Source organism: Pelobacter seleniigenes DSM 18267, from assembly GCF_000711225.1.
GTDB lineage: Bacteria > Desulfobacterota > Desulfuromonadia > Desulfuromonadales > Geopsychrobacteraceae > Seleniibacterium > Seleniibacterium seleniigenes.
Genome location: NZ_JOMG01000001.1, coordinates 115344 through 173014 on the forward strand (window position 1 = coordinate 115344; position 57671 = coordinate 173014).

General features: G+C 54.0%; 49 protein-coding genes, 2 tRNA genes and 1 pseudogene (2 of these 52 cut by a window edge). 26 read left to right on the forward strand and 26 right to left on the reverse strand.

Translation table 11 applies throughout. The features are described from left to right. Nucleotides 1–465: the 5' portion of a carboxylating nicotinate-nucleotide diphosphorylase gene (gene nadC, locus N909_RS0100530; RefSeq protein ID WP_029909775.1), read on the reverse strand. It extends 363 nt beyond the left edge of the window; the window shows 465 of its 828 coding nt (coding positions 1–465); it begins with the start codon at nucleotides 463–465; the stop codon falls past the left edge of the window. A 205-nt stretch (nucleotides 466–670) separates the two neighbouring features. Between nadC and N909_RS24225 the strand changes: the two genes are divergently transcribed. Both N909_RS24225 and N909_RS0100540 read left to right on the forward strand, forming a co-directional pair. Continuing rightward, nucleotides 671–1579: an OmpA/MotB family protein gene (locus N909_RS24225; protein WP_051689406.1), complete on the forward strand. Its 909-nt coding sequence runs from the start codon at nucleotides 671–673 to the stop codon at nucleotides 1577–1579. Between the two features lie 160 nt (nucleotides 1580–1739). Further along, on the forward strand, nucleotides 1740–2855 hold the full coding sequence (locus N909_RS0100540; RefSeq protein ID WP_029909781.1) for a mechanosensitive ion channel family protein: 1116 nt from the start codon (nucleotides 1740–1742) through the stop codon (nucleotides 2853–2855). A gap of 44 nt (nucleotides 2856–2899) precedes the next feature. Here N909_RS0100540 and N909_RS24230 read toward each other — a convergent pair whose 3' ends face one another. Further along, complete coding sequence (locus N909_RS24230; RefSeq protein WP_051689407.1) at nucleotides 2900–4069, reverse strand: diguanylate cyclase; 1170 nt, start codon at nucleotides 4067–4069, stop codon at nucleotides 2900–2902. Between the two features lie 176 nt (nucleotides 4070–4245). Here N909_RS24230 and N909_RS0100550 point away from each other — a divergent pair, with 176 nt between their 5' ends. Together N909_RS0100550 and N909_RS0100555 are read left to right on the forward strand one after the other, a co-directional pair. Continuing rightward, the gene (locus tag N909_RS0100550; RefSeq protein WP_029909798.1) at nucleotides 4246–4950 is read left to right on the forward strand and encodes a glutathione S-transferase N-terminal domain-containing protein; all 705 of its coding nucleotides are present in this window, start codon (nucleotides 4246–4248) and stop codon (nucleotides 4948–4950) included. Continuing rightward, nucleotides 4947–5588: an SGNH/GDSL hydrolase family protein gene (locus N909_RS0100555; RefSeq protein ID WP_029909801.1), complete on the forward strand. Its 642-nt coding sequence runs from the start codon at nucleotides 4947–4949 to the stop codon at nucleotides 5586–5588. Before N909_RS0100550 ends, N909_RS0100555 begins: the two co-directional genes overlap by 4 nt. A gap of 147 nt (nucleotides 5589–5735) precedes the next feature. On the opposite strand, the gene N909_RS25965 is transcribed toward N909_RS0100555, so the two are convergent. Continuing rightward, nucleotides 5736–7913 carry a methyl-accepting chemotaxis protein gene (locus N909_RS25965; protein WP_051689408.1) on the reverse strand — a complete coding sequence of 726 codons (2178 nt, stop codon included), beginning with the start codon at nucleotides 7911–7913 and terminating at the stop codon, nucleotides 5736–5738. 393 nt (nucleotides 7914–8306) lie between these two features. Here N909_RS25965 and N909_RS0100565 point away from each other — a divergent pair, with 393 nt between their 5' ends. Both N909_RS0100565 and N909_RS0100570 read left to right on the forward strand, forming a co-directional pair. Next, the gene (locus N909_RS0100565; protein ID WP_029909807.1) at nucleotides 8307–8852 is read left to right on the forward strand and encodes a carboxymuconolactone decarboxylase family protein; all 546 of its coding nucleotides are present in this window, start codon (nucleotides 8307–8309) and stop codon (nucleotides 8850–8852) included. Next, nucleotides 8849–9265, forward strand: a complete 417-nt coding sequence (locus N909_RS0100570; protein ID WP_029909809.1) for an NINE protein — start codon at nucleotides 8849–8851, stop codon at nucleotides 9263–9265. The genes N909_RS0100565 and N909_RS0100570 overlap by 4 nt, the downstream gene beginning before the upstream one ends. Before the next feature lie 230 nt (nucleotides 9266–9495). Here N909_RS0100570 and N909_RS0100575 read toward each other — a convergent pair whose 3' ends face one another. Next, entirely contained in the window at nucleotides 9496–10914 is a 1419-nt protein-coding gene (locus N909_RS0100575) for an aldehyde dehydrogenase family protein (protein ID WP_029909812.1), read from the reverse strand. A 164-nt stretch (nucleotides 10915–11078) separates the two neighbouring features. Here N909_RS0100575 and N909_RS0100580 point away from each other — a divergent pair, with 164 nt between their 5' ends. Both N909_RS0100580 and N909_RS0100585 read left to right on the forward strand, forming a co-directional pair. Continuing rightward, nucleotides 11079–12245, forward strand: a complete 1167-nt coding sequence (locus N909_RS0100580) for a hypothetical protein (protein ID WP_029909816.1) — start codon at nucleotides 11079–11081, stop codon at nucleotides 12243–12245. 204 nt (nucleotides 12246–12449) lie between these two features. Further along, entirely contained in the window at nucleotides 12450–12959 is a 510-nt protein-coding gene (locus tag N909_RS0100585) for a rubrerythrin family protein (RefSeq protein WP_029909819.1), read from the forward strand. Nucleotides 12960–13030: 71 nt separating this feature from the next. On the opposite strand, the gene N909_RS0100590 is transcribed toward N909_RS0100585, so the two are convergent. The 10 genes from N909_RS0100590 to selA all read right to left on the reverse strand — a co-directional run bounded on the left by N909_RS0100590 (nucleotide 13031) and on the right by selA (nucleotide 24516). Then, nucleotides 13031–13486 carry a DUF1499 domain-containing protein gene (locus tag N909_RS0100590; RefSeq protein WP_029909823.1) on the reverse strand — a complete coding sequence of 152 codons (456 nt, stop codon included), beginning with the start codon at nucleotides 13484–13486 and terminating at the stop codon, nucleotides 13031–13033. A gap of 23 nt (nucleotides 13487–13509) precedes the next feature. Next, a complete protein-coding gene (locus tag N909_RS24240; RefSeq protein ID WP_029909826.1) occupies nucleotides 13510–13959 on the reverse strand; it encodes a Spy/CpxP family protein refolding chaperone in 450 nt (149 codons plus the stop codon). A 279-nt stretch (nucleotides 13960–14238) separates the two neighbouring features. Beyond that, entirely contained in the window at nucleotides 14239–16137 is a 1899-nt protein-coding gene (locus N909_RS0100600) for a potassium transporter Kup (protein ID WP_029909829.1), read from the reverse strand. A gap of 75 nt (nucleotides 16138–16212) precedes the next feature. Continuing rightward, nucleotides 16213–16878 (reverse strand): potassium channel family protein, encoded by a 666-nt coding sequence (locus tag N909_RS0100605; RefSeq protein WP_029909831.1) that lies wholly within the window; start codon nucleotides 16876–16878, stop codon nucleotides 16213–16215. A 63-nt stretch (nucleotides 16879–16941) separates the two neighbouring features. Then, nucleotides 16942–17640, reverse strand: coding sequence for a response regulator (locus N909_RS0100610; RefSeq protein ID WP_029909844.1), 699 nt, complete (start codon nucleotides 17638–17640; stop codon nucleotides 16942–16944). Next, nucleotides 17637–19670, reverse strand: a complete 2034-nt coding sequence (locus N909_RS0100615; protein ID WP_155005830.1) for a DUF4118 domain-containing protein — start codon at nucleotides 19668–19670, stop codon at nucleotides 17637–17639. Before N909_RS0100615 ends, N909_RS0100610 begins: the two co-directional genes overlap by 4 nt. A gap of 260 nt (nucleotides 19671–19930) precedes the next feature. Next, nucleotides 19931–20092 (reverse strand): twin-arginine translocase TatA/TatE family subunit, encoded by a 162-nt coding sequence (locus tag N909_RS25490; protein ID WP_155005831.1) that lies wholly within the window; start codon nucleotides 20090–20092, stop codon nucleotides 19931–19933. Between the two features lies 1 nt (nucleotide 20093). Continuing rightward, complete coding sequence (selD, locus tag N909_RS0100625) at nucleotides 20094–21137, reverse strand: selenide, water dikinase SelD (protein ID WP_084167305.1); 1044 nt, start codon at nucleotides 21135–21137, stop codon at nucleotides 20094–20096. 55 nt (nucleotides 21138–21192) lie between these two features. Then, nucleotides 21193–23109, reverse strand: coding sequence for a selenocysteine-specific translation elongation factor (gene selB, locus N909_RS0100630; protein WP_245613548.1), 1917 nt, complete (start codon nucleotides 23107–23109; stop codon nucleotides 21193–21195). Further along, complete coding sequence (selA, locus tag N909_RS0100635; RefSeq protein ID WP_029909855.1) at nucleotides 23110–24516, reverse strand: L-seryl-tRNA(Sec) selenium transferase; 1407 nt, start codon at nucleotides 24514–24516, stop codon at nucleotides 23110–23112. Nucleotides 24517–24684: 168 nt separating this feature from the next. Here selA and N909_RS0100640 point away from each other — a divergent pair. Further along, a tRNA-Ala gene (locus tag N909_RS0100640) sits at nucleotides 24685–24760 on the forward strand. Between the two features lie 564 nt (nucleotides 24761–25324). Here N909_RS0100640 and N909_RS0100645 read toward each other — a convergent pair. The 9 genes and pseudogenes from N909_RS0100645 to N909_RS0100680 form a co-directional block, all read right to left on the reverse strand. Then, nucleotides 25325–25663, reverse strand: coding sequence for an NIPSNAP family protein (locus tag N909_RS0100645; protein ID WP_036682606.1), 339 nt, complete (start codon nucleotides 25661–25663; stop codon nucleotides 25325–25327). A gap of 66 nt (nucleotides 25664–25729) precedes the next feature. After that, the gene (locus tag N909_RS0100650; RefSeq protein ID WP_029909861.1) at nucleotides 25730–26110 is read right to left on the reverse strand and encodes a RidA family protein; all 381 of its coding nucleotides are present in this window, start codon (nucleotides 26108–26110) and stop codon (nucleotides 25730–25732) included. A gap of 100 nt (nucleotides 26111–26210) precedes the next feature. Continuing rightward, nucleotides 26211–26690, reverse strand: coding sequence for a hypothetical protein (locus tag N909_RS0100655; RefSeq protein WP_029909864.1), 480 nt, complete (start codon nucleotides 26688–26690; stop codon nucleotides 26211–26213). Nucleotides 26691–27018: 328 nt separating this feature from the next. After that, nucleotides 27019–27120 (reverse strand): annotated as a pseudogene (locus N909_RS26445) (REP-associated tyrosine transposase); the annotation flags it as partial. 38 nt (nucleotides 27121–27158) lie between these two features. Then, entirely contained in the window at nucleotides 27159–27392 is a 234-nt protein-coding gene (locus N909_RS0100660; protein ID WP_029909867.1) for a hypothetical protein, read from the reverse strand. A gap of 79 nt (nucleotides 27393–27471) precedes the next feature. Next, nucleotides 27472–27789, reverse strand: coding sequence for a poly-gamma-glutamate hydrolase family protein (locus N909_RS0100665; RefSeq protein ID WP_051689410.1), 318 nt, complete (start codon nucleotides 27787–27789; stop codon nucleotides 27472–27474). Between the two features lie 64 nt (nucleotides 27790–27853). Next, nucleotides 27854–28888, reverse strand: coding sequence for a DUF4365 domain-containing protein (locus N909_RS0100670; RefSeq protein ID WP_029909873.1), 1035 nt, complete (start codon nucleotides 28886–28888; stop codon nucleotides 27854–27856). Between the two features lie 96 nt (nucleotides 28889–28984). Continuing rightward, nucleotides 28985–29362: a hypothetical protein gene (locus tag N909_RS25495; RefSeq protein ID WP_155005832.1), complete on the reverse strand. Its 378-nt coding sequence runs from the start codon at nucleotides 29360–29362 to the stop codon at nucleotides 28985–28987. A gap of 819 nt (nucleotides 29363–30181) precedes the next feature. Beyond that, complete coding sequence (locus N909_RS0100680) at nucleotides 30182–32944, reverse strand: multicopper oxidase domain-containing protein (RefSeq protein ID WP_051689411.1); 2763 nt, start codon at nucleotides 32942–32944, stop codon at nucleotides 30182–30184. Between the two features lie 465 nt (nucleotides 32945–33409). Between N909_RS0100680 and N909_RS0100690 the strand changes: the two genes are divergently transcribed. The 4 genes from N909_RS0100690 to N909_RS24245 are packed head-to-tail and all read left to right on the forward strand — an operon-like array spanning nucleotide 33410 to nucleotide 38156. After that, nucleotides 33410–34093 carry a cobalamin B12-binding domain-containing protein gene (locus N909_RS0100690; protein WP_245613549.1) on the forward strand — a complete coding sequence of 228 codons (684 nt, stop codon included), beginning with the start codon at nucleotides 33410–33412 and terminating at the stop codon, nucleotides 34091–34093. Beyond that, entirely contained in the window at nucleotides 34090–35136 is a 1047-nt protein-coding gene (locus N909_RS0100695; protein WP_029909882.1) for a uroporphyrinogen decarboxylase family protein, read from the forward strand. The genes N909_RS0100690 and N909_RS0100695 overlap by 4 nt, the downstream gene beginning before the upstream one ends. Next, nucleotides 35129–35722, forward strand: a complete 594-nt coding sequence (locus N909_RS0100700; RefSeq protein WP_036682609.1) for a DUF1638 domain-containing protein — start codon at nucleotides 35129–35131, stop codon at nucleotides 35720–35722. Before N909_RS0100695 ends, N909_RS0100700 begins: the two co-directional genes overlap by 8 nt. Continuing rightward, nucleotides 35715–38156 carry a PAS domain-containing hybrid sensor histidine kinase/response regulator gene (locus N909_RS24245; protein WP_051689412.1) on the forward strand — a complete coding sequence of 814 codons (2442 nt, stop codon included), beginning with the start codon at nucleotides 35715–35717 and terminating at the stop codon, nucleotides 38154–38156. The genes N909_RS0100700 and N909_RS24245 overlap by 8 nt, the downstream gene beginning before the upstream one ends. Before the next feature lie 113 nt (nucleotides 38157–38269). Here N909_RS24245 and aldA read toward each other — a convergent pair whose 3' ends face one another. Further along, on the reverse strand, nucleotides 38270–39706 hold the full coding sequence (gene aldA, locus N909_RS0100710) for an aldehyde dehydrogenase (protein WP_029909893.1): 1437 nt from the start codon (nucleotides 39704–39706) through the stop codon (nucleotides 38270–38272). Between the two features lie 464 nt (nucleotides 39707–40170). On the opposite strand from aldA, the gene dctP reads away from it, so the two are divergent. The 13 genes from dctP to N909_RS24255 all read left to right on the forward strand — a co-directional run bounded on the left by dctP (nucleotide 40171) and on the right by N909_RS24255 (nucleotide 54636). Further along, nucleotides 40171–41190 (forward strand): TRAP transporter substrate-binding protein DctP, encoded by a 1020-nt coding sequence (gene dctP, locus N909_RS0100715; RefSeq protein ID WP_029909895.1) that lies wholly within the window; start codon nucleotides 40171–40173, stop codon nucleotides 41188–41190. A gap of 92 nt (nucleotides 41191–41282) precedes the next feature. Continuing rightward, nucleotides 41283–41792: a TRAP transporter small permease gene (locus tag N909_RS0100720; protein WP_029909898.1), complete on the forward strand. Its 510-nt coding sequence runs from the start codon at nucleotides 41283–41285 to the stop codon at nucleotides 41790–41792. Next, nucleotides 41789–43066 (forward strand): TRAP transporter large permease, encoded by a 1278-nt coding sequence (locus N909_RS0100725; protein ID WP_029909902.1) that lies wholly within the window; start codon nucleotides 41789–41791, stop codon nucleotides 43064–43066. The genes N909_RS0100720 and N909_RS0100725 overlap by 4 nt, the downstream gene beginning before the upstream one ends. A 6-nt stretch (nucleotides 43067–43072) precedes the next feature. After that, nucleotides 43073–44344, forward strand: a complete 1272-nt coding sequence (locus N909_RS0100730; RefSeq protein ID WP_051689413.1) for a nickel-dependent lactate racemase family protein — start codon at nucleotides 43073–43075, stop codon at nucleotides 44342–44344. A gap of 162 nt (nucleotides 44345–44506) precedes the next feature. Then, a complete protein-coding gene (locus N909_RS0100735) occupies nucleotides 44507–45259 on the forward strand; it encodes a (Fe-S)-binding protein (protein WP_029909908.1) in 753 nt (250 codons plus the stop codon). Continuing rightward, entirely contained in the window at nucleotides 45256–47319 is a 2064-nt protein-coding gene (locus tag N909_RS24250) for an LUD domain-containing protein (RefSeq protein ID WP_051689414.1), read from the forward strand. The genes N909_RS0100735 and N909_RS24250 overlap by 4 nt, the downstream gene beginning before the upstream one ends. A 9-nt stretch (nucleotides 47320–47328) precedes the next feature. Beyond that, entirely contained in the window at nucleotides 47329–48192 is an 864-nt protein-coding gene (locus tag N909_RS0100745) for a DMT family transporter (RefSeq protein WP_029909915.1), read from the forward strand. A 16-nt stretch (nucleotides 48193–48208) separates the two neighbouring features. Then, complete coding sequence (locus N909_RS0100750) at nucleotides 48209–48781, forward strand: class I SAM-dependent methyltransferase (RefSeq protein WP_029909918.1); 573 nt, start codon at nucleotides 48209–48211, stop codon at nucleotides 48779–48781. Next, on the forward strand, nucleotides 48778–50139 hold the full coding sequence (locus N909_RS0100755; protein ID WP_029909921.1) for an anthranilate synthase component I family protein: 1362 nt from the start codon (nucleotides 48778–48780) through the stop codon (nucleotides 50137–50139). Before N909_RS0100750 ends, N909_RS0100755 begins: the two co-directional genes overlap by 4 nt. A 3-nt stretch (nucleotides 50140–50142) precedes the next feature. Continuing rightward, nucleotides 50143–50973 (forward strand): aminotransferase class IV, encoded by an 831-nt coding sequence (locus tag N909_RS0100760; protein WP_029909924.1) that lies wholly within the window; start codon nucleotides 50143–50145, stop codon nucleotides 50971–50973. 36 nt (nucleotides 50974–51009) lie between these two features. Then, a tRNA-Leu gene (locus N909_RS0100765) sits at nucleotides 51010–51094 on the forward strand. 165 nt (nucleotides 51095–51259) lie between these two features. Then, entirely contained in the window at nucleotides 51260–53434 is a 2175-nt protein-coding gene (locus N909_RS0100770) for a HEAT repeat domain-containing protein (RefSeq protein ID WP_029909926.1), read from the forward strand. Beyond that, nucleotides 53431–54636, forward strand: a complete 1206-nt coding sequence (locus tag N909_RS24255; RefSeq protein WP_029909928.1) for an HD-GYP domain-containing protein — start codon at nucleotides 53431–53433, stop codon at nucleotides 54634–54636. Before N909_RS0100770 ends, N909_RS24255 begins: the two co-directional genes overlap by 4 nt. 991 nt (nucleotides 54637–55627) lie before the next feature. Here the strand turns inward: N909_RS24255 and N909_RS0100780 are convergent. Further along, nucleotides 55628–57553 (reverse strand): CE1 family esterase, encoded by a 1926-nt coding sequence (locus tag N909_RS0100780; protein ID WP_211253896.1) that lies wholly within the window; start codon nucleotides 57551–57553, stop codon nucleotides 55628–55630. 66 nt (nucleotides 57554–57619) lie between these two features. After that, nucleotides 57620–57671, reverse strand: the 3' portion of a protein-coding gene (locus N909_RS0100785) for a CE1 family esterase (RefSeq protein WP_029909931.1). The gene runs 1751 nt beyond the window's last position; 52 of the gene's 1803 nt are visible here — the last part of the coding sequence; its start codon lies off the right edge, out of view; its stop codon occupies nucleotides 57620–57622.

Genomic DNA, 57671 nt, shown 5'->3' on the forward strand with positions numbered 1-57671 from the left:
ACCGATCCGGTGATTGCGGCCGCCCCCCATCCGTACGGCGTATTTATCCAGAGCTCGCAGTCCAGGAACGGTTTTGCGGGTATCGACAATCACGGCTTTGGTACCGGCGACTTCAGCGACATAGGCCGCCGTTACCGTGGCGATCCCGCTCATGCGCTGGAGCAGATTCAGAGCGACCCGCTCTCCTTGCAGCAGAATCGCCGCCCGCCCTTTCAGCCAGGCGATAACCTCCCCCTTTTTAACCGGACTCCCATCACCGCGCAACGGCTCGAAGGAGACATCCGCATCGAGCATTCTGAAGACCTCGGCAGCGACCTCAAGGCCGGCAAGAATAAAATCCTCTTTGGCCACCAGTTCGGCGCGCGCGGTTGTCTCAGGCGCAATCGTGACAGAAGTGGTGATATCACCAAGACCGATATCTTCCTTGAGGGAAGTGCGCACGATACGCTCAACTTCAAACTGCATGCAGACTAATCTCCAAGAGAGCAAAGCCCCGGAAACAGGGGGCGGAACCGGATAAGTGAGTTCAATCTATAGCATATCGGACCGGGCTCCCGCAACCGAAATCACCCCTTGGTTTATGGGTAAATCCCCTTTACATTTCCACAACTTGTGTTAAATTTTTAGACTTGGAAATAACCTTAAAATCATTGTTGCAGAAGGAGTTAAAGTGAAAAGAGTTTATCTTATCAGTCTGCTCGGCCTCATCCTGCTCCTGACAGGCTGCGTCAGTAAAAATACCTATCAGCAAAAAGTCAACGAGGCCGACCTGCTGACTCAGGATGTTGGCGATCTGAAGGCCGCCAACCAGACATTGCGCGACGAGAAAACGCAGCTGCAGGACGATCTTTCCGCTCTTAATGCCCGCTTGGTCGATGTTCTCAAACAGAACTCCAAGCTGCAACGCGATTTACTTGCAGCAGGCGCTGCCCAGGAACGACAGGAAGACAACCTGACCCAACGCCAACAAAAAATCGAGGCGATGCGTCAGCAGCTGGATGACATGCAGCAGACCAATGACAGCCTGCTGGCAACTATTCAGGATCTGAACCGCGCCCTGGAAAAAGAGAAAATCGCCCGTGAAGCGCGTCTGGCAAAGGTGAAAAACACTTACGACCAGTTGGTTGGAGCCCTGGAGCAGGAAATCAAACGTGGCGAATTGACCATCTCCAACCTGGAAGGACAGCTTTCCGTCAATCTGCTGAATCAGATTCTTTTCGATTCCGGTGAAACCTCCATTAAGCCTGAAGGAAAAAAGGTTCTTAAAAGTCTGGGGGATGTCCTGAACAAATTTCCGGATAAAGCGCTGCAGATCGAAGGTCATACCGACAATGTCCAGATAAGCAGCAGACTTAAGGAAAAGTATCCGACCAACTGGGAACTGTCGACCGCCCGTGCCACAAGTGTCGTACATTTTCTGCAGGACGTGGTCGGCCTGCCCGGAGATCGCCTGGTTGCATCGGGCTACAGCCAGTATCGACCGGTCGCCGATAACGAAACCCCGGAGGGACGGGCTCAGAATCGGCGGATTCAGATTCTGCTGGTTCCCTATAAAGAGAAACCGGCCGGCAGCGAATAAAACACCTCTATTTCCCACTTAGAGTTTCTATTTTCCCGCTGGCGCCCCGGTTATTCTATTGAAAATGCTCCGGGGAGTCAGCGGTTGAGCACTGCTTAGAGCCCCCCTACGGGTCCGGCCAAGTGGCCCTAACAGTTGTAAATAAAGGAATTGTTCCCATATGGATATTTCTGCAGAACAGGTTCAAGAACAGATCAGCGCCCTGTTGCTGGGAAACCACCTGACCGACTGGCTTATCGCCCTGGGGGTTCTGGCGGCAGGAATTATTTTGACCCTGATCATTAAATGGGTAGTCATTACCCGGCTGGACTCTTTTGCACAAAAAACCAGCATCTTTTTGGATGATGCGTTTGTCTGCGCGTTGCGTAAAACCCACCTTTGGATCCTGTTTTTTCCGCTACTCCTGTTCGCCTCCGGCTGGTTGGAGTTGCCGAAAGGGGCGACGCACACTCTGAAAGCCCTGGCTACGGTTGCCTTCTTTTTACAAGCCGGGATCTGGCTGACGGCAATCGCCAACGAATTGACCCAGCATTCCCGCCGTCGAGCACTGGAAAAAAATGCGGCCGCAGCGACCAGCCTGTCGGCGGTTTCCTTTCTCAGCAAATTGGTGATCTGGTCGGTGATTATGCTGCTGACCCTTGACAACCTGGGGATTGATGTCACTGCGCTGGTCGCAGGCCTCGGTGTGGGCGGTGTTGCTGTCGCCCTGGCAACCCAGAACATCCTGGGCGACCTGTTTGCCAGCCTGTCGATCATCGTCGACAAACCATTTGAAATCGGTGATTTCATTATCGTTAACGACTATCTTGGCTCGGTTGAAAATATCGGCCTGAAAACCACACGAATTCGCAGTTTGGGAGGGGAACAGATCATTTTCTCGAACAGTGACCTGCTCAGTTCAAGGGTGCGCAATTACAAACGGATGCAGGAACGGCGGGTCGTTTTTTCTTTCGGGGTGATTTATCAGACCACAGCAGACCAGTTGGAAGAGATACCCGGTATGATCCGGGCAATTATCGAAAACCTGGAGGCAACGCGTTTTGATCGTGCTCATTTTGCCAAATTCGGTGATTCGTCCCTCGATTTCGAGGTTGTTTACTACCTGAATTCCAGCGACTACAACATCTACATGAATACCCAACAGGCGATCAACCTGGCCCTGGTCCGCCAGTTTGCGGAAAAAGGCATCGTTTTTGCCTATCCGACCAGATCCCTTTTTGTCGAGGCCCCGATTCCTGTCCAGGTCACGCAACCGGAAGCAAAAACAGACAGCTGACAAAGTCCTTGTGTTTGCCGGCAACCCGCAAAAGGACTTTGGAATCAACAGGTCCCGGTTGCCAGCAGCTCTGAGCCCAGAAAGACCTGATTGCGGCCGTTCTGCTTGGCCTGATACAGGGCATCGTCAACCCTCTTCAACAGCGAATCGATACTGTCCCCGTCACGCAATTGCGCCACCCCGAGACTGATGGTGATGCTGCCCGCCTGCGGAAAGACTTCCGCAGCCACTTCCTGGCGGATACGTTCAGCCAATTGTCCAGCTTCGTTCAGCAGGGTGCCCGGTAAAAGGATGAAAAACTCCTCCCCTCCCCAGCGAATCAGCAGATCGCCCTGACGAACCAGGCCTCGAATCAGACGACATAGTCGCTTCAAGACCAAGTCTCCGCAACTGTGGCCGAAGCGGTCATTGACCTTCTTGAAATAATCGATATCGTACATGATCAAAGAGAACGGTTGATGTCCTTCCCGGGTGCGCTGCTGCTCGTAACGGATCGCCTCGTCGAATTTGCGCCGGTTGTAGGTATCGGTCAGAATGTCGGTCACGGCCAGATGCTCAACCTGCTGGAGAGTCTCACTCAATTGTGCAGCCAGATCGCCAACTTCCAGCAAAGCATCGTTCAACTCGCGGGTCCGTTCGTGGACCCTGACCTCCAACTGCTCTTTTGCTTCCTGAGTTTCCAACTCGGCCAGCCGGCGTTGTTGATTTTCAGCTCCAATCCGGGTCAATAGCCCAAAGAAACGGATAAAAAACCGCATGAGGTCATCGATCCGTTGCCGGGAAACCACTGGAACCCGGTCCACTGCAGCCAGATAGCTGGCGACATTGAACCCGTTGGCAATTGCCTGGCGACGGAAAAAATCCACATCCGGCTGTTCATGGAGAAACTGACCAAGGAAAAAATAACCGATGGGCTGCGCATTAAGCAGAATCGGAATTGCGGTTTCCATAAGACCATTGGGACAGGGGTAGCTTAAATACTCTTTATCGGTCAGGTACTCCTGGATTCTTGCTTCACAAAGCAGGCACTTGCTTCTGGTTTCCTGGCGACCGCGATGAAACTCAGTACAAATGTCCTGCCAGCCCAGGGAAATCAACCAATGATTATCAGCATCCAGGATTCCGACCGACAGCCCGACAGCTTCGTGGAAAAAGCACATCATTCCCCGGAGATCATCAATATCGATAATATCCCGCAGCGTCGGTTCCACCATCCCTTAAGTCCCCTTCAGATAATCACAACCTCGCAATCCGGTTTCAGCAGCAGAGTTACTTTAAACTTAGCAGAAATACAGCAACCAACAACAGGGGCAAGGGGGTACAACTGACGTCATGACGGGCTTTTTGTTATAATGACAACACTTATAACCCGGTCGCTACAGGAGCAAAGATGATTGACTTATACTATTGGACCACTCCGAACGGTCACAAAATTACTATTTTCCTAGAGGAAACAGGTCTGCCTTACAACATCATTCCCATTGACATCAGAAAAGGCCAACAATTTACTGATGAGTTCCTGAAAATCAGTCCGAACAACAAAATCCCGGCTATTGTCGACCATGCTCCGCTCAATGAAAAAAAACCGCTGTCAGTTTTCGAATCCGGCGCCATATTGCTATACCTGGCGGAAAAGACAGGACAATTCATGCCCACAGAGGTTCGCGCAAAAACCGAAGTTCTGCAATGGCTGATGTGGCAGATGGGAGGACTGGGACCGATGCTGGGGCAGAATCATCATTTCAGCCAATACGCTCCACAGCCGATTCCTTACGCCATTGAACGCTATCAAAAAGAAACGGACCGACTCTATGGGGTTCTGGACGAGCAGCTGGCAAAACATGACTATGTCGCCGGAGACTATTCCATTGCCGATATGGCCATTTACCCCTGGATTGTGCCACATGAGAAACAGGGGCAGAACCTTGCCGATTCACCGAACCTGCAACGTTGGTTCCTCAACATCCAGCAGCGGCCGGCAGTCCAGCGCGCTTATGCAAAAGCGGAACAGACCAATACCGAAGCAACCGTCGACGAGGCCAGCAAAGCCGTCCTGTTCGGCCAGGCCCGCCGCGAGAAAGGATCAAAGTCATGAAACAGATCCTGGTTTATGGAGATTCGCTGAGCTGGGGAATCATTCCCGGAACCAGACAAAGGCTCACCTTCGAAAAACGCTGGCCCGGGGTGCTGGAAACAGCCTTGAACAAGGGAGGGAACAAGGTCAGGGTTATTGAAAATTGTCTGAACGGTAGACGTACGGTCTGGGACGACCCCTTTAAAGCGGGCCGCAATGGGCTGCAGGGGCTGCCACAACTATTAGAAGTCCATTCACCCCTGGATCTGGTTATTCTTATGCTCGGGACCAACGATTTTCAGGCGGTACACAACAATTTCGCTACCCAGGCGACCCAGGGAATAGCTGCGGTCATCCAGGCCATCCGTACCGCACCGATCGAGCCGGGGATGCCGGTTCCGCCGATCCTTCTGGTTGCCCCGCCGCCGATCCTTCGCCCAACTGGGCCGATGCAGGATAAATTCATTGATGCCGAGAAAAAATGCCTCGGCCTGGCGGATAAATTCGCTGCGTTAAGTCGCGAACTAAGCTGCTTTTTCTTTGACTCCGGAACCGTCATCGTCACCAGCAGTGTTGATGGGGTTCATATCGATGCGGGAGGACATTTGGCCCTGGGACAGGCCCTGGTGCCGGAGGTCGAAGCGATCCTGGTGCGCTGAACCCCAACGAGTCATTGAAAAAGTATTTCCCCTGAAGCTGGCTGCCAATAAGGCAGGAAAAGATACTTTTTCCTGCCTTATTGAATTGATTGGATAGCTGATCAGCGCCGATTTCAACTGATCTGTATTGCCCCCGGAACCGCCCTGTCAACAGTCGACCCGTGCCGATGGATCCAAAAAGTCTGGAGCATCGGGCAATACCGGGTAGTCATTGGCGGCAGCAGTATGAAGATCTTTCAAAGTGAACTGTGCCAACATGTTCTTGAGCAGGTCGGCTTGGCCGGACAGTTCTTCGCTGGTGGCGGCACTCTGTTCTGCGGTGGCTGTGGTCTGCTGAATAACCTGATCAATCTGCCCCAGCCCCTGATTGACCTGGGTTATGCCATGGGACTGTTCACTGCTTGCAGCGGCGATCTCCTGAATCAGGTCCGAGACTTTGGTTACCCCTTGAACGATCTCGTTTAAGGCCTGAGAAGTTTGGTCGGCAATAACGGTCCCGCGTTCGGTTTTTTCCACCGAATTCTCAATCAGCTCCGTGGTCTCCCGAGCTGCTTTAGCGCTACGCGCAGCAAGGTTGCGCACCTCTTCCGCAACCACCGCAAATCCCTTGCCGTGCTGCCCCGCACGAGCCGCTTCCACAGCCGCGTTCAGAGCCAACAGATTCGTCTGGAACGCGATTTCATCGATGACCTTGATGATTTTTCGAATATTTTCTCCGGCAATCTTGATCTGCCCCATGGCGTCGACCATTTCTCCCATCTGGTCGTTGCCCTTAACTGCAAGCGCCTTAGTCTCTGCCGACATCTTATTCGCCTGGTCGGCATTATGTGCACTATCCCTGGTCTGCCCGGCCATCTGACTTATCGATGCGCTGATTTCTTCGATGGAAGCTGCCGATTCAGTCGCTCCCTGGGACAGACTTTGGGCAAAATCACTGACCTGAGTACTTCCCGATGCAATCTGGTCACCCGTCGCCAAAATCTGCACCATCACCTGATTCAGATCCTCCTCCAGCTTTTTGATGGCTCCTCTAACCTGGTCCCGCTCATCTTTCGGAGCAATTGAAAAAGTCAAATCCCCGGCGGCAAGCTTCTGCAGCGAATCAACGACCTGCAACTGCAAATCATCAGCAAAACTGTCCATCGCCTCCGCCATTTTTCCCAACTCATCTTTACGTTGCATATTCAGGCGCATATCGAGATGGCCAAGGGCCATTTCATTGGCCATTTCCTGGACCTGATTGATTGGTCTGATAGCTGCTTTGGCCGTATAAAGGGAAACAATCAGAGCTAATCCCAAAAGAACAGCTGTCGCCCCGATGACCGCAATATTCATTTTTCCAAATGCTGCATCAATATGCCGACTGGTCGCATTCAACTCGCTGACAGGTAAAGCCGTTCCGACCACCCAGTGTAAAGGCTCAAAATAGTCAAAATTGAGAATCATCTCCTCCGGCTTTCCGGATACCGGATTGATCAGATGCAGCGTTTTCTCGGCCACCGTAGCAGCATCCTTATTCAGGGCGACCTTAATCACCTCTCCAAGATAGGCCTCCCCAGAAGCGTTTTTATACAACTGGTCAAGCTTATCCATATCGTCATCAACCGGGGTCACGATAAAATCGCCGCTACCGTCTTCATAGGCCTCAGCCACCCAGAAAAACCCCTTTTCCCCAACATTGAGATTGCGGAGTTGGCTTTTGAGCTTATCCTGAGCATCCATTTCCATCTCATAGTCGATGATATTGTTCAGTTCATCGACAAAAGCTCCCGGAGCAATGATCAAATCCAAGGGTTCGAAATACCGATAAGCAACAAATTTCTCGCGACCACTGGTGGCACTTTTATAACGGATAAAGCCATTGCGATGAGTCAGCATTTCATCGATATGAGCTTTTCCGGCAAGGTTTTCGCCTTCATTTTGAGGATGAATAACCAAGCTTCCTTTCGTGTCCATCCCGAAAGCATAGCCTGAAGAGCCGAACTTCCCGCCCTGAACAATTTCTTTGACTCTTTTCCAGCGCTCATTTTCTGGTACGGTATAATAAACTCGCTCCACTTGGCTCAGGAGAAGGTCCGCGGCTGAGCTCAGATATGTCTTTATGGTATTTTCCCGACTGAGATCCATGGAACTCTTATTGGCAGCAATCAGGTTCAATGCCCCCGACAAAATGTGATGAATATCTGCCTGTGCCAAAGCCAGGGATTCGATTTTGGCTATTGTCCTGGTCTGGGATGAAAAATATTTTGAAACAGACAGGCTCACCACCATGGGCAGCAGCACCGCCAGCATAAGCAGAATCATAAGTTTGAAGCGAATAGACATCCTCGAAACCTCCCTTAGAAAATTCTAAAAACTCCAGGAAGATACCCTATTAGCAATACCTAATACAACAGTTTCTTTCTTTTTTTCAGCGCTCAAATGTATCAATTCATCTTTTCAGTCAAACCAAAAAACTACAACAAGTTAAAATTAAAGGATAATTCCAAAGATAAAAATAAGACACAATGAATGAATTATATTTCTAAATTGATACATATAGATGAGTCTTGCAGACGAGATTCCGCTTCGAATCGGGCAGAAGCCCTCATGAGAGATGGGTATGATGCGATCCGAAGAAAAGAAATTCTGTTTTGAAAAACAAGAGAAATATAGGATGCTTGTTAAGGATAGATTCTTCCCATGCCCTAACCGCCCCCTGACCAGCAGAGGTGAACCATGGCAAACATCGATTATCTGCCTGAAAACATAAATGAACCAGAGCACATTGTGGCGGCTATCCGCAACCGGCGAGAGGGTCATTTACTGAACCTTGACCGCATTCTGCTCCACAGTCCACCGTTTGCCCAGGGTTGGAATTATTTTCTAGGGGTGGTCAGAACCGAGCTTTCCCTCGCGCCCAAACTGCGGGAATTGGCCATCTGCCTGGTTGCGGTCCTGAATCAGGCGGAATATGAATTTTTCCAGCATGCTCCGGAATTCAGAAAAGCCGGAGGAACCGAGGATCAATTGAACGCCCTCAAATCCAAGATTCCCACACCGGAGCAACATGCCTGCTTCAACGAGCTGGAACAAGCGGTGATCCGGCTCACCCGGGAAATGACCTGCCAGGTTCGGGTTAAGCCGGAAACCTTGACCAAGGTGAGATCTCGGCTTGACAATGACCAGCAACTCACCGAGATTGTCGGAGTGATTGCTGCCTACAATATGGTTTCGCGCTATCTTGTTGCCCTCGGTGTCGAGCCGGAACAATTGAAAGAATGAATAGGAGTAAAACCGTGGAGACGATCTTCAACACTCACAGCGTGGTTATCGGCTACATCCTCTGGATCTTCGGTTTCACCGGATCTCACCGCTTCTACTACGGCAAACCCCTGTCCGGGACAATCTACTTCCTGACCCTGGGGCTGCTCGGAATTGGCTGGCTGATCGATCTGTTTCTGATCCCGGGCATGGACCGGCAAGCCGACATGAAGTACGCCCCCGGCCCTTTCGACTACACTCTGAGTTGGATTCTACTGACCTTTCTTGGCCTGTTCGGAGTCCATCGAATGTATCTGGGAAAATGGATCAGCGGAATCATCTATCTGTTCACCGGGGGCCTGTTCGGGCTGGGATTTCTATACGATTTCTGGACCCTTAACGAGCAAGTTTCCTATAGAAATCAAGGTTTTTAAATCTTGGTGCCGAGATCATCAGGGAACGATTGCGCCTCAAATCAACACGGCTATTGAGGAACAATAAACCTGGTCGATGAGTCGATACGACTAACCAAAGAAGGAAAAAGGGAGAACTCCAACAGGGGCAGGCATGAAATTTTTCAGGGCCTTGGGACAGGCAATTTAAAAACCGCCTGCCCCAAGGGTTGCTCTTATGATAAATGAGGAAAAAGGAAGCCGGCTTTTGCTCAGAACTGCAGCGACTTCAACTGGAGAAACTCTTCCAGCCCGTAATGTCCCAATTCACGACCATTGCCGGACTGTTTATAGCCGCCGAACGGGGCCAGGATATTGAAGCGGCCGCCATTGATATCCACCTGCCCGGTCTGCAGTCGACGGGCCACGCGTTCGGCATGTTCGCTACTGGCAGACCAGACTCCCCCGGCCAGCCCGTAGATGGAATCGTTAGCGATCTGCACGGCATCATCCTCATCGCGATAAGTCATGATACAGAGCACCGGACCGAAAATTTCTTCCTGTGCAATCAACATGTCAGTTGTGACCCGCCCGAAGATAGTCGGTTGCACGTAGTAACCGAGAGGCAAGCCTTCCGGAGCCTCAAGCCCTCCACAGAGCAGCTCTGCTCCGGCCTTGATCCCCTCGTTGATATAATGCAAGACCCGGTCGCGCTGTTGTGCGGAAACCAGCGGGCCGATTTTGGTTTTGATGTCATGGGGGCTGCCCGGTAAAAACTCCATGGCGATTTCAACAGCAAGACCGACGGCCTCATGGTAACGCTCTTCAGGAACCAGCAGCCGGGTCTGGGCGCTGCAGGTCTGCCCCGAATTCAGGAAACAATTAGTGACGACCACCTTCATGGCCGTCGCCAGGTCAGCATCCTCCAGAACCACCGCCGCCGACTTACCGCCTAATTCCAGGGCAACCCGCTTGACGGTTTCGGCCGCAAGGACAGAAACCCTTTTCCCGGCGTGAGTCGAACCGGTAAAGGAGATCATATCGACCCCGGGATGTACAGCAAGAGCCTCTCCCGCCACAGAACCGTAACCGGAAACAAGGTTGAATACGCCTGGTGGCAACCCGCAGGAATCAAAAATCTCTGCCAGAACAAAGGCGTTCAACGGAGTCAGCTCACTCGGTTTGGCAATGACTGTACAGCCTGCCGCAAGTGCCGCAGCAACCTTGATCATCAGCTGATGGAGGGGATAATTCCAGGGCGTAATTGCCGCGACAACGCCAACGGGTTCTTTAAGAACCAGGGATTGACCGATACGCTCGGAAAAGGAGTAGGTTCCCAGCAATTCAACATAGCTATGCAGGACCTGTGCGGGCAGACCTGCCTGAATCCTCTGGCTAAGCTTGATCGGCATACCCATTTCATTACTGATCAATTCAGCCAACTCCGGAGCCCGGGCCACCAGCTCTTCGTGAACGCGCTTCAAATACCCCGCACGAATCTCCGGGCTGGTCGCCGACCAACTCGGCAACGCGGCCCGCGCAGCGGCAACCGCAAGATCAACCTCAGCAGCTGTTCCTGCCGGGACCTGGCCAATGCAACCTTCGGTAGCCGGATTAATAACGGAAATCTGTTCGTTTGTAGATGCCGCAATCCATTTTCCACCGATATATAATTTGCTGTAACCATGCATAACAACTCCTGCTTTTTATAAATTGGATGAAAGAAGGATACCGAAAAGCCGACTTTTTTCCAATTGGAATCAGAGTTAAAGACTTCTTAATACAATACCGATGAGTAAATCTACCGAAGAACAACAAAAAACACCTTAAATGAAAACGCAGATGGGAGGACATCATGAGCCAAAATTTCAGCTCAGCCTTGCCGTCGATCAACCACACCGATCAGTTATGCCCCAGCAGACATTCAGACAAAAACGCCAGAAAAGCACACCAAGCAACCCACCACAGACCGATTGAACAACTGGACAGGACCACCCGGGTCAATGACAGAACAAGCGTCAAAGCCTTTGCAAGCCTTGCCGGATCGCTGCAAAGGGCATTTGCGGATGCGGTCAATGTTGACCAGGAGAGTGGAACCGAAGAGATCAAACAAGGCGGCTTGCGCCGAATCGGTAAAGATCTGCAAAAGCTCTTCAAAGGAATGGGGTTCTCTCCCCACCTGGCCAAACAGTATGCAGGAAAAATCTGTCAGGCCATGGGGCAAAATGACCTGGCGCAGCTCGATGTTTCGCTGTCCCTGACGCGAACGGTGGATATCCAAGCAACATCGCAAACTACTTACTCCGCAACCGGACAGTCAATGACAGAACAGCTGTCCGCTACCGAGAGTTTGCAGCTGTCAGCGGTACAGGTCAGATCCTTTGATCTGTCACTCAACCTGACGACAGGTGAATTTTCTATCCAGCACAGCAGTTCAGACAGCCTGAGCATCAGCGCCGCACAATCAACCACCAGCAGTGTTCCAATGGAGACTGGCCCGAACTTGCCCCAGAGCGAAACGGCTGCACCCGTGGACAGCGAAGAACCCGCAACAGAACAACTCCCTGAACCAGAGACTACTGCGCCAACGGAACCCACAGCCGCAGACCAGCTCGACGCTGGCGCCACTGTCCAGGTCGAGTCAAATTCGTTATTGTTGCAACTCAGCAGAACCATTACCCAATCCGCTTTGTTGAAAACACAACCGGTTGAACCGGTCGCAAATGACCAGGATCAAGAAACGAATCCCGAAGATCAGGCCGTAGCCCGGCTGGAAGATTTTATCCAACTCCAGTTCAACGCAACGGAAACAGTCACGGGCCTGTTTGAATCCATGACCACCATCTCCAATCTTCGCGTCGAAAACCAAGACAACCAGCCATACCTGCGCTTTACGGCCGCTGCCGTTGCGCCGGTCGGCCTGACGGTTATAGCGGAAAGCGGAGACTCCACCACCGTCTACCCTCAAGAAGATGGTCATATCGCCAGCTTCAGCGATACACCTGTCGAGGTCTCTGCATAGACCAAACCCCATCGCACCGGCCCGAGAAAAGAGTCTATTTCCGGGCCGGTGCCAAACCGAGCCCCACCCATGGCCCCAGTGTCGGGCAAACTTTTCCCCTCTTCAGGTTGACATCAGACCACAGAGCATTAGACTGTTGTCTGGTTTATCTATCTGCCATATAAGCTAATTTTCACCCGTCAAAGTATCAGGAGGACACCAATTATGACAGCACTCGCCGGAAGTCAGACGGAACAGAATCTCAAAGAAGCATTTGCCGGGGAATCCCAGGCCAACCGAACCTATCTCGCTTTTGCCAAAAAAGCTGAACTTGACGGGCATCCCCAGGTGGCCAAGCTTTTCCGGGCCGCGGCCGAAGCCGAAACCGTCCATGCTCACGCCCATTTGCGGGCATTGCAAGGGATCGGCAGCACGGAAGAAAATCTCCGGGAAGCCGTTGGTGGGGAAACCCATGAATTCACCGAGATGTACCCCGCCATGATTGAAGCGGCTGAGAAGGAAGGTCTGGGAGACGCGCTGCGCAGCTTTAAATACGCCAACGAAGTTGAAAAAATCCATGCCGAACTGTATCAGAAAGCACTCGACAATCTCGGTAAGAACGAATCGGTCGACTATTATGTCTGTAAAGTTTGCGGCATGACCATCGAAGGTGAGCCCGATGGCCCCTGTCCGGTTTGTGCGGCAGCCAAGCAAGCGTTTTTCAAAATTGACTAAACCAAGAAAGGCCTGCTCAAAGAGCAGGCCTTTCTCAATTCACCATAATCAAAAAAATGACCAGCCAAAGCTCAGCTTCCGGCCTGCTCAAATAATCTCCGCAAGTGCTCAATTCTCTTGCGGTTGACACCGAAATCACTATACCCCAGGCGGGATGCCGAGCGGACCTCGACCAGCGGCCGGTCCGGGAAGTAAAATTCCACGTCATCAACAAATCCAAACCAGGCAGACCTGAATTCGGCCCTGACGTAATTCGCAGTCTGCTTACTGATGGTGACCCTTTTTTCGGTTGCAAGAACAGCCAGAAGCCGGGCAACGGCAGACTCCTTGGTGCCACTATAGGAAAAAGGTGCAATAAAATGCTGTTGATCAGCAGGGTCGGCTTGGCTGCTCACACAATTGGGAGAATCGGGGCACTGAGCGAGCCGCCCATTTTCAACCCCCAGATCAGTCGGAAGCTTTCCGGAACAGCCGAAAAAGATCCCGACTATCAGTAAACCGGCTAATCTTGCTAACACTTTTCCCATCCGCCCCTTTCCTTACCAATCTTTTATTGCGTTATTTTACCATGGGACTGCTCATATCTGTATTTCAACTCGGCGCGCTGCTCCGCAGTCAATAGAGCATTGATTTCCAGCAAATGATCCAAGGTCCGATGCGCAAAGGAATCCATCTCCATAGTTTTCTGGTGCAACTTCTCATGCAGCGCGGTCCTATCCGGATCATCGGTCAGGATTCCATTAACGATCAGCCCCTGATTCAAATCATTGGCGTGATAAACCGTCACCGCATCATGGCGGATCTCAGCAATAATGGCATTGATTTGCTCTTTTTGCTCAGCAGTTGCATCAATGCTTTTCAGGACATGATCAAAATAAGTCTCAAATTTCTGCCCCATTTTTTCCGGATCGGTCAGCTGCTGTCGCTGGCATCCGGCCAACGATAAAAACACGCAGATCAGCAGCCCTGCAATTAGCAACCCAACATTGTTCTTACTCATATAATTTCAACCTCCTCAAATGAAAGGTTAAAATTTACCAGATTATGTGTAAATTTTTTTGGGAATTTTTTGTTTTTTTTGACATTCAATCATTCACATAATCAAAGCACACAAAATTGAGCCCATAAAGAACGGGCCTTAACAGTGGCAGGCAACCAATAACGGTTCAAACAAGCGACATTCCCTCCCTCAATCCCCTTTGTGTCTATAATTTCATAGTTTAACAGGAAATTTGTCAGATAGTGTGCTCGCCCGCTTTGGGCAAGCACCAATTGCTACTTATATCTCTACCTGGATACCAAGTTCCACCACCCGGTCCGGTGGCAGGCCGAAAAATGAGGTGGCGCTTCGGGCGTTTTTGGCCATGAACAGGAAGAGATATTTTCGCCAGGGGGACAGGCCTTTTTTATTGGAGGCAACCAGACTTTCCCGGCCGAGGAAAAAGGTGGTCTGGTCGAGATCAAAGGTCCAGTCGTCAATAGCGAAACCTTTCAGTGCTCGGGGAATCACCGGATTTTCCATGAATCCGTAGTGAATTTCCATCCGGTAAATTCCTTTGGCCAGTCGTTCCACGGAAAAACGGTCGTTGAGGGAGACCCGCGGGGTGTCCTCGGTGACCACACTGAGGGAGACCACTCTTTCGTGCAGCACTTTGTTGTGTTTGAGATTATGCAGCAACGCTGCTGGGGTTCCTTCCGGGTTGCCGTTCATATAGACCGAAGTTCCCGGCACCTTGCGGGGGCTGAAGGACTGGATATGCTCCACAAATTGGGTCAGCGGCGCAGCCGTGACCCGCAGCCGTTCGGCCAGGACCTTTCTCCCCTGCTTCCAGGTGCTCATGGCTGCGAAGACCAGCAGCGCCACCAGCAGCGGGAACCAGCCGCCATGACTGATTTTGGTGAAGTTCGCGCCGAGAAAGGCACAGTCAAAAATTAGAAACCCGCCACACAGCAACAGGGTTGCAGCCATCGGCCAATGCCAGCGCTGAATTGCCACAAAGCCGAACAGCACAGTGGTGATGACCATGGTACTGGTGACGGCCACGCCATAAGCTGCAGCCAGGTTTCCGGAAGAACCGAAGCCGATGACCAGACAGATACAGGCGACCATCAACGCCCAGTTGACTTCTGGCAGATAGACCTGGCCGACCTCGCGGGTCGAGGTGTGTTCGATGGCCATACGGGGGCTGAACCCCAGTTGGATCGCCTGCACGGTCAGGGAGAAAGCCCCGGAAATAACGGCCTGGGAGGCGATAATGGTTGCCATGGTCGCCATGACAACCAGGGGGTAAAGGGCCCAGCGCGGGGCCATGTGATAGAAAGGATTGACGATGGTTTCAGGGTGCCTGAGCAACAAGGCTCCCTGGCCGAAGTAATTCAACAATAGAGCCGGCAGAACCACGGCAAACCAGGCCAAGCGGATGGGGCGCGAACCGAAATGCCCCATATCCGCATACAGAGCCTCGCCGCCGGTCACCACCAGGAAAACCGCGCCCAGTACGAGAAAGCCCATCCAGCCGTTGGCATAAAAAAAGCTCACCGCATACCAGGGATTGACTGCCGCCAGAACCTGCGGTTGCTGGATGATCTGTGTCACCCCGAGGACGGCCAGAACCAGGAACCAGACCAGGGTCACCGGGCCGAAAATTTTACCGACGCCTCCGGTGCCATGATGCTGGAACCAGAACAGGCCGGTCAGAATAGCGATAGTGATGGGCAGGATATAGGGCTTGAAGAGCGGGGTCGTGATGGTCAACCCTTCCACGGCACTCAATACGGAAATGGCCGGGGTGATCATACCGTCGCCATAGAGCAGCGCGGCGCCGAACAGGCCCATGACCACCAGCAGCCGCCGCTGCCCTTTGTTTGCCGCATGCAGCGGGGTTGCCAATGCGGTCAGAGCCAGGATGCCGCCTTCACCGTTGTTGTCGGCCCGAAGGATAAAAACCAGGTATTTCAGGGAGACCACCAGGATCAGCGCCCAAAAGATCAGCGACAGCACGCCGAGAATATTGGGCAAGGAAACAGCCAGGTTGCCCTGCCCGGCAAAACATTCCCGTAGCGCGTAAAGGGGGCTGGTGCCGATATCACCATAGACCACGCCAATGGCGGTCAGGGACATCATGACCAGATAACGGTTACCGGTGTTTTTAGTTGCCGAGTTGGATGCGTCTTGCATAAAAGCCTCATGTCAGACTACGGCCGGAGCTTTTCCCGCACTTAGTTTGTCCCGGTGCGACTGCCGACCGGCAGTTCATTTCTTGATATTCAGCGCTCTGTCGATATCGCTGGTTTTCCCCAGGATGATCAGCAAATCGCTGTTTTTGATCTGGTAGGTCGGCGGAGGCACCGGAATGAATTGGTCGGTCAGCACATCCTTGATGGCGATGACGGTCAATTGATATTTCTTCCGCAGATCCAGATCAATGAGCGTTTTGCCCAGAAAATGCTTGGGCGGTTCGGTTTCCGAAAGGGAATACTCTTCAGCCAGGGGGATGAATTCCAAAATATTCGGGCTCGACATGTTGCGGGCGATCCGCACGGCCATATCCTTTTCCGGGAAGATGACATCCGAGGCCCCGACCCGGGCCAATATCCGGCCATGGTCCTCGCTGATGGCCTTGGCCAGAATCCGGCGCACCTTCAACTCCTTCAGATAAAGGGTGATCAGAGTCGACAGATGGGAACGAACCCCGGTCGAAACCACCACCGCATCCATCTCCTGCACCCCCTGGGCAGCCAGAAAATCCTTATTGGCGGCATCTCCCAAAATGGCATAGGAGCAAATGTCCTTCACGGCCTGCACCTTATCCCGCTCCAGATCGATGGCGATCACCTCGTGCCCTTCCTGATAAAGCGTGGACACAATATGAAAGCCGAAATTCCCTAGACCGATTACGCAAAACTTCTTTTTTTTCATCGACTTATTCACCTATCCAAGAGTCGCTCTTGCGGTTGTGGCCGCAACCGGCAACACGTCTGTTTATTCCGATTTAAAACGATACCCGATCCCTGGCTCATTGATAAGAAAGCTCGGCCGGGCGGGATCCTCTTCCAGTTTCTGCCGCAACTGCGCCATATAAACGCGCAGATATTGCACCTGATTCGCCTGGCGCGGCCCCCAGACGTCCCGGAGCAACTGGGTGTGGGTGATCACCTTGTCGGCATGCCGGATCAGTGTACTCAGCAGGCGGTATTCGATGGGCGTCAGGTGCACATCCTGATCATTCAGAAAGACCTGCCGTTTGCTGAAGTCGACCCTGAGCTGGCCGCTGCTGAAGATCGGTTCTTCCCTGCCCGATTGCTCGCGGACGACGTGGCGCAGGGAGACCCGGATTCGCGCCAGCAATTCATCGGCCCCAAATGGTTTGGTCAGATAGTCGTCGGCCCCGGAATCCAACGCCCGGACCTTGTCCCGCTCCTGTTCCCGGGCCGAAATAACGATGATCGGGGTTGCCGTCCACTCACGTAATTTTTCCGTCACTTCCAGGCCGTCCATATCCGGCAGCCCGAGGTCGAGGAGAATAACCGCCGGCTGGCGGCTAGCGGCCAGACTCAGCCCGTCATTGCCGGTCTCCGCCTCAACCAGGCGGTAGCCCTGGCTGTGCAGGGAGACCCGCAGGAAACGCCGCATTTGCGGTTCATCTTCAATTAACAGAATCAGGGGGCCATCTTCAGTCATCGGGATTGCTCCATGTTTTGTTCAGGATCCGTTTCCTCTTCAATCACCGGTGAAGCCTGATCGACTGGCAGGGTAAAGGTAAAGGCACAGCCGCCCGCGGGCAGGTTGTCCACCCAGATCCGCCCGCCGTGTGCGGCAATGATCCCCTGGCAGATGGCCAGGCCCAACCCGGTGCCGCCGCCGACATGTTTGCCGCGGACAAATTTTTCAAAAATGAGCTGGGTCTGCCCCGGCGCAATGCCCGGCCCTTGATCCGCGACCGTGACCAGGATGTCCTCGCCGGACAGCCTGGCCGAAAGGCTGACCGGGCTCTCCATGGGGGAATATTTAAAGGCATTTTCCAGCAGATTACGCAGGACTTGTTCGATGAGCAGGTCATCACAGAAGATCAGCGGCAGATCCGTAGCCAGGCTGATCTCCAGTGGATGGTCGCGAAACTGTTCCGTGATGCGGTTGCAGACCGCGCCGACCAATTCTTCCAGGGATTGCCACTCTCGATTAACAGTGATGGCACCGGACTCAAGACGGGTCATGTCGAGGACGTTGCGAATGATGCGGTTCAGATGCGCGGATTCTTCAACGATGGTCTGCAATAGCTCCCGGCGACTGTCCCCGTCCAGCAGCTGATCGCTTTGCAGCAGGGTGGTGCCGGCCCCGGTAATCGCGGCCAGCGGGGTACGCAGATCATGGGAAATGGAACTGAGCATGGTGTTGCGCAAAGCCTCGGTTTCGACCTTCAACCGGGCCAGTTGGGCTTCTTCGGCCAGAAAGGCCCGTTCCAAAGCCATGGCCGTCTGATTGACGAAACTTTCCAGGGCATGGATCTGTTCGATACTGAACGGTTCACCGGCACAGGCAGGAAACAGCCCGACCACACCAATGGTTTTGGCCGCGGCGATCAACGGCAGGAACAGCCCTCTCCCCTCCGCAAAGGTCTCGGCCCCCAGCCCGGCCCGCTGCCGGTTGTTGAAGGCCCACTGCGCCGCGCTCTGTTCGGCTGCGGTCAGGCTCTGCCCCGGCAGGTCGCGCAAAGTCGTCGCCAGTTCCCCGCGCTGATCCGGCAACAGGATGAACGCCTGGCAGGCAAACACCTCTTGCAGATGGCGGATGGCGATAGCACTGAGCCGTTCGCCGCCCTGGGCATGGGCCAGTTCCCTGCTCAAATGATAGAGGGCTGCGGTGCGCTTTTCCCGTTGCCGGGCGCTTTCCGCCTGCTCACGCACCCGCCAGGTCAAACCGCTGATCACCAGCGCGATCACGAACATGACCGCAAAAGTCACGACATAGCGCACATCCTCGACAGTAAAGGTATAAAGCGGCGGGATAAACAGAAAGTTGAAGGCCGCCACGCTGAGTAGGGTGGCCAACAGGGTCGGACCCCGCCCCAGACGGCTGGCGGTCAACGCAATGCCAAGCAGGTAGACCATGGCCAGGTCGACCAGGGTAAAATGATGGTGCATCAGCGCCGCAACCAGGCTGAACAGAACCACACTGCTCAGGCTCAGCAACCAGTTGCGCAGCGGTGGCGACTGTTTCCCGCCGGAGCGCAGCTGGCCGGTCGCAGCAGTCGGCGGTTCTTCCCCGGAGATCACATAAACATCGATATCGCCACTACCGCGCACCACCTCGTCAAGGACCGAGCCGAAGAGCTTGTCCTTCCAGCGCGGATGGGTCGGCTTGCCGATGAGGATTCGGGTGATATGGTGGGAACGGGCATAGCCCAGCACTTCCTGGCTGACGCTGGATCCGGTCAGGGTCACGGTTTCCGCGCCGAGGTTCTCGGCCAGATGCATGTGTTCGGTCAGTTGCAGCAGATCCTGGCGGGACGGACGAACCTTGACCGGTGCTTCAACCGTGACCGCCAGCCATTCCGCCTGCAGCTCGGCCGCCATATTCCGCGCCGTTTCCAGCAGGCTCACTGAACGCGGGTTAGCGCCGATGCAGACCATGATCCGTTCCTGCCCTGAAGCCTTGGCTCCAGCGGGATCAAGCGGTGTGTTGTGTGGCCTGCTGGCGGGGGTCGAATTCAAACATCTGCTCCTGTTATTGAACGGCTTTGGTCAAGCCCGCCCTGCGGCAAGCTGCTCTCCGGTCGGCATTTGGCTACCGACCCACCATTCAAACACTAGCAGAAATTCAATAAATGAAGCATCAAAACTCAGCGGCAAGGCATAAGGATTTCATAAAGATGGCAGGACAGAAGCCGCCCAGGCCGAAGGTCCAAAGGCTGGGCGGCGGGGAAGAATCGATCAGCAATAAAGGCACATCCGGCCACATCTGGCCCTGGCGCTTAAAAGAACCGCAGCAGTTGACGCAGTTCCTCGGCCAGTTTTGCTTTTGTTCCATGCAATTGCCGCAAGCCCCGAAACAGTTTCGGCAACGCCCGCCAACCGAACACGAACACGGTCAGCATGGCCAGCACAGCAATTTCCCAGGGACCGAATCCAAACATATCAAGGCTCCAACAGCAACCTGCCGGCCGGACCGGCAACCACGTCCCCGATCAGGAAAGCAGGCACTGCGCAGGCAGCTAACGCATCCAGAAGTTCCTCTACCTTGTCTTCCGCAACCGCCAGCAACAGCCCGCCGGAGGTTTGCGGATCGCTGAGGATATCGATATCGATGGGATCGCAGTGCTCCCGCCCGATAAAGCGGGAGGAATAGAAATCCCGATTGCGATGGGCACCGACCGGGACCAGCCCCATTTCGGCCATCTCCCGGGCATGAGGATACAAAGGCAACGCCGCCAGGTTCAGTTTCATTCCGACCCCGCTGGCGTCCGCCATCTCCGAAGCATGGCCGGCCAAGCCGAAGCCGGTAATATCGGTACAGGCCGACACCCCGACCGCCATCATCACTTCGGCTGCGGTCCGGTTCAGGGTCAGCATCCCCTCGATGGCCTCGGCAATGTCGGTTTCGCTCAGCATGTCCCCCTTCAGGGCGGTGGTCAGCAGCCCGGTCCCGAGGGGCTTGGTCAGAACCAGCCGATTCCCCGGCCGACAGCCCTGGGTGGTCACCATTTGCCGCGGATCGACCATGCCGGTGACGCTGAGGCCATACTTGGGTTCTTCATCCTCGATGGAATGCCCCCCGGCTATAATCGCCCCGGCCGCATGCACCCGTTCGGCCCCGCCCTGAAGGATCTGCGCCAGAATCTCCGGCTCAAGACAATTGATGGGGAACGAAACCAGGTTGAGGGCCAACAGCGGCTGGCCGCCGACCGCATAGATATCGGACAGGGAGTTGGCTGCGGCAATCTGGCCGTAGCGGTACGGATCATCCACCACCGGGGTGAAGAAGTCGACCGATTGCACCAGTGCCTGGCTATCGCTGAGACGATAGATGGCCGCATCGGCAAAAGGAATTTCCTGGGACAACAGGTTAGGGTTATGACTTATCGGCAGCTGGCTCAGCACCTGAGCCAGGGTCTCGGGACCTATTTTGGCCGCTCAACCGGAACTGCGTGATAATGACGTCAGTCGAATACTCAAGGGCATGTCCTTTGTTAAGGTGAATCAAGGCCGTCCCCATCAGTGCAGGCGGCAGGGGCGTTCAATCAATGTCAGGCAGCTGCCAGGCGACCCGCTGTTCGCCGGTGCGCCGGGTGTACTTGCAGCTGTCGAAAAATTCCAGCAGCGCCTGAGTCAGCTTACGGTTGCTGCCCAGCTTATCGCGGAATTCGGCCAGGGTAAAGGCCTCCTGCTGCTGCAGCAAGTCAACCAGCTGCCGCTGGGCCTGGCGATAATAATCGCTGTGCAGCGAGCTTTCCTGGTTCAGCCGCACCAGCGAGCCTTCAAGGGCAAGATAGGACAGATAACTCTCGCTGTCATCAATATCCAGACCCAGCTGCAGGAAAATTTCCTTGTTGTTCTTGACCTGGAAACCGTCCCGTTGCAACAGATCGACCAGCTGCGCAAGCCGCTGCCGCTCAACCTCGGTTGGTTGCGGACTCCAGTCGGGAGTCGCCACCAGGTCGCCATGCTGGACAACGGTTCCCTCCTCCAACTCCTGCTGCAGCAGGGCTTCAAACCCCTTGGCGGCAAGTTTTTCCGCAAGCCGGGTTTGCAAAGTGGCGCGGGGCATGCCATGGCGCAAATGGTTGCGTTCCTGATAATCACGGACGATCTGCGGTAACTGCTGCCGCCAGCTGCGCACCCGCTCGGAGGTCACCCACTGCTCGGCCAGCTGCACCACCTCGCCAGCCTGGCGTAAGCGCTCCAGCCCGGCCAGCAGTTGCTCCCGGCCGGTACCGGTCTGTTGCTCCAGCTCCTTGATTCGCGCCAGCTGCAGCTCATCAAGCTTCTGCAGCCAGAAACCGAGATCCCCGGAGGAGAGTTCGCGCAGACGCTCGATCACCTCGGGACGAAAACGTTTATGTTTGGGCGGCTCGCTGTCGATCACCACCCCGCCGCCGATGGTCAGCATCGGCGAATAGGAGCGAATAATAAACCGATCGCCGCGATGGGCCAGCACCGGGTGATCCAGGGTCAGTTGAACAAACGCCTCGTCCCCCGGCTCCAGCTGTTCCCGATCGAGAAGCACAACCTGGGCCACGCTGCGCCCTGTCCCCAGGTGAAAGTGCAACGGATCGCGGAACTTCAGCGCCCGGGGCGCGCCCGGCAACAGTTGCAGCCTGACATCAATGCGCTGGCTGGCCCGGAACAGCCCCTGGGTGCCGATCACCGAGCCGCGCGGGACCTGCTCGCGAGTCACCCCGACCAGATTCAGCGCCACCCGCTGCCCGGCAAAAACCTGCCCGGCCGAAGCGTCATGGACCTGGGCCTCGCGGACCCGTGCGGTCACTCCGGCAGGGAGAATTTCAAAACTATCCCCGGTCTTGATGGTGCCGCTGTTCAGGGTGCCGGTGACCACCGTCCCAAAACCGCTGATGCTGAAACAGCGATCAACCGGCAGCCGCACCGCGCCACCGGCATCGCGCGGCGGCACCTTGCGCAGCTGCAGCCGAATAACGTCCAGCAACTCCTCCAGGCCGACTCCGGTCAGGGCCGAAACCCGACAACAGGGCGCATCGGCCAGAAAAGTTCCGGCGACCTGTTCACGAATCTCTTCTTCAACGATATCCAGCCAATCCGGTTCCACCAGGTCAACTTTGGAGATCACCAGGATGCCGTTTTTGACCTGCAGCAACTCCATGATCTCCAGGTGTTCGCGGGTCTGCGGCATGACCCCTTCATTGGCATCCACCACCAGCAACACCAGGTCGATCCCGGCCACGCCGCTGAGCATCTGCGGGATGAACTTCTCATGCCCCGGCACATCGACCACCCCGGCCACCTCGCCGTTGCCCAGATCGAGCTTGGCAAAGCCCAGCTCAATGGAAATGCCGCGGGCCTGTTCCTCCCTGAGCCGGTCGGTTTCGATCCCGGTCAACGCCCTGATCAGGGCGGTCTTGCCATGATCGACGTGTCCGGCAGTGCCGATGATATAATGTCCCTGTTCTGCCACCACTCAACTCTCTTGCAAAGCCGCAATCAGGATCTGGGCCAACCGTTCATCTTCACGTTCAAAAACCGCCCGCAAATTCACCAGCAGTTTTTCATTCTGCACCCGGGCCGCCACCGCCGGATGAAAATCACGCAACCGGCTGGCCAGTTCGGTCACAGTGATGCGCAACGGGTTGATTTCGACGGCCCAGTCGGCCAGCTCGGTGACCGGCATGGCCCCGCCGCCAACCCTGGCAATATCTTCGATCAAGTTCACGTCCGCTGCCAGCTCAGCGGCTTCAAGCCGTTCCAGCAAATGCCGGCAACGCAACTGCTGATGGGCCGGGTCGGCGCTGAACATACGCAGGATCGGCACCTCCTGCAACGCCTGCTCCGGCTGCAGATACAGCCGCAGAGTCGCTTCCAGGGCAGCCAGGGTCAGTTTATCGATACGCAACGCCCGGGCCAGCGGATGACGGCGCATTTTTTCAATCAACTCTTCGCGGCCGACAATCAGTCCGGCCTGGGGACCGCCGAGCAGCTTATCGCCGCTGAAGGTGACCACATCAACCCCGGCCTTGACCACTTCGGCCACCGTCGGTTCAGGGTCCAGACCGAAGCGGCTGAGGTCGAGGAGCAGGCCGCTACCAAGATCCTCCATCAACACCAGGTCATGCTCCCGGGCCAACGGCGCCAGCTCCCGGGCTGGAACCTCTTTGGTAAAGCCGACAATCCGATAATTGCTGGTATGAACCTTGAGCAAGATCGCGGTATTGTCGTTGATTGCGTTCTGGTAATCCTGCAGATGGGTCCGATTCGACGTGCCGACCTCACGCAGTTGCAGGCCACCGGCTTCCATGACATCCGGAATCCGGAAAGAGCCGCCGATCTCCACCAGTTCCCCGCGTGAGACCACAGCTTCCCGCCCCTGCCCCAGTGCGGTCAGCGCCAGCAGCACAGCCCCGGAGTTGTTGTTGACCACCAAGGCGGCTTCGGCCCCACTCAGCCGGGTCAGCAGCTTTTCGACATGACTGTAACGATAGCCTCTGTGGCCTGAGCCCAGATCAAATTCAAGGTTGGAATACCCCTCGGCAACAGTTCTCATGGCGGCCAGGGCCGGTTCGGCCAACGGTGCCCGCCCCAGGTTGGTGTGCAGCAGAGTGCCGGTGGCATTGATGACTTTCCGTAAGGACGGTTCAAGCAGATCGCGACAGGAACGGGCTGCGGCCAGAGCCACATTGGCCGGTTCCAGATCATTGGCAGAGAGGCTTGCCTCGGCAAGGATCTCCTGCCGTAATCGGCCAATCTGCTCCTGCACCGCTGCGGATAAAGCCTCCTGGGGTAACCGCAAGGCCAGTTTTTGCAATGGCTCTTCGCGCAGCACCCGATCGACAGCCGGTATATTCCGCAGCAGTTTCTGTAACCCGGTCATATCCCGCCTCGCTAAAAAAATTGAAGGGTTCCGTCATTTTTCGCGCTGAAGTCTACCATGGCACAGTAAAAATGGCTATTCTTTCAAGCGGATACCCGATCTGCGGGAAATGCATTTTTCCTGTTGACACTGCAACCGCGGGTTTGCTATAAATCGCCCACCTTGTAAGGGGCTGTAGCTCAGTTGGGAGAGCGCTTGAATGGCATTCAAGAGGTCCGCGGTTCGATCCCGCGTAGCTCCACCATAAAAAATTAAGCACTTAGCGATCATTCGTTAAGTGCTTTTTTGATATCTAACACTCTGGGTGCCAAGATAGGTGCCAAGATTTTATTTTGTACTTAGAAAAACACCCCTCCATGCTGCTTCGAAAATTCCCTTACCTGTTACATCAGAATCTCATTTTTTTTAAACTTGACGAGGCCAATATATCCAAGACGCTTTCTATCAAAATCCTCCCCTCAATTTGGTATGGATTCCGAAGCATTTCAAGGCTCGGCATCTATTGAACATATGGAAAACCGGAAACAGTAAAATAACTGAACCGTAGTCAGTTATTGCGCGCTTGCCCGCCCGCAATGGGCGCAACTACAAGAAGGACCCGCGAATTTCTGAGAATCAAAAATATAAGCCACCAAGGCCAGCGCTTTGATCGGGCAACCTTGTCGCGGATAACTGAACGGCAATCTTTAAGGCTTTTCTACACCCTCAACGTTTCAAATCAGCTGACCGAAAAGCGCGCAGCGGTTTTGGGATCAGCTGGATTTGATTGTTATGCACCGTATCCAAAAATCTCAACCTATCCGACATATTACGGTACTGATATTGTAGATACTGGCGAGTATTCGACAGATTCAAGCACTCGGCCTGTTGCTTTGAGCACGGGCTCACCGATATCAAAATCCATTTTTTTCTTGATATCTATCCATTCTTGATCTGCGAGGAAAACCTTCCATTGGCGCTCCATCGTTTCCATATCCGGCCAATTTAAAATATAGATAAATTCCAACTTGGATGCAGTGACAGATTCCCAAAGAGCAACGATGTTGAATCCGTACTTTTTCATAATACGCATGGCATGATTTTGAAACCTTTCGTGGAAGGCCACACGCTTCTCTGGATTCACTTCGTAAATTCTCAACTGATACATATTCATTTTCCTTAAAGCGCATAACGTCGCAGTCAGCGGCTTGTCCGCTGCAATGCTTTGTTATGATTAATCCTCAACAGCAATTATTGCTTCGATTTCAATTTTTAAGTCATCAGAAAAAAGACCAGCGACATGAATCAAAGAACTGGCAGGAAGGTTTTGTCCGTAAATATCAAACAAAGTACACCGTAGCTCCTCCATCCGTCCTAATTCGGTAACAAAGGCTGTTATTTTTATAATATTCTCTAAACTGCTTCCCTCAGCCTTTGCTGCTTCTTCTATTTGCCTAAATATTTCTTTTGCTTGTATTTCGATATTATCAGTCTGAGCATTTGTGCCAAATGCAGTGAATCCAGACAAATATAAGGTATTCCCATGCCTAACTGCATGAACATAGGGCCCAACAGGTTCATCCAAGGTGGGATAATTTTTTCTTTGCAGTTTCATCTATTTCCTCCAATTTTTAAAAAGCATAACGCTTGAGTTCACTGGTTGACAGCGCGTCAGTGCTGGCAATCCTTGTGCAGCGATTTGTTCGACGATTGCTTCATTTGAATTCTTTCCCGTAATCCAAAGCAAGTTGCATGATCTGGTCAAAAATACCAGACTCTTTCATTTCGGAAACTGGCAAAAAAACTTGTGGTATGCCAGACGCATTAAGTATCAGCCAATCTGTTCTAACCTGCCACGTGGCGAGCAGAGACCAGTTTGCACTGGCATCTAATGTTTTTCCACGAACCCAGAGGAGATCTTCACTTACACCATATGTCAGAGGCTGATGAAGGTACTTGTGGCCATGGTAGTTGTGGTGGAGCCCTTTGCTTATGATACTCGGTGAAACCAATGCAATAAGGCAAAGCCCAAGCACTAGAATACCGAGAATCATTGTGTAGGACCAAAACAGCATGATTATGCCAATAGAAATAGTGAAAGAGATCCGAATCCAGCGAACAGGTTTAGTTACCCAAATTCCGCGATAAGTTTTCTCATCAAATTTTACTGTATGTTCAAAGAGAGTCACAGACATATAAAGATTTCCGTCGAACGAGCCTGTAGGAAAAACTAAGCACCAACACCCTACAGCTCAGATCCTGAATGTTGTTATAGCCGGTTACCGGCCGATGGGCTTTTCAGCCACAAGCCTGGTTCCCTCAGAAGAAATGGTCTTGTAGCGTTTTTTATACTCCATCTTTCTGATTTATCTCTGATTTCATGGACTTTTTCTACGCGATTGCTCCAAATCGGTGAATCTTGGTCAGATTGTGTCGCATGGTCATTAGCTGCCACTGGCTGTTGACCTTCTTCTTGCCTCGCAAGGGAAGCTGTTTTGAAATAGGGGCAGTGTCCCTACTTTTCTGCCTGTCCTCGTCGTCGAAAAAGACAATAGAGCGGTTATTGCCACGCTGGGTAACATGGTGAGGGTATCCGGGAGCAACTATGCGAGCGATTCTTGGCATGAGGGGAGTGTAGCGGCATTGCAGTCTTAAGACAACGGTTAAATAGGGGCAGTGTCCCTAGTTTTAAGTAGATATATTGGAGCAATTATGGCTATTGAAAGCAGAACGACTTTTAGCGATGAAAATTCTTTTATGTAGTCAGGCTTTATGGCAAGTACCAAAATAAAACCAGATATCAAAGTTGAAAATAAAGTAAGAATGACACTGAATTTCTTACTTCTTTTTAAGGAAAAGAATTCTTTGAATAATTCTTCTGGAAGTTTCATGGTCATTTATTCTCTTCAAGAAGTTAACGATAGTGATAACCGGCTGCGACAGGTCGTGACAAATCGGCAGAGACCTTTCCGAGGATCACCCCTGTATCACCAGTCCGGTTATATTTGTGCTGGTTATATGCAAGTCTCGGTTCTGGGCTGCCATGGCGCCCTCAAAAATCGCGAAACTAAGCTCTTCGCCCGCAATAGCAACGACCAACTCCGATGTGCCCGGCTCAATTGCACCACCATGAGGAGCAATCACAGCCACAGCTGAGTCCTCTCGCATCGCCACTTGAACGTGAAAATCGCGTCCTTCAGTTTGCTCAGCTTGAAGCGCTTCAAAATTTGAGTATTTATCCATCAATTCGCTGTAACGGTAGAAATCAGCGGCGGCGTAGTGACCATGAGCCAAGTAGGCATTTTTCGTGGACCACTGCCGTCTCCCCGTCCGCTGGATTCATGGGTTCGGCGGTAGTTTACGCATACGGATTCACACCGTCGTACTCTTTGATGTGCTTGGCGATCTCCCCTGCATACCAGGAACCCTCACTTTCAAGTGCGACTAGTGCGGGTAGGGATCCCGTTCCCTCGTTCATCGCGAGTATCAGTGCTGCGTACTCCCGGAGCTGCATAGCAAATTGCACCGATCCAACAATCTGCCGCAACATAGGCACAGCTCCAGGTAATGACGAAATAATTGCTTCAACAGACTGTCCAAGTGTGCCACGGCCTATCTGTTCCTCAGGGTCGATAAAGGAAAGAAGCTTGATCACATGGTTGACCGTGAATTGAGAAAACATCCCTCGGACGTGTTCCCGTGTTGCAGGCGCTATGGGCTCGCCACCCCCCCAAATGTCACCATGCCATGGAATATGGGCTAGCCAGTAAATTAGCACTGGTGGAATCTGTGAGATTGGTCGCTCGGAAAATGTACGAACAAGCTCGTCCCACCCTGAGAGATTGTTTGGATAGCGCCGGAACAGGACTAAAAGGCCAAGGTAAATTTCATCAGCTTTGTCTGAACGCGCCAGCCGAAGTGCCTCCTCCAGATCGAGAACGGGCGTTTGGCCAAGAACGGCCTGCATGAAGAGAGCCGTGAATGTCGCCTGGTCAAAACGATTGGCCTCTGTCGCAGCAAAGCGTACGGTGGAAGCGCAAGGGTTTTCCTTTAGGTAGTGCTTTAGATTTACCCAATGCCCACGGCCCAGCAAAGGGACGTAGACAAGGCCAAAGACAGGCAGAGGATGTTGGGACCAGTACTCACGATGGCTTCCGATGGGAAACGCGCATTCACCTGACTCCGGCGTGTAGTACGAGGCACCCGACTTAATCTGAACGGCGATCTGCTTATTTAGAGGCCGCTCGTTCTCGACGAACTCGATGAGAGCGTCGATACCAATATCGTTCTCTTGTTCGATCTTGATAAAAAGACAACTGCAGGCCTCAACAACGCTCCGGATGAAATTTATACCTTCCTTCGCAGTGACCGCAGAACGTTTGCAAGTTGGCATTTCGCACCTTTGACGCCGAACGTGCGGGTAACTTGCCGGGCGCGTCGTTTTGCCCGGTCAAGTTTACCCGTTGGTTCGCACCTCTCATATATTTGTTTATACGCTCATCATTGCAGCCCAAGACAAATAATTATTATTTGCCCAGAGGGCAAAGCCTGCAAAGATTAAATATAGTATCCATTGCTTTGATGCCATGAAATAACATTTTAAACTAATGAGCGCTAAAACCATGCCAAACATAGCAGTTGCCCCATGTATCCATCCATAGAATCCAATTGTTGGAAATATACCTATAGTCATTGAAAAAGGTGAAAATATGAAGGCCTCGATACCACGTTGGCAAAAAGTTCCTAAACTTTTAACTTCATCAGGATAATGAATGTACCCCATTAGAGCTGAAAAAAATGAACCGATGAAGGTTCCCACAATCGCTGAAAATAATGCTGATAATATTTTGTGTATTTTATGGGTCATTTTCTTTGCGAACTACAAATAGGCAGATCTGTATAAATCTACAAACAAAGACAAGAACCTGTCTGCCTATGCCGTTAAGAAAATATTCACCAATCCGGCATAAGCGCCTATCATACCTAATTTTTTTGGATGTTATGCAACGACAACAGTCAAAGATAGACAGAACTTCCTAAACTGGTTAAAGACCATCCGGAGAGCGGCTTGTTTTCTACACTCTCCCAACTATTACTCATAAAAATAAAAACGCCGCCGAACCGGCTTTGTGCATAAAACCTGTTCAGTGGCGTTCTGATCTGACTTTATATGGCTGACTTTCCACTATTCCCCCAAGCGGATCGCAAAGTCAAAATGTTGTGTTATTCAAGCGGGATTTGCCCGATTTGTCAAGAAGACAGAATCGAACATCGGCGCTCAAAACTGAGGATCAGCAACTGAAAACTCCATAATATCTTATTTCCAACGAGGCTCAGTGGGTTGAGTTATATCCCGAATGACGCTAGTTTAAGCAACCTTGTAGTAAACTCGGGACTGTCCCCAGGGGCATCGGGGGCTGTCCCAAGAGTTTGCGAGCCATGAAACTGTAGCGGTTAACACCGCAAAGACCTGGGACAGCCCCCGTGCGGGGACAGTCCCGGTTTTTCTGCCATCGCCCCTTAAACGAGCGCCATTCGAGTTCTACCGCCCAATTCCCAGTTTTCAAAAATTAATTCCTGATATTGGAGAATTGATCTTCAGTTTGCTGCTGCTCCGATACGTGTTTTCACAACACAAAAGACTGGAAAGCCCCCTTTTGTGGAGAAGGGGGCTTTCCCTGCTGCGTTACGGCGAGACAACATAGGGGCGCATCATCTCGTTGTCTTCGTGTTCCAGGATATGACAATGCCAGACGTACAAGCCGGCCTTATCAAATTTAGCGCGGACGACTGTGATTTCCTGCGGATAGGCGATCACTGTATCCTTATATCCGACCTCCCATGGCTGAACACTGGCCGAAAGCAGGCTGTCGCCGGCACCAGTTGCTGAGCCAATCTGACGGCGTTCGACCACCTCGAAACGAACCAGGTGCAGGTGGATGGGGTGGGCATCTTCGGTAAAGTTGTAGATTTCCCACATTTCCGTATCGCCTGCGGTTGGATTTTCGGTGACGTTCACCTGGACAGTTGAGCCGTCGGCCATGGTGACATCCGCGGGGAGACTGACCCCGGATTTGTCGGTCCAGAGGAGTCCAACCCCGGCGGGATTTGCCGGATCAGTTGCTAAGTCGACCGTCCCGAGGAGTGCCGCCTTGGGGGCAAAGGGTTCCCCTCCTGCGGCATCACAACGCTCATGGAAGGCTAACTGAGAATCCCCGGGGATATTCAGACCGGTCGGATCATAGGGTGGAACGATGAGCGGGTCGATCTGGGTGATGCCCCCACTGGCACTGTCGAACCGCGCACAGACATCCTGCGACTCTTCCTCGTTGAGGGATATCTGACGAGTCACTACAACCGGTGCTGAATTCTGTGGTTCGGCATTGAGGCGGATATCCGCAATAGTGGTCGCCGGAGTCGCCCCGGTCGGGTCTGTAGGACTGGCACCATTAAGGCTCGAACTAACAGAAAACTGCATCACCTGGCCAGTGGTCGTTGGATCTGACACGCTGGCCGGGTCGAACCCACCGAAAGGCTCATCCCCGACAGTGTTGACCAGTCGGATCAGGTCGCCGTCGGCGATTGGGCTGCCATCAACATAGGTCGCACTGAAATCGATCAGGATGTCAGCTCTTTCCGCCGGTCCCATCAGCAGCGCCTGATTCGGATCATTGGCGGGGGTGGCAGCAGGAACAGTTCCATCGCCGGGGTAACTTGTCGCTAAACCGGTCGAGATCCGCAAAACATTGGGCAACACCCCCTGATCAGTGCCGATCTGATAAAATGGCAACTCTTTACTTGGATCGATATCACCCGTTGCCGGATCGACCTTGAAGGCTGACAGATTAAGGAAGCGCGAATTGCAACCGTTGAGAACGCGTAACCGATAGGTTGCCTGGGCAACCTCCAGTTTTGGCCAACTCACCCCATTGACAACCATGACATTGAAAAATGCCTCGGGGTTCCAGAGTGGAGCGATATCGGTCGGATTGTCCGGGTCTCCGGCAAAATCGATAGTCAGCTGATTTGGCTCGAGCCCTTCAAAAAAGGCCCGCCGCTCGGGATAAAACAGGGAGCCGTCCTGATTAAATGACCGACCCTGGATAACCACCGGAATTTCGCGCACGGCGCTCCGCACCGGGTCACCGGGGACGTTCAGTTCAAGCATGGTATTTCCCGCCACGGGTGCCGGCCCCGGGAGAACCCCGTCATTCACCGCAACCGTCCGCTGATCGTCGATAGCATCCTGAACGGAGGTTGCCCCGGAATGATTCCCCCGGATCAACCAGAAACCGGCCGGACCGGCATAGACATTCGCTCGGGTCATCCCGAGAGTGTGGTCATGGAACCAGAGGGTTGTCGCCGGTTGATCGTTTGAGTAGACATAATCGGCATAGCCCAGAACACCTGGATTGGTCCCGGTCGCATCATCGAACAGGGTACCTGATTTGGCAATCCCCGCCGGCAGATTTGCTGCCGCCGGCAGCCACCAGGCTTCCGGATAACCATCACTGTGCCCGGCAACATGCGCGCCATGAACATGTGGCACCATCGGCACTGGTCCGGTATAGGTGGAGCCACTACTGCCTTTACAGTCGGTTCTGGTCGTGCCATCAAGGCAGGCCTGCAGCGGATTGGCCCAGTGCAGGGTCTGATCAATAGTGAGAAGATGGGGCAGATAGTTGCCATTCGCATCGACCAGATCATTGAGCCAGCGGACAGATACGGGAGTATCCGCCTGGGTTTCTACCGTATAGGAAGGGTAATTAAATTGGGAATTGGCCGCCGGGGCAATCCCTGCGCCACCGCCCAGAGCAGAAGAGTCCGGCACAGGGTCCGCCGTCGGTCCATAGCTCCAGACGGTGGTTGGTGGGAATTTATCGTGCCGCCCATTGAGGGTATTCCATATCCCGCCAGGAAGAATTTGCTGCTGAAACTGACGGACCGCAATGGCGTAGTTATCTGCGGTACCCGTGGTGTTCATAACGGGTGGGATAACCAGTGGGGTTACAAATTTTGGTATGGACAACGGGTCCAGGGTTCCTCCTGCCAACGGGAGCGACGCGTGTCGCGCCGGGTCAACCTGGATGGTCACCTGAACCTCGGCTGAATCCGATGCTACCGCGTCCGATACGCTGAAAACAAAAACATGAACACCAACCTGATCAAACGTTGGTGTCCAGGTAAAAGCCCCTGTCGCGCTGTCGATGCTCGCCCCTTCAGGAGCGCCACTGAGTTGATAGCTCAGGGTGTCCCCGCTATTTGCATCCGTCCCGGTCACACTGAAACTCAGTGTGCTCCCTTCCACCCCGACCTGCGCTGCAGGGACGGCAATCGTCGGCGCGTCATTGTTCGAGCTGCTGGAACCTCCGCCACCGCAACCTGCAATGAATCCGGTCACAACCCAACAGAAAATAAACCATCGCAAATAACCCCCAGCAGATTTCATAACGTCTCCTTTGCGTATTGAGCAAATGCACTGTTTAAGCACCAAATAGTCTGCAATTTTATTGTGGTGGGACAGAAAGAGGCGTGGTTGAAATACAGCAGTGCTTATCGATATCAATTCAATGTCCCAGTAGAATACTATTAATTTTCAAATGCGAATATGGGGGAAACCCCTATTAGGGGGTAGTAAATGACCTACTTTATTGAGATCTTGCGGCTTGAGAAGGGAATTTCGAGACTTTAACCCTCAGGAGAGCCTGACTTGAGCTGTTTGTCCGGAAAAGTCATCTCGTGACAATCTCCTCGCCGGATTGTTCAGGGTTACGTCAGTTCATTCATGGACAGTTCGCCCCCCAATGTCTCGAGAAAACAGCTCTTTAGTTTGATTTTTTTTAGTAAAAAAGGTATTAAAAACATTCCCCTTTCCACCTTACCTCCTTCTACCCACAAAGATTTCCAGGGATTCATGATGCCATCTGACTCAGCGCAGAACTATTTCGACACCTACCTCAAGACTCTTTTCGATACCGACAAGCAAGCGGCGTTGCAGCTTATTCAAGACGCTCTCGAAGGAGGCGTTTCCCCGGAGGATATCGTTTTCGAAATTGTGGTTCCCGGCCTGGAAATGATGGTCGGCGGAATGATCAGTGATAATCAGGTCACCCTCTCCCAACACTTCCTGGCCGCACAAATCGCGGATGAAGTCGTTGATCAGCTGCTGCCAAAGTTTTCCGGTGTGCCGGTAGTCAGTGGGCGGGTCGTTATCGGCTCCAGCTTCGGCGATTTTCATGGCTTGGGCAAAAAAATCGTTATCGGTTGCCTGCGGGCAAGGATGTTTCAGGTCAAAGACCTGGGAATCAATGTTCCGCCCGAGCGCTTTGTTGAGGAAGCCATTGCCTTCAACGCCGAGGTCATTGCCGTGTCCGCCATGATGGTCCACACGGCCAAAGGGGAGCAGGGAGCAAAACAGATTCGGCAGATTCTTCAGCAACGCCATCTGGAGGATAGATTTCGGATTATCGTCGGGGGTGCACCCTATCGATTCCATGAAAAAATGTATCTGGATGTCGGTGCCGATGCCTGGGCGGACAGTGCTGCTGAAGCCCCCGAGGTGGTCACCCGACTGGTGAGGGAGGTCCGCTCAAAATGACCGGGATGGAGCGGGTGCAGGCATTGCTGAGCGGGCAGCGACCGGATCGGGTACCGATCAATGTCAATCTGGTCGATCAAGGGGCCAGGGAATTAGGACTGTCCCTGCAGGACTACTACGCCAAAGGGGAACGGGTCGCTGAAGGCCAGCTGCGCATGCGGGCCAAATATGGCTACGATCTGCTCTTGGGAATGTTCTACTCGGCACTGGATGCAGAACTGATGGGCTGCCGTCAGCTCATCTATGCGACCGATGGGCCACCCAATGTCGGTCACCTGGTGGTGAAAACGCCGGACGATATCAGAAAGCTCACTCCCCCGGCTGATCTTTATTCCCATCCCCGTTTTCATGAATTAGCCAGTTGTATCAAGACTTTAAAACAGGAATCCGCCGGTCAATGGCCGGTGGTTGGGGTGGTTACAGCCTCATTTTCCCTGCCGGCCATGCTGATGGGTGTTGGTGCCTGGCTTGATCTGCTGTTGAATGGCGATGCCATCTTACGCGAATTGTTATTGCAGAAATGCGCAGCCTTTGCCTCCGATAAAATCCTCGCCCTGCGGGAGGCCGGTGCAGATTTAATCATTTATAACAATCCCCTTGCTTCTGCGACTTTCATTCTCCCCGCCCAGTTCAGGCAACTGGCCCTGCCCTGGACCCTCAAAGATCTGGAACAGAACGGCCCAAACGGCATCGTTTTCTTCAACGGCGGCGGGGTGATCAATCCGATCCTCGCCGATCTTAAAAAACATTCCGGTATCGGAGCATACTATCTCAATCCTTTTGACGACATTGCTGAGGCGCGACAGCTGCTGGGACCGGAACCGCTGATTGTTGGCGCCATTAACGACATCAAGCTGATCGATTGGACCCCGGAGGAGATCGAACAGGACGTTGAACGCATCATGCTGGCCGGAAATATAGCGGGCAACTTTATTTTTGGTACGCTGCTGATGCCTTACGGCATCCCCGAGCATAATATCCGGACAATGATCAAGGCGGCAATCAAGTATGGCTCCTTTGCTGAGGGGGGTAACAATGAGTGACCCTCAGATGATCATCGGCTGTGGGATTCTGGAAAAGGAAATCCGTTATCTGGCTGAAAGAAACAACTGGTCACAAGAACTTATTTTCATTCCTTCAGGTCTGCATGTCGATTTTGACAAACTGAGAAACAGTCTGGAAAAGTGCCTGCAGCAGTATAAAGATAAACCTGCCGCTGTTTTCTACGGAACCTGCCACCCTTGCATGGATGAGATTCTGGCCGGGACTCAGCGCTGCCGCACTCCTGGACAGAACTGTGTCGACATCTATCTCGGTCATGATCGATTCAGTCAGGAACTTCAACAGGGCGCTTTTTTCCTGTTTGAAGACTGGGCCCTGCACTGGAATGACATTGTCGGCGCCATCATGCCCGGCGATCCGGACATTATGCGCAGCATCTTCCGCAGTGCCCATAAATATCTCCTGGCAATTCGCACTCCCTGCTCGGGGGATTTTACTGCCGAGGCGGAGGCCATCAGTGACATGACGGCCCTGGAACTGCGCTGGATTGACATCGGCCTGGAGAATTTGGAAGAAAACCTGCGCGAGACCCTTAACAGGGTGAGGATGAACACAACTCATGGCTGAAAATCAGGATATTTCCCTTGACCAGTATCGCAATCTGGAAGAAAGACTCGCCAAACTCGCGCAGAAAAAATCGCGCATTGAGCTGATCAATTCGCTGCTGAGTCGGCTCAGCACCGTCCAGGGCCTCGATAACATGATCGAGCATATTCTCAATGCCCTGATGCAAACCATCGGTGCAAATAATATTTTTATTGTTTACCAGATGAACGACGCATGGAGATACCGGGATATTTATCAGCAAAGTCATCCCTATTATAAAGGGGAAAATCCGAACCTGGATCTGGCCCTGGCAACCGGCCAGCCGCAACGCACCAAGATTTCTGAAGCACCCTCCCGGGAACATTGTCAACAACCGGACGAGACAGTTGAAAACTGGATTTTCCCGCTCCAGGCACAAAACCGTAAAGTTGGAGCGGTCTGTTTTGAGGGAATGCAGCTGACTGATAAAAATATCTTTGATGAGCTGCTGCCATTTTTCGTTTACGCCGGTTTGATGCTTGATAATGAACTGTCCAATTACTCAAAGCTGGAAGAAGCACACCGCCGGCTGCAGGATTCCGAGACCCTCTATCGCAACCTTTTTGACCAATCCCCTGACGGTATCGTTCTCTGGAGCCTGCCCGATCTTAAGCCGGTCCAGTTTAACACCGCGGCACATACCTTACTCGGTTATTCCCGTGAAGAATTTGCAGCTCTGTCAGTCCCTGATATTCACCAGAGTAGAGCCCCTGAAGAAATCACCAAAATTACCGCACAGGTGAAGACACAAAAGACAGTCCACTTCGAGGCAAAGCAGCATACCAAAACAGGGGAATTAAGATCATCGTTAGTCTCTTTGAAACTGCTGGAGATCTCGGGAAAACAAACGATTTTGGCCATGCACCGCGATGTCACTGAATACAAAAAAACTCAGGAGAGCATGGCATTGCTGAATTTTGCCATGGATCATATCAGCGAAGCGGTCTATCTGATCGCGGCGGACGGAACATTCCGCTTCGTCAACAATGAAGCGGTCAGAGCCCTGGGATATCGCCGGGAAGAACTCCTGACCATGAGCGTTGCCCAGATCGCACCTGATTTACCCGCCGAAGCCTGGCCGGTCCACTGGCAGGAGATGAAAGAATCGGGAACGCTGACCATTCAAGGGCGCCACCTCCGCAAAAATGGAGAGATCTTTCCGGTCGAAATAACCGCCAACCATTTCATATATGATCAGGTCGAATACAACCTGGCGCTGGTGACCGATATTACCGACCGGTTACGCAGTGAAGAAGAACGTCGCCAGTTTGAAAAACAGATGGTGCAGACCCAAAAAATGGAGAGTCTCGGGGTCCTGGCCGGTGGTGTTGCCCACGATTTCAACAACCTGCTTGCGGCCATCATGGGGCACTCCGAACTCACCAAGAGAAGACTGCCCAACGGCTCTCCGGCCATTGAACACCTGAAGCAGATAGAACATGCCGCGGAACGCGCGGCTGACCTGGCCAAGCAGATGCTGGCATACTCCGGTCGCGGAAAATTTGTGGTGGAAAGGATTGACCTCAACAGCCTGCTTAAAGAAATGCTGCACATGCTGCAGGTCTCGATCTCAAAAAAGGTTGTCTTACGTCTGAACCCTTATCCCACCCTCCCCGCCTTGAACGCTGATGCGACCCAACTGCGGCAAATCATCATGAATCTGGTCATTAACGCCTCTGAAGCGATCGGGGAAAGAAGTGGCGTGATTTCCATTACCACGGGCTGTATGGATTGTGACGAGAGCTATCTGAAAAATATCTGGCTCAACGAAAACCTGACCGGCGGACTTTATGTCTACCTGGAGATTGCCGATACCGGTTGCGGCATGGACAAAGAGACTTTGGCAAAAATCTTTGACCCATTTTTCTCGACCAAATTTACCGGCCGCGGGCTGGGGATGTCCGCAGTCATGGGGATCGTCCGCGGGCATAATGGCGCCATCAAGGTCTACAGCGAACTCGGCCAGGGGACGACTTTCAAAATTCTGCTGCCAGCCTCTGAAAAACCTGCCGAGCTGTTCGCTAACGAAGCACCGGAAGAAAATTGGACCGGGACCGGCAAGGTCTTACTGGTCGATGACGAAGAAACGGTGCGTGGCATTGGTGTGGAAATGCTCAAAGAGCTTGGTTTCAGCACCATAACCGCCCGTGACGGCAAAGAAGCCTTGGAGATCTATCGCAACACCCCGGATATCATCCTGGTGATTCTGGATCTGACCATGCCCAGAATGGACGGCGAGCAATGTTTCCGGGAACTGAAAACGATCAATCCGCAGGTTAAAGCGGTGATTTCAAGCGGCTATAACGAACAGGAGGTCTCCCAGAAATTTATCGGCAAAGGGATTTCAGGGTTCGTTCAAAAACCCTACAAATTGGCTGTTTTGAGGGGAATCATAAAAAAACTGCTCCAGCAATAAACCACAGAAAACCTTTCCACTCCTACCAGAGAACGCTCACGTCTCTGCACAGAACAACGGGCCAGTCGATATCTTCAACTGACCCGATTTTTTGCCAATGAAACGGGCAAAATTCAGCTCTGAATATAAACCACGTGGCTCTGCAAATATTCGTAGAGGCCGTGCTTGCCGTCGGCGCCGCCGATACCCGACTTCCGCCAGCCGGCGTGGAACCCCTGCATCCCTTCGAAATGTTCGCGGTTGACGTAGGTTTCCCCGTATTTCAGTTCGTTGCAGGCGCGCATCACCGAACCGATATTATTGGTGAAGATGGAAGAGGTCAGCCCGAATTCACAATCGTTGGCCATGGCGATGGCTTCATCCAGACCGCTGACGGTCATGACCGGCAGAGCCGGACCGAAGATTTCCTGGCGCATGATCTCCATGTCCTGGCGGCAGTTGGCCAACAGGGTCGGCTGATAAAAATAGCCGTGCTTGGTATCACCGGGCCGGGAACCGCCGGTGAGCACTTCGGCACCGTCCTGTTTGGCGCGCTCGACCATGGCTTCGACTTTTTCCAGTTGCTCGAGGCTGACCTGGCAGCTCATGTCCGGGTTGGGATCCGCCGCGGGGTCGCCGTAGCTGACCGCGGCCATGGCTTTGGTCAGTTTATCCAGGAACTCGCCGGCCACCTTGTCATCCACATAGACCCGTTCCGCGCAGTTACAGACCTGGCCGCTGAAAATCACCCGCGAGGCAACGATCGCCTTGACCGCCAGGTCAAGATCGGCATCGGCGCAGACAATGGCCGGCGCTTTGCCGCCCAGTTCCAGTGAGGTTTTGGTGATGTTTTCGGCCGTTGCCGCGATGATCTTTTGCCCGGCCTCGACACTGCCGGTCAGGGAGACCATGCCGGTCAAGGGGCTTTTGACCAAGGCATTACCCAGGGTCCCACCACCTCCGGAGACAATATTCAGGACCCCTTTGGGCAGATCGAGTTGGGCCACCAGTTTGGCGAACTCAAAGGTACTGTTGGGGGTTTCACTACTCGGCTTGACCACGATGGTATTCCCGGTCAGCAGCGCCGGGGCCACTTTGCGGGCCATGACGAAAAACGGGAAATTCCAGGGGCAGATCCCCACCACCACGCCGATGGGTTGGCGGAACAGCAAAATGTTCTCTTTTGGACGATCGCTCTGGATGATTTCCCCCTCGTAAATCCGTGCCCAACCGGCATAGTAATCAAAATAATCCGCGGTGAAATCGATCTCGACCTGCGCCAGGGACGAAACCTTGGCCTGCTCTTCCATCAGCACCCGGGCCAGTTCGACCCGGTTGGCCCGGATCGCGGCCGCCATCTGCTTCAGATAGCCGGCCCGTTCGCTGGCCGGTCTGGCCGCCCAGGCGGTCTGCGCCGCAGTGGCCGCGGCAAGCGCGGCCTCGGCGTCGGCCGTCCCTCCTTTGGGTGCCGTGGCAATCACTTGCTCGGTGAAAGGATTCAGGACTTCAAAAACCTCATTGCTGCTGGAATCCCTGAACTCGCCATTGATAAACTGCTGATAGGTTTTCATGCGGGGACCTCCGATGGGAAAAGGTTGGCAAAGAAGCGCCCGGCACAGCGTGGGGAGAGTCGGTGGGATCGGAAAGAAAGGAGGTCAAGGCCGTAGCCGTGGTCATGTTCAACAGTCGGTCAGCCAGTCCCCCTCCGTCTTCAGCCGCATGGACTCAGAATAGCTCCGCCCGGGGCTTCACTGAACCAACTCTACTAGAAAAAAACCTCTTCGCAACCGGGACTGCAGGGCCCACGGTCGCGGTTCCGGCAAACGCTCTTGACACCCATCTGGTGGCATATTATCTTGCAACCCCCTGAACTCACAAAAAGAATTTGAATTCACCAAACACAGTTCGACGATACTAAACAAAGCTCTACTGCTGCATTTTTCAGGTGCCCAAAACAGGAATTTTCAGCCTTTTCCCGTGCCGGTCAAAACGTCGCGGGCTGTTGATTGATTTATTTGCCCAGGAGAATACTGCCATGAAAAAACTACTCGGTTGCCTTACCATCCTGCTGCTGTTGACAGCGTCCGTCCCGACCCTGTCTTTTGCGGCAAAGCTCAATTTCGGTCACATCGCCCCGACCTTCCACGGGATGTCCAAAGGGATCGATGTTTTTGCCGACTACGTCCGCGAAAAAACCAACGGTAAATACGATATTGCCACCTTCCCCATGGGCCAACTGGGCAACGAGCGCTCCATGGCCTCCCAGGTACAATCGGGCAGTTTGCAGATCGCCGCCATCACCACCGCGGTGCTGCAGAACTTCGTCCCGGAAGTAGCGATTCTTGATATGCCGTTTCTGTTTCCCAACCGGGCCACGGCTTACGCAGTGCTGGATGACCAGGCGGTCAAAGACAAAATCTTCTCCTACCTGCCGAAAAAGGGCTTTGTCGGCATCGGCTGGGTCGAAAACGAGATCCGCGATTTTTCCAATACCAAGCACCCGGTCCGCACCCCGGCTGATATCAAAGGACTCAAGGTTCGGGTGATGAACTCCCCGGCTTACCTCGACACCTTTAATCAGCTCGGTGCCTCAACTGTGGGGATTCCCTTCCCGGAAGTTTACAGCGCCCTGCAGACCGGGGTGATCGATGCCCAGGAAAACCCGCTAATGACCGCCGTGCTGATGAAGTTCCCCGAGGTTACCAAGTACGTCACCAATACCCAGCACGCCCTGACCGAATGTATCATCATCGTCAATATTGATTTCTGGGAGCGGCTCAGCCCTAAAGAACAGCAGATCTTCCGCGAAGCCGCCAACCTGGCCACCCAGACCAACCGGACCCGCAATGCCGAGATCAAACAGAACCTGCCGAAGTTGAATATGTCCATTGAGGAATACTGCAAACAGCACGGAGTTGAACTGATCAACCTGACTCCCGAAGAGCGGGAAGCCTTCCGCGTGGCTATGACCCCGGTGTGGGACAAGTATCGCGGCCTGATCGGCGATGATATCTTTGATTTCATGCTGGCCAAAATCAAGGAACATAAGCAATAATCCGATGACTGCCCGATGCGGGCAGTTCACTTTTCAGTACCGGCAAGGGAGGGGCGTTGCTCCTCCCTTTGCCATGCCCGCTTGGAGCACCAATGAAGCGCTTGTTCGGCCTGCTTGGCCGCATCGAGGAATTGACCCTCAGCCTGACCTTTCTGGGGCTGGCGTTGGTCGCCGTCATTCAGGTTTTCTGCCGCTATGCCCTGGACATCAGTTTTACCTGGTTTGAAGAAGCCGGTCGCTATGTCGGCATTTTCGCCACCTTCCTCGGTGCCAGTCTGGGGGTCAAATACGCCAGCCACTTTTCCATGGACCTGCTGATCAGTTCGGCCAAACCCCGCGTCCGCAAAGCCCTGCACTGCGGCATCGGCCTGCTGTGCGGCTGCGCCATGCTGGACCTGGCGTTCTATGGCTTTCGCCTGGTTGTGCGCAATTACAACTTCGGCAATACCTCGGCGGCCATGCAGCTGCCCATGTACATCGCTTACCTGCCGATTCCGTTCTTTGCCCTGATCATGGCGCTGCGCTTTTACCGGATTGCCTGGAACGCCCTGCGCGGCCAGCTGCAGACACCCAAAACCGATGGCGGAGGGCAGCTGTCATGATGACCACCGTCGCCATCGGCTTTGCCGCCCTGATGCTGGCCGGGGTTCCGCTGGCTTTCATGCTGATCATCGTCACCATGATCGCCCTGCAGCTGTTCTCCTTTACTCCCCAGCAGGCGGTGGTGGAGCAGCTTTTCAACTCCCTCGACTCCTTTGTGCTCCTGGCGATCCCCTTCTTCGTCCTCGCCGGGTCGATCATGACCAAAGGGGCCATCGCCAAACGTTTGATCGCCTTTATCAACTCCCTGGTCGGCTGGATTCCCGGGGGACTCGGCGTGTCCGGGGTACTGGCCTGCATCTTTTTCGCGGCCATTTCCGGTTCCGGCCCGGCCACGGTGGTCGCCATCGGCTCGATCATGATTCCGGCCCTGGTCGAAGCCGGCTACCATAAACGCTTTGCCATCGGCCTGATCACCACCTCCGGTTCGCTGGGGATCGTCATTCCGCCGTCGATCCCGATGATCCTTTACTGCCTGGTCATGAACGTCTCGGTGGCCGAGATGTTCATGGCCGGGATTCTGCCCGGCCTGTTGATCGGGCTGTCCCTGGTCATTTATACGGTCCTCCGCGCCCGCCGCCACAACTGGAAAATCGGTGAGCGGCCGAGCCTGGCCGAGGTGATCAGAACCGGCAAGGAGGGGTTCTGGGCCATTCTCCTGCCGGTGGTGGTGCTGGGCGGGATCTATTCAGGGGTCTTCACCCCGACCGAAGCGGCCGCGGTCAGTGTCGGCTATGCCCTGTTCGTCGAGCTGTTCATCTACCGCGAATGCTCGCTGCGGGAGATCCCCGAAATCTGCCGGGAATCCTCCATCATGGCGTCCTGCCTGCTGTTCCTGCTGGCCGGGGCCATGACCTTCAACTGGCTGCTGACCGCCGAAGAAATACCGGCCATGGTCGCCCGCTTCGTCATGGAGCATATCCACAGCCCCTGGCTGTTCCTGCTCGCTATCAACCTGCTGCTGCTGATTTTGGGCTGTTTCATGGACAGCGTCAGCGCGGTGCTGATCCTTTCACCACTGTTCCTCGACACCCTGCAGGGTTATCATATCGATCTGGTCCATTTCGGCATCGTCATGGTCCTGAATATCGAGTTCGGCATGCTGACCCCGCCCTTCGGGCTCAACCTGTTCGTCTCCATGGGCGTAACCGGGGAAAAGTTGCGCACCGTGGTCAGTGGGGTGCTGCCGCTCCTGGCGCTCCTGCTCTGCTGTCTGCTGCTGGTGACTTATATCCCGGACATCTCCCTGCTGCTGCCCAAACTGTTTTTGAGGTAAGAACTGATGAAGTCTGTTGCAATCCCTTGTTCCCGCGACCGGATCACCCTCGAGCTGCCCGCGGCAGCGGCGCAGAAAGCCCGTCTGGTCGAAACCCGCAAAGCCAACGCAGCCGTCCTCAGTGCAGCCGACATCGCCGATTCCCTGGAGCAGCCGCTGGGTTGTGCTCCGCTACGGGAACTGGCCAGGGGGAAAAAATCCGCCTGCGTGGTGATTTCCGATATCACCCGGCCGGTGCCCAACCGGCTACTTCTGCCACCGCTGCTGAGCCGCCTGGAACAGGCCGGAATCCCCCGTGACGCCATCACCATTTTGATTGCCACCGGGATGCATCGCCCGAATCTCGGCAACGAGCTGGAAGAGCTGGTCGGTGGCGAGATCGCCGCTGGTTACCGGATCATCAATCACGACTGTCACGAACGGGACAACCTGCGCCAGGTGGCGGTCATCGACGGTGCGCCCATCGAGGTTAACCGCCACTACCTGGACGCCGAATTCAAGGTCCTCACCGGCCTCATCGAGCCCCACCCTTTTGCTGGTTTTTCCGGCGGCGGCAAATCGATTCTGCCCGGACTGGCCAGTTTCGAGACCATGAAGTTCATGCACTCCTTCGCCCTGGTCGATCACCCGGAGGTGGCGACCGCGCGGATTGCCGATAACCCGTTTCGCCACCATATCAACAGGGTCAGCGCTGCTGCCGGGGTTGATTTCATCGCCAATGTGCTGATCGACGATGCCAAACAACCGGTCGCCATCTTCAGCGGCGACCCGCAAGCCGCCTTTAGCGCCGGTTGCCGCCAAGCGGAGAACAATGCCGTGGTTCATGTCGGCAGCCCCGCCGACCTGGTCATCACCAGCGGCGGCGGCTACCCCCTTGACGCCACCCTTTACCAGTCGAGCAAAGGGCTGATTGCGGCCGGGAATATTGTCCGCCCGGGCGGCACCATTTTGATGATCGCCGGCTGCAACGAAGGACTCGGCAGCCGCAGTTATTGCGACATTATCCGTTCGGCCCAGGCCTCGCCGGAACAATTTCGCGCTCATTACAGCAATCCTGACAATTTCGTTATTGACCAGTGGGGAGCGCAGGTCTATTTTCAAACTCTTGAACGTTGCGGCAGAATTCTGCTCTATTCCCCGCACCTGACCCAGCAGGACATTGACCCCTTCGGCATGACTTTGGTCACGGACCCGGCGGCGGTGCTGCCCGAACTCTGCGCGCAAAGCCAAAGCATCTATATCGTCCCTGAAGGTCCTTATGTCGGCTGTGTCCTTTAGCCCGTAGAGCCCAAGGATGACGGTTAAAACCGAGATCGTCCATTAACTTTTTAATTTGTGCAGGCTTGGAAAATCGTATTTTCCCGGACCCCGCCTGAAAAGATCCACAGCCGGACCTTTTCAACAGCCGATAAGTTCATCGCCAGTTTGGAAGTGATTGACATGTTGTTGCCTTCGCGCGTAGCCCTATTTCTAACCTGTTCCGCAGAAACCCTTTATCCGGCCGTTGGTCGTGCCTGTGTCGCCGTTCTGGAAGCCGCCGGATTCGAAGTCGCCTTCCCCGCCAGCCAGACCTGCTGCGGCCAGAAATGGTTCAACAGCAACGAACCGGCCGAGGCGCGGATCCTGGCCCGGCATTTTCTCGAGGTGTTCGAGGATTCCCCGGCCATCGTCGCCCCCAGTTCCTCATGCGTCGACACCGTCCGCAACGGCTACCCGGAACTGTTCACCGACGACCCGGCCCTGCACAAACGCTTTGTCTCCCTGGGCAGCAAAACCTTTGAGTTCTGTGAATTCCTCAATAAAGCCGGGATCCGCCAGCTGCCGGCTCTGCCCGCCCCGGTGCTGACCACTTACCATTCGACCTGCCGGACCCTGCGCGGCATCGGCCTGGTCGGCGTCGCGGAAAAATACCTCCAGCAACTGTGCGGCGACATGTTCATCCCCCTGCCCAACGCCGACACCTGCTGCGGCTTCGGCGGCACCTTCAGCGTCAAGCTGCCCGAGGTGTCCGGTCAGCTGCTCCAGGACAAGCTGGATGCCATCGTCGCCACCCGCGCCGAGGTTGTCACCGCCCTTGACCTGAGTTGCCTGACTCATTTGAGCAACGGCGCCAAACGCCTGGGCATGAACCGGCAGCGCTTTGTTCACCTGGCGGAGTTAATGGCCGAAGCGTTGCAAGGAGGCCGGGCATGAAAAGATCCCTGACCCGTCATAGCTTCCGCCTGGCCAGCGCCCGAGCCATTCCCGACGCTCGCCTGCGCGCCGCGGTCAGGAAGACCGCCGGAGTCCTTGCCGACATGCGCGCCAAAACCGTGGCCGGCAAACCGGATTTCGAGGCCCTGCGCGACTGGGGCCGTTCCCGCAAGATCGAGATTTCAGGGGATCTGGCCAAATGGGCGGATCAGTTCGCCGCCAACGTTGAACGCCAGGGCGGCATTGTCCATCGGGCCAAAGACGCCGCTGACGCCGGACGGATTATCACCGAAATCGCCAAGGCTCATGGCGTTCAGGTCGCAGTCAAATCCAAGTCCATGACCAGTGAAGAGGTCGGTTTGAACCAGCTGATGCAGGCGGCCGGCATCGAAGTCACGGAAACCGACCTGGGCGAATTCATCATCCAGCTGGCCGGTGAACATCCGTCCCACATCCTCGCGCCGGCCATCCACCGCAGTCAGGACGAAGTGCGCAGCCTCTTTGCAGAAAAACTCTGCGCCCCGGATAACCTCGATGTCGAAGGGATGGTCCGCTTCGCTCGCAAGGTGCTGCGCCATCGCTTTTTAGAAGCGGGCATGGGGATTACCGGCTGCAACTTTGCCGTCGCCGACACCGGCACCGTGACCATCGTCACCAACGAGGGGAACGGCCGCATGTGCACCAGCCTGCCGCCGGTCCATGTGGCCCTGGTCGGCATGGAAAAGATTATCCCCAGCATCAAGGACCTACCCGACTTCCTGTCCCTGCTGACCTGCTCCGCCACCGGCCAGCGCGCCTCCAGCTACATCAGTATGACTACCGGCCCGCGCCGGCCTGGGGAGTGCGAAGGCCCGGAAGAAGTTCATGTGGTGCTCCTCGACAACGGCCGCACCAACATCGCTGCCGGGCCCTGGCGGGAGATTCTCCACTGTCTGCACTGCGGCAGCTGCCTCAACCACTGCCCGGTCTATAACGCGGTCGGCGGGCACGCCTATGAATCCCCCTATTCCGGACCCATGGGGACGGTGCTGTCGTCATTGATCTGGGGGGAAAATATCTATCCGGATCTGGCCAACGCCTGCACCTTGTGCGGCCGTTGCGTCGACTATTGTGCGGTCAAAGTGCCGCTGCGCAGCTTCCACCGCACCCTGCGCAACCGCAACCGCCAGGCGACCTTTAAAAGCATGCTGCCGGCCCGTCTGGCGACCTATCCCGGCTCTTATCGGCGCGGCATCGCTGCCGTGCGCAGACTGCTGCGCAACAAGTCGATTGCGCCGCTGTTACGAGCCACCAACCAGGCCGCAGCCAACTGGCTGAGCTGCCGAGAACTGCCGACGCCGAGCGATGAGCAGTCATTCCGCCAGTGGTGGCAACAACGGATTCCCAATCAACAGGATCCGCCACAATTGATCCGCGAGCAGCAACCGGCCAAACCGGCGGCCGTTCCAGTCGCCCCTTCCCCTGCCACACCAACGCAGGAGGAGCTGTTCGAACTGTATCGTCAGCGCGCCACCGCCATCGGCGTTGAACTGGCTGAAATCACTCGTGAGCAACTCGCCACGCAGTTGCAGGCTCTCATTGAAGCTGAAGCGATCTCCTGCACCGCCCTGCCCAGTGGCTGCTGGCCGACAGAAATCCTCCAGCAGGTCACCGGTGTTCTGGAAGCCAGTGCCAGCCATCTGACCACCACCGAGGATAATGTCCACGGTACCGGCTGGCATCAGGACGATCTGATCAACGCCCGGCTCGGCGTCACCTGGTGCAAAGCCTTCCTGGCCGAAACCGGCTCCATGGTCTTTGCCGCCGGTCCCAGCCACGGCACCCTGGCCTCGCTGCTCCCGGAAGTCCACCTGGCCATCAGCACCAAGGAGGCCTTGTTTGCCGACCTGAAGGCCTATTTCAAGGCCAACCCGGGGACGCTCCCGTCCCGACTGACGCAGATTTCAGGCCCCAGTCGCACCGGCGATATCGAAGGGACCATGACCGTCGGAGTGCATGGCCCGCGCCGGGTCATTCACTGGATTCTGGCCACGGAGAACCGTACCACCGGCCAAGGATAAACGCTGCCCATGGCCGCCTGGTATCTCAACAGCCTTGTCGCGCTGCTCCTGCTCGGGACGCAGCGCTTTTTATACAAGGTTGCCGCAGAACGCGGGGCCGGTTCGTCCCTGACCACGGCGGTGTTCATGGCTACGGTCGCGCTGTTAAGCGGCATCGCCTATCTCGGCAGCGGCGAGCCCAGTACCGGCAGTCTGACCGTGCTGCTGCTGTTGGCCCTGCTTAACAGCAGCTCCTTTGCCTGCGCCACCATCGCCCAGATTGAAGCGCTCAAGCGTCTGCCAGCTGGAATCGCCTATCCCCTCACCCGCTTGAGCCTGGTGCTGGTGATTCTTTTTTCTTTGATCTATTTTCATGAAACCCTGCAGCCATGGCAGTGGCTGGGTGTCGCTCTAGGGCTGGGCGTGGTTGCCTTGCTCGGCGGCGAGGTCAAACGGGACAGGACCTTGAGCCACCGGTCCGGCAGCGGGCTCTGGTTTATTCTGGCCGCAGTTTTTTGCGGGGCGATCTCTTCGGTCTCCTGCAAACTGGCCGCAATGCACGCCGATACCGCCGGGTTCATGACCCTGACCTACAGCATGGGGACCGTTTTTTCCGTGCTAATCAATCGGCACTGGAAAACGACCGCGCCCGGTGGCCGCCGCAAGGAAGCGCTGATCATCGGCCTGGTCATGGGAGTGCTCAATTTCTTCGGCTTCTACGCCCTGCTCAAGGCCATGGCGACCGGACCCCTGTCGGCCATTGTCCTGTTAACCGGAATGCATTTTGTCATCGCCATTATCCTTTCGGTGTTGATTTACCGTGAACGCCTTACTCCGCGGCGCGCGGCAGCTGTGCTGTTGACCCTGCTGGCGGTGTTCTTGATGAAACAATGACCACGGACTATTGATCATGAGCAACGAACGTCAATCCTGGAATGAACGCTGGAGCGACAAAGACTTCAGCGACGGTTGGCAAGCCGACTCCTGGCTGCTCCAGCATCACCGCCTGCTCAGTGGAAGCAGCGCCCTTGATGTGGCCTGCGGCCGCGGTCGCAACGCCCTGTTCCTGGCCGAACAGGGCTTCAATGTCACCGCTCTCGATTATTCCAGCGTGGCCCTCCGGCAACTGGCCGACAAGGCCGCTGAGCGCGGCGTCGCCATGACCACCCTGGAAACCGATCTGGAAAACAGCCCGCAGCTGCCGCAGCAGCAGTTTGACCTGGTGATCAACTTCTTTTATCTGTATCGGCCGCTGCTGCTCGACCTCAGGGAGCGGGTCAAGCCCGGTGGACTGATCATGATCCGCACCTTTACCAGCGCCGGAGATGGCGAACCCTGCCGACTGGAACCGAAAATGGTCCTGGAACCGGGAGAATTGTTACAGATCTTTGCCGATTGGGAGATTCTGGTTCACGAAGAAGGTTTGGAACCCTCCAAGAAAGGCGGCACCCTGGTCGGCCTGCTTGCCCGGAAGCCGGTATGATCAGAAGCTGCTCTTTCAACCTGCCCGCGTTCGACCCGCTGGAACTATACCTGCACCACTGCCCGGACGGGCCCGGTTTTCTGGAAACCCTCAATCCCCGACCCAAGACCGGGCGTTACTCGATTGTGCCGCTAAGCTGGCAGGAACGCTACCAGCTCCGAGACGGCCAGCTGCTGCGCAGCCAGGGCGGCCGATGCGATAGGCTGCCCGGCGATCCCTTTGCGAGCCTGGCCGCCATCCTTGCCGAGCGCAGTCTGCCGATCAAGTGCGAATCCCCCTTTCCGGGCGGTTTTTTCGGCTATTTCAGTTACGACCTCGCCGCCTCGATCGAGGACCTTCCGCGCCAGGCAATCCGCGATCTGCCCACCCCTGACCTCGACCTCTACTGGGTCGACGCCACTGCGGTCTACGATCATCGCTCCGCCAGGCTGATCCTTGCCGCTTTGCCCGGCGGTCCGGAATTGCCGGAGCTGAAAGAGCAGATTCAAAACTTTTCCGGCAGCCCTCCGGTCGGCTCTTTTTCGGTCATCCAACAGCCTCAGCCGATATTGTCCCAGGAACAATTCATGGCCATGGTAGAGCGGGGCAAGGAGTACATCCTCAGCGGCGACATATATCAGGTCAATCTGTCGTGCCGGTTTGACGGAACCATCAAGGGCGATTCAACCGAGCTGTACCGCCAGCTGCGCGAATTGAATCCCTCCCCCTTTGCCTGTTACCTGAATTTCCCCGACCTGGAGATCATCTCAAGCTCACCGGAACGGCTGGTCTCCCTCAGCAACGGTTTGGCCGAAGCACGCCCCATCGCCGGAACCCGCCCGCGTGGCTTCACCCTGCCGGAGGATGACCAACTCCGCCAGGAACTCCTTGGCCACCCCAAGGAACGGGCCGAGCACATGATGCTCATCGATCTGGCGCGCAATGACCTGGGCAAGGTCTGCCGATTCGGTAGCGTCGAGGTCGACGAGCTCATGGTCCTGGAACCTTATTCCCATGTCACCCATATCGTCTCCAATGTCAGCGGCCGGCTCACCCCGGAGAGCGGCCCCTTCGACCTGCTCAAGGCAGCCTTCCCCGGCGGCACCATCACCGGGGTCCCCAAAAAACGCTGCATGGAGATCATCGACGAACTGGAACCCGTCGGCCGCGGCAGTTACACCGGCAGCGCCGGTTTTATCAGCGTCACCGGGGACATGGACCTCAATATTCTGATCCGCAGTTTTCAACGCTTCGGCAACCTGCTCAACTACCAGACCGGGGCCGGGATCGTCGCCGATTCCGTCCCGGTCAGGGAATGGCACGAATGTCTGGCCAAAGGCGAAGCACTGCGGACCGTTCTCCAGCCAAGGAAGGACTGAACCATGCTGATCTGTTTCAATGGTGAATTCATCGCCCCGGAACAAGCCAGAGTCGCGATGCAGGACGGCAGTGTCCTGTTCGGTGACAGCCTGTTCGAAACCATGAAGGCCAACCAGCAGACCGTGGCGTTTGCCAAAGAACATCTCGACCGCCTGGAGCAGGCCGCCACGCTGACCGGCTTTCCCTGCGACCGCCCCCAGCTGGAAGCAGCCCTGGAGCAGGTCGCCAAACGGCTGCAGGCCCCCTGCTCACGCCTGCGCCTGACCCTTGGCCGCGGGGAGTTTACCGGGCTCGATTTCCCGGCGCAACAAGGCTGGTTCTGCCTGACCGCCAGCGACTACCCCAGCCTGCCGGAAGGAGCATGGCCGGCCGGTCTTAACGCTGTCATCGCCCCGAACCGCCGGGTCAACCCGCTAAGCCACCTGCCCCAGCTGAAACACGGTAATTATGCCGATTGTCTCTACGCCAGAAATTACGCGCTCAGCCAACAGGCCGACGAGGCGATCTTTGTCGATGAAAACGGCCTGGTTCTGGAAGGAGCAACCAGCAATATCTTCATCCGCAAGGAGCGCACCCTGACCACCCCGCCCTGCGGGCAATTGGTGCTTGGTGGCATCATCCGCCAGCAGCTGCTCACACTCGGGACCATGCTCGATCTGGATGTGATAGAGCGCGATCTGACTCTGACCGAGCTGCACAACGCCGATGAAACCTTCATCACCAACTCGCTCATCGACATCCGCCCGCTGCTCAGTCTTGACGGCCAGGCCCTCTCCCAGGGGGACAGCTGGAAAATGTTATTTATTTTGCTCCGACAGACAATACAGGGTTGACAAACCGCGCTGCAGAACTATAATCGTCCTTCTCGTGCCGAAGTGGTGGAATTGGTAGACACGACGGTCTCAAACACCGTTGCCTCACGGCGTGCCGGTTCGACTCCGGCCTTCGGTACCACTTGACAAGCAAAGGCTTAGCCCATCCGGCTAGGCCTTTTGTTTTTCGGGCCCTTCTCAAACCCTCCCAGCCCCCATATAGATATCCCTTAATGATGTGTGATATTTTGAACCTCAATATCTGGTTGATTCATCTCTTCTCGGGTCACCGACAAAACAGGGGCAAATGAAAAACAATCACTCATCCCGTGCGCGAGTCGCCGATGTTCTGCACAATCTCTTCATATTGAGCAAACACCTGAGCCTCCACGACGAGAAGAATGCCATTGTCCGGGATGCGACAGACAAGCTGGTGAGACAACTGACGGAATGCTTCCACCAGGAAATCATCATTCAGGTCAGCGTGGCAAAGTACAGTTTCCTGTTCAACGGGGAACCGTTGAGCCCGCAGAACAAGCTCTTTACCAACTTTGCTTTTTGCATGTTTCAGCACGGCATCGCCACCTTCAGCCTGACTCCGGACCTGACGGTCAACGAACTCTACGCGTTCCTGCGCCTGCTCATGGGAAAACCCTCCGAAACCTGGGATCAAGGCGGTATTCGCGCCTGCTTGGAGCAGCTCGAAATCACCGGGGTGCAGGTCACGGAAATGTCCCGCGAGGATTTCAATCTTCTGGAAGGGCATAAAGACAGCCGGTTGTTTGAACATATCCAATCAGCAAACGAATTCTGGCAGCAATTTGCCCGGGCACTGTTGGCCGTGTTTGCAGAGGACATTGAGGAAGAGATTGACAGCGACACGATCTCTCCAGCCGAGTTGGCGGAAAAAATATCCGCCCTGCTCAAGCTGGGCGAGGAGGACCATCGCAATGCTGGACGAGAAGGCCTGTCGCAGCTTGTGAATCAATCGGTCAGCGCCGCCCAGTCGCAAAAGGTTCAGAGCGAAAAAGCCGCGACCTACCTGAAACTGGCCAGCTTTATCAATGCCCTTGATCAAGAGACCAGGAAGAGCATCCTAGCCGGGGTCTGCAATCTGCAGCTGCTGAAAAACAATGCCGAATTGTTCTTCAACGGCTGCTCAGATGATGCGATTCTGGACGCCTTCCAGCAGGTTTCCCGGCATAGCGGCCATGTCTCACCGATCGTCATGTCGCTTATTTCAAAACTCGCCGGTTCCAGGAATCTGGCATCAGCAGAGGAACTAGCCGTTGTCCAGGCAACCCGTGAAGAACGGATCAAACAGACCAAAGAACTCCTTCTTACCGACCAGTTCGATAAATACGTCCCTGAACGCTACCAGAAGACGCTCCGGCAGATCCTTTCCAGGCAACAGATTCCGCAGGCGCTGAATGCGCATCTGCAAAAGCTGAAAACAGATCTGGAAGACGTCCGGATTGAGCAACAGATTGCAAATATAGCATTATACATTCTCGAGCACAGCGCGGATCAGACGCACCTGACCGTGCTGCACAAACAGCTGGCAGAAGCCATCGGTTTTTTCCTTGCCTCAGCCGATTATCGCAGTCTGGTTGATCTGTGCCGGCGTTTTTTGGAAGGCAAAAGCGCAGACGAAATCGCCACGCTGGCCCACCTGCTTCCGGACACTTTCTACTCTCAGGCCCTTAAAGACGCAGCACGGTTAGGAAAAAATTGCCACCCGCTGCTCAATGAACTGATCGGCCTGTTCGGACCGGCATTCGTCCCTCATCTGCTGGAAGAAGTGAACATTGAGGCAGACCGGGCCGCGCGTTTGCTGTTCCTGAACAACCTGCGCAAGATCGGGACATCCGTTGACAACATCTCGGCATTGATCAGCCCTCACCTTGCTGACCGGCGCTGGTATGTCGTTCGCAACATGCTGTTTCTGCTGGGAAGCCTGGGCAACAAGGACGACCTGCCGCAAATCAGGCCCTTTCGTGAGCACAAGCATCAACGGGTGCGCCAGGAGGCGCTAAAAACCTGTCTGTTACTCAAAGATGTGTCTTCCCTGAAACAGCTTGAAAAAAACCTGTCTTCTGCAAATCACGAGGACGTCCTGTACGCCATTTCTCTGCTTGGACTGGTTCATATACCGGAACTGATTAACAAATTGCTGACATTACTCAAGGAGGAAAAACTCTTTAAATTTGATTTTGAAATCAAAAAGGCCGTGGTTCACAGTCTCGGCAAACACCGGGAAAAGCGCGCCCTGGCAATTTTTGCCAAACTCCTTAAAAATAAAAAACTTTTGCATGCCCGGACCAACAATCAACTGAAACTGGAAATCGTCAAAGCCCTGCAAAATTATCCCGCCGAGCAGGCCATGCCATTATTGAAGCAACAGCTAGAGGAAGGAACTGGAGACGCAAAATTGCAGGCGAAACAGGTCATGCAAAAGCTGTCGGGACGGAGTGAAGCATGAGTCAACCACTGGATCGCTATTCCATCGAAAATGCACTGCAACAGATGTCGTCCATCCTGGCGACCGCGTCCCTTTATTCCATCGAACATAATCGGGTCGGACTGCTGCTGCCACGATTTCAGGACACCCTGTATTCACTCTTGCACAGCCAGCAGGAACTGACCTTTTTCAGCATCAAAAAAGACCTGCTTTACGACGGCAAGCCGTTGCCAGGGACCCCGCACACCCAACGCATTGCCAGCAGACTGCAGTCCCGGAACATAGAATTCATCAGTTTCCGCCAAGGGATTAACCATGATGAAATCATCTTGTTTTTCCAGGTGGCTCTCGGCGTTGCAGCGGTAGAGGATCTGGACCAGCAGGCACCGCATATTCGCTATGGACTCATCGATATCCAGGACAATAACGATGCGCCACGACCGATCGCGCGGTTCGAAGACCTGACTCCGGAAGAGCTGCAGAGCCTGGAGGAATTTTATGCCAGTCTCAGCAACAAGGATGAGTGCGACATCAAGGAAACCGCACAGATCGTCGCCGGTTTCGTCGCCGCGTTTCAGCAGCAGGCCAATCCTCTGCTGGCCCTGGTGCCCTTGCGCATGGAAGACGAATATTCCTTTACCCATTCCCTGAACGTCGCCATTCTCAACATCGCCCAGGGCATGTCCCTCGGCCTGGACGAAGACCTGCTTCGCGATGTCGGCGTTGCCGGGATGCTGCACGATGCCGGAAAAATTTTCATTGATAAGGAAATCATTCGCAAACCCGGTCAGCTCACCGAAGAAGAATGGAACCGGATGAGACAACACCCGTCCCGTGGCGCACAATACCTGATGAGCCAGGATGGAATCCCCAAACTGGCCATTCTGACCGCTTTTGAACATCACATGCGCTATGACCAGACCGGCTATCCCAAAATGCCTAAATCCTGGAAGACCAATGTCTGCAGTCAAATGACCATGATCTCAGACACCTTTGACGCCCTACGGACCAAGCGATCCTACAAAGAACCCTGGGACCTGCCAAAAATCTGCGGCCTGCTGCTGGATATCGCCGGCACCCAGCTCAACCCTTACCTGGTCATGAATTTCCTGAAGCTGCTGGAAAAAATGGGAGAGGATGTCCTTCTCAGCGGTATCTCCTTAAGTGAAGGAGCACCGGAACTGCCGGAAGAGGAATTGGCGAACCGACAGGTTTGTGAATGAGGTTATTGATTGGTGAGTTGAAGGGCTTTTTGATTGTAAAATCAACCAGGACGGGGGCCAAATTACCTATAAATTTTACGATGATTCCTTGAACTACACGAAACCAAAAGGCTTAGAAAACTGGGCCATGTCCCGGGTTTTCTGATATCAACACATTTCTTGATGTTGCTGGTGGAACAAGTATTTTGTCAACAAATCAAATAAGTCTTCAATTTCACAATAGATTATATTTTACCAGGTTCTTCATTCAAAATTAAAAAACCGATACTCGTCTTCATAACGGAAAGAAATAATACCCGAACCTACCTCAGAATACATATAGCTTAAAAAAAGAGCCGATATCGAGGGGAGGCCATCTCGATAATCGACTCACAAAAAATGGAGGCAGTTTTTTCACATCCACAATTCGGCTGCCACCCCGACCTGCGGATATTCATAAACATTGAATGAAGAGTCCTGTTTATTTCATACCGTCAATAATGGTCTTAATCCGTTGCATCTTTGCTTCATAATAGGGTCCAGATTCGGTTGAAGGCATAAAGTCTGGTATGAAGAACGATTTTTTTTCTGAACTTTCTAAATTTTATCTTCGGCATAAATCTCGGTTAGAGTCTTGTCAAGGTATACGACAACTTCAGGTTTAATGTCTTTGCTGTATGGAATGATGGATTCCTTGTCGAAAACAAAGTTGGAGTCTTTGTCATAGGGGACCCATCTTCAGGATTAGCCTGCTGCGAATATCAAAACGAGTAAGCTTGTAAAAAATTTTCTCATGTATTTACCCCTTTACGAAACAGTTCGTTCTTAAGCAGTTTTAAAAAATCTGAAACTTTGACGAATTAATACGCCGCCCCAGAATTAATACGCAACTTATCATTGATCGTTTTTGTTTTTATTCTTGACAAGGTGGCCAGACAATCATGCCACCTTGTCAAGATTCTTAAAAATCAAGGCCTACGTAATTAACCTTATTCTATTGAATGCCTTAAAATCACTGAGCCGTACTGACGGCATTTCCTTGATAATAAAGCTCATGAGTAACCGGGTCTTTCGTATAGTTAACAAACCATTTCGACCAGACGTCAAAACATTCAGAAGGCCAGATGGCATGGGTCTTGGTAGCAACTTCCACGAAACGCAGCATAGGCACACGGGAAGCGGTATTGAAGAGATAGTTAGTGAAGTAGTTATTGCCTTCACCGTAATATTCTTCACCGGTCTGGGAGGTATAATCGGTTCCTGCGCGTTCTTCACCTTTGACCTTGAAGGTATAGTCTTCGTACTTCTCTACCGTATTGTAGAGACTGACGAAGTTATCAATGCTGGTGACAGCGCGGTCAGTTGTGAAGTCGGAATCCAACTCGCCCATGTAACAATCGATAGGAACCAGAGAGGTACCAACAGGGTTATTTTCTACGAATATGGTCCCAGCCATGGAAATCGGAGCTGCTGCAGTAAACAGATCAGGTAACTGCCCGGCACAAGCCCAGGTCATAGCACCGCCTGAGGATTGACCACTGGCATAAACCCGTGTGGTATCGATACTGTAATTTGTAAGCATCCAATCATAGAGATATTCAACAAATTTCAGATCACTCGGACGTGTTTCGGTTGCGCTGCCTTCGTTCCATATAGCGCGGAAATATTCATTGGTCGTGATGTTGCTGACTTCACGAATGCTTACTTCATGTGAAGCCGTTGGGCAGATAATAATGAAACCTTTCTCTTTAGCGACGGTTGCCCAGCCAGAGCGATCACCAATTTCATTACCGCTACCACCGGCACCGTGAAACACGAAAACCAACGGAACCTTCTCACCGTTATTTATCTTTGCCTGGGCACTTTCAGGCACATAGACATACCACTCACGATTATAAACATCTCTGCCATCCTGGTAATAACCACCGGCAACCTGGGCTTCAAAATATTCAAACCCGCGGGCAAAAATTTCACCGGGACGACGCAGGGCACCATTGGCATTTCCTGGGTAACGATATGTTCCTTCGAAAAGCTCAGTGTAGATGCTTTCTGCATAAGTTTTATTAACGCAATCGGTCCAGTCAGCAGAGGTGTAGACCACATTGGCGCACCACTCATCATCTATGGACCCGCCTTCCATCGGCAGATAAACTTCATCGGCGTAGTCGGCGGCGGCTTGAGCGTCCTGGCTGTGGTTGGCACTTTTATAAAAATCGATCAGTGAGGAGACGCCAGGGTTTTTCTCATCCGCAACAATCCAGACCGGAGTCTGAGCTTCGGCCAGAGAAACACCGGTTACTTTTGAAGGGGTTTCTTGCAAGGAAATAACTTCAGACGCGGTCATACCGGTCGCACCCATCAGCGCGATTGCTGCCCAGCTTTTGGGATTGTTAACACTTTGCTTCTGAAGCAAATCGGCTGCTTCCCCGTAGCCGATACCGTAGAAGCTGGCGGAAAAGGCACAGAAGAAAGGTCGATAGGAAACATCCTGGTTAAGAGCACTGATATAGGCAATTTCCTCCTCATCAGTTCCCCAGACACCGTCTTTGGGCTCCATCAATACGATATGCAACCCTTTTTCATCAGCCAGAGCTTTCCAGCCGCTCTTAACCAAGAATTTCCAGGTGTTTTCATTATCAGGCACACCAACGAAAACCGTTGGTTGATTAAATACCGTATTTTCCGGAATGTAGAACTTCGCAGTCCGGGTAACGGTGTCAGAAACCACACAATCGAAGTTGTAATAGCCCTGAATTTTCTGACCATAGTAATCGTCGTAATCGATAGTTATATCCGCTGCCTCAAGCAGCGTTTGTGCCTCGACAACAGGGATATCAGAATCTGAAGACTTATCACTGTCACTACATCCGGAAAGCATGAATATCGCTCCCACCATAAATATTAATGAAACAGCTAAAGATAAACGTCTCTTCCGCATGTTTTCAAAACCTCCAATAAGTGAAATGGTGCGAAAAATGTTAAATAATCATAATTATGTTGCAACTTACTGAACTTTAATAATTTGAGTTCCTACACGTTGATATTTTGAAAACATT

Coding starts and splice junctions, on each gene's coding strand:
- N909_RS0100540 (WP_029909781.1), top strand. CDS start 1,740: ATGGATATTTCTGCAGAACAGGTTCAAGAACAGATCAGCGCCCTGTTG.
- N909_RS24230 (WP_051689407.1), bottom strand. CDS start 4,069: ATGGTGGAACCGACGCTGCGGGATATTATCGATATTGATGATCTCCGG.
- N909_RS0100550 (WP_029909798.1), top strand. CDS start 4,246: ATGATTGACTTATACTATTGGACCACTCCGAACGGTCACAAAATTACT.
- N909_RS0100555 (WP_029909801.1), top strand. CDS start 4,947: ATGAAACAGATCCTGGTTTATGGAGATTCGCTGAGCTGGGGAATCATT.
- N909_RS25965 (WP_051689408.1), bottom strand. CDS start 7,913: ATGTCTATTCGCTTCAAACTTATGATTCTGCTTATGCTGGCGGTGCTG.
- N909_RS0100565 (WP_029909807.1), top strand. CDS start 8,307: ATGGCAAACATCGATTATCTGCCTGAAAACATAAATGAACCAGAGCAC.
- N909_RS0100570 (WP_029909809.1), top strand. CDS start 8,849: ATGAATAGGAGTAAAACCGTGGAGACGATCTTCAACACTCACAGCGTG.
- N909_RS0100575 (WP_029909812.1), bottom strand. CDS start 10,914: ATGCATGGTTACAGCAAATTATATATCGGTGGAAAATGGATTGCGGCA.
- N909_RS0100580 (WP_029909816.1), top strand. CDS start 11,079: ATGAGCCAAAATTTCAGCTCAGCCTTGCCGTCGATCAACCACACCGAT.
- N909_RS0100585 (WP_029909819.1), top strand. CDS start 12,450: ATGACAGCACTCGCCGGAAGTCAGACGGAACAGAATCTCAAAGAAGCA.
- N909_RS0100590 (WP_029909823.1), bottom strand. CDS start 13,486: ATGGGAAAAGTGTTAGCAAGATTAGCCGGTTTACTGATAGTCGGGATC.
- N909_RS24240 (WP_029909826.1), bottom strand. CDS start 13,959: ATGAGTAAGAACAATGTTGGGTTGCTAATTGCAGGGCTGCTGATCTGC.
- N909_RS0100600 (WP_029909829.1), bottom strand. CDS start 16,137: ATGCAAGACGCATCCAACTCGGCAACTAAAAACACCGGTAACCGTTAT.
- N909_RS0100605 (WP_029909831.1), bottom strand. CDS start 16,878: ATGAAAAAAAAGAAGTTTTGCGTAATCGGTCTAGGGAATTTCGGCTTT.
- N909_RS0100610 (WP_029909844.1), bottom strand. CDS start 17,640: ATGACTGAAGATGGCCCCCTGATTCTGTTAATTGAAGATGAACCGCAA.
- N909_RS25490 (WP_155005831.1), bottom strand. CDS start 20,092: ATGTTTGGATTCGGTCCCTGGGAAATTGCTGTGCTGGCCATGCTGACC.
- selA (WP_029909855.1), bottom strand. CDS start 24,516: ATGACCGGGTTACAGAAACTGCTGCGGAATATACCGGCTGTCGATCGG.
- N909_RS0100645 (WP_036682606.1), bottom strand. CDS start 25,663: ATGTATCAGTTGAGAATTTACGAAGTGAATCCAGAGAAGCGTGTGGCC.
- N909_RS0100650 (WP_029909861.1), bottom strand. CDS start 26,110: ATGAAACTGCAAAGAAAAAATTATCCCACCTTGGATGAACCTGTTGGG.
- N909_RS0100655 (WP_029909864.1), bottom strand. CDS start 26,690: ATGTCTGTGACTCTCTTTGAACATACAGTAAAATTTGATGAGAAAACT.
- N909_RS0100660 (WP_029909867.1), bottom strand. CDS start 27,392: ATGACCATGAAACTTCCAGAAGAATTATTCAAAGAATTCTTTTCCTTA.
- N909_RS0100670 (WP_029909873.1), bottom strand. CDS start 28,888: ATGCCAACTTGCAAACGTTCTGCGGTCACTGCGAAGGAAGGTATAAAT.
- N909_RS25495 (WP_155005832.1), bottom strand. CDS start 29,362: ATGACCCATAAAATACACAAAATATTATCAGCATTATTTTCAGCGATT.
- N909_RS0100680 (WP_051689411.1), bottom strand. CDS start 32,944: ATGAAATCTGCTGGGGGTTATTTGCGATGGTTTATTTTCTGTTGGGTT.
- N909_RS0100690 (WP_245613549.1), top strand. CDS start 33,410: ATGATGCCATCTGACTCAGCGCAGAACTATTTCGACACCTACCTCAAG.
- N909_RS0100695 (WP_029909882.1), top strand. CDS start 34,090: ATGACCGGGATGGAGCGGGTGCAGGCATTGCTGAGCGGGCAGCGACCG.
- N909_RS0100700 (WP_036682609.1), top strand. CDS start 35,129: ATGAGTGACCCTCAGATGATCATCGGCTGTGGGATTCTGGAAAAGGAA.
- N909_RS24245 (WP_051689412.1), top strand. CDS start 35,715: ATGGCTGAAAATCAGGATATTTCCCTTGACCAGTATCGCAATCTGGAA.
- aldA (WP_029909893.1), bottom strand. CDS start 39,706: ATGAAAACCTATCAGCAGTTTATCAATGGCGAGTTCAGGGATTCCAGC.
- dctP (WP_029909895.1), top strand. CDS start 40,171: ATGAAAAAACTACTCGGTTGCCTTACCATCCTGCTGCTGTTGACAGCG.
- N909_RS0100720 (WP_029909898.1), top strand. CDS start 41,283: ATGAAGCGCTTGTTCGGCCTGCTTGGCCGCATCGAGGAATTGACCCTC.
- N909_RS0100725 (WP_029909902.1), top strand. CDS start 41,789: ATGATGACCACCGTCGCCATCGGCTTTGCCGCCCTGATGCTGGCCGGG.
- N909_RS0100730 (WP_051689413.1), top strand. CDS start 43,073: ATGAAGTCTGTTGCAATCCCTTGTTCCCGCGACCGGATCACCCTCGAG.
- N909_RS0100735 (WP_029909908.1), top strand. CDS start 44,507: ATGTTGTTGCCTTCGCGCGTAGCCCTATTTCTAACCTGTTCCGCAGAA.
- N909_RS24250 (WP_051689414.1), top strand. CDS start 45,256: ATGAAAAGATCCCTGACCCGTCATAGCTTCCGCCTGGCCAGCGCCCGA.
- N909_RS0100745 (WP_029909915.1), top strand. CDS start 47,329: ATGGCCGCCTGGTATCTCAACAGCCTTGTCGCGCTGCTCCTGCTCGGG.
- N909_RS0100750 (WP_029909918.1), top strand. CDS start 48,209: ATGAGCAACGAACGTCAATCCTGGAATGAACGCTGGAGCGACAAAGAC.
- N909_RS0100755 (WP_029909921.1), top strand. CDS start 48,778: ATGATCAGAAGCTGCTCTTTCAACCTGCCCGCGTTCGACCCGCTGGAA.
- N909_RS0100760 (WP_029909924.1), top strand. CDS start 50,143: ATGCTGATCTGTTTCAATGGTGAATTCATCGCCCCGGAACAAGCCAGA.
- N909_RS0100770 (WP_029909926.1), top strand. CDS start 51,260: ATGAAAAACAATCACTCATCCCGTGCGCGAGTCGCCGATGTTCTGCAC.
- N909_RS24255 (WP_029909928.1), top strand. CDS start 53,431: ATGAGTCAACCACTGGATCGCTATTCCATCGAAAATGCACTGCAACAG.
- N909_RS0100780 (WP_211253896.1), bottom strand. CDS start 57,553: ATGCGGAAGAGACGTTTATCTTTAGCTGTTTCATTAATATTTATGGTG.